The following is a 49,599-nucleotide window of genomic DNA, read 5'->3' on the forward strand; positions in this document are numbered from 1 at the left end:
CGCCCTCCTCCGCCTTGCAGCTGGACGCACCACACCCCCACTCACCGGCACCGAAACGGCGGCCCGGACCGAAGGCGGCCAGATCCACCGGACAGACCCTAGATCCCGAACGGCGCCGGGTAGCGTACGGTGCCGCGCGGCAGCGGGTGGGTCTCGTCGAGGGTCATGGCCATCATGGCCTCGTCGGGGACGTCGATCGTCAGGCCGATGCCGTGCGCGGAGGCCCGGGTGAAGCCGAAGCGCGGGTAGTACGCCGGGTGCCCGAGTACCACCACGTAGTACTCGCCCAGCTCCGCCGCCGCCCCCAACGCGGCCCGGACCACGGCCGAACCGGCACCGGTCCGCTGGTGCTCGGGTCGTACGGACACGGGCGCGAGGCACAGGGCCGGGGTGTCGTCGATGTGGCAACGGGTCAGCAGCGCGTGGCCGATGACCTGGTCGTCCTCGTCGACGCTGACGACGGACAGCCCGTCGATCCAGGAGGTATCGCCCCGCAGCGCATCGACGAGATCAGCTTCGTCCGGCTTCTCGAACGCGGCGAGGGTGATCTCACGGATGGCAGGGATGTCGGCGCCGGTCTCGGCGCGGGTGATCCAGTTCTTGTGTGTACGCATGACGGGATGAGGATCCGTTTCATGTGAGGTTCGTGTGATGTGCGGGCGGACTGCCTCGCGAGCTCATGCTCCAGCGAGGCGGTACGACAGGGTCAGGCCGTGGCCCGGGACGCGAGGTCGATCCGGGCGCTGCTCGCCGCAGCGGCCTTGAGCACGGTCATCAACCCACCTCCCTCTTCATCCTCATCCGAAACCGTACGAACGCGCCGAACGTAGCACAGCGCCCCGGTGCTCTTCCTTCGAATTTCCCGAGCGGCGGACACCGGTTCACCGAGAGGGGCCTGCGGTGGCTCGATCGGGTTGTCCGTTGTCGAGGCTTCACCTTTCGCCCCGCTGAGCCTCCATGATCTCGGGTGGCGTCCATCACCCGAGCGATAGGGTCCCGTTCATGAGGAACTTCCGTTCCCTCGTCGCCGACAGGCTGGTCCGTATCCATCTCGCGCGACTGCGCCGCAGCCGACGGGGTGACGGTGGTCTCGGTGAGACTCTGCTTCCCGACTCCTTGTCGATGGCCTTACGGCGCGACGGGCTGGAGCCCGTCGCCGACCTGGACCGGAAGCGGGAGGCCGCGCCTGTGATCAGGGCGGCACGGTGGTTCGGGGTGAACGCCTGGCTGGTCACCGGGCATGACGAGGTGAAGGCGGTTCTCGGCAGGGCGGGTGCGTTCAGCAATGACTTCTCGCGGCTGGTGGAGCGGGCCGGGCTCGACGCGGGGGCGCACCCCGGCGGCCTGGGGTTCAGCGACCCGCCCGACCACACGAGGCTTCGGCGGCTGCTGACGCCGGAGTTCACGATGCGCAGGCTCGAACGGCTCGCGCCCCGGATCCAGGAGATCGTCGAGGGCCGACTCGACGCCATGGCGGAGCAGACCGGTCCCGTCGATCTCATGCGGGCCTTCGCCCTGCCCGTGCCCTCCCTGACGATGTGCGAACTGCTCGGCGTCCCGCACGCCAACAACCCCGAGTTCCAGCGGTTGAGCGTGGCGCACTTCGACGTGTCCGGCGAACCGGACGAGGTGTTGCGCGCGGCGTCGACAGCCTTGTCCCATCTGATGCGTCTCGTACGGCAGCAGCGCGAGTCACCCGGTGACGGCCTGCTCGGCATGCTGGTGCGCGAGCACGGCGACGAGATCAGCGACCGGGAACTCGCCGGACTGGCCGACGGCGTGCTGACCGGCGGGCTGGAGACGACGGCGAGCATGCTGGCTCTCGGCACCGTCGCCCTGCTCGCCGACCCCGTACACCTCCGGCTGTTGCGCCACGAGGCGGGCGGAGGCGAAGTCGAGTGGCTGGTGGAGGAGTTGCTTCGCTATCTGTCGGTCGCGCAAGTCGCGTTCCCGCGATTCGTCCGCCACGACATCGACATCTGCGGAGTGACGATGAAGAAGGGGGATCTCGTGGTGTGCTCACTCAGTGGTGCCAACCGCGATCAGTCCCTCGGTCCCGGGGCCGAGCGGTTCGATCCGACGCGGCGCGTCGCCGCCCGCCCTTCCCATCTGGCCTTCGGCCACGGCATCCACCGGTGCATCGGCGCCGAGCTGGCCCGGATGGAACTGCGCATCGCCTATCCCGCACTCGCGCGCCGGTTCCCCGCCATGCGGCTCGCCGTCGAGCCGCACGAGATCCCGTTCCGGAAGCTGTCGATCGTGTACGGGGTCGAGTCCCTGCCCGTACTTCTGCGCTGACGGCTGGAGCGGCAGGTCAGGTGCCGACCCGCTCCCTGCGGCTCTCGCTACGCGTCTGAGCGGGAACCTGGCGAGCCGCCCCGCCCGGCCGCCCCGGGCGCCGTCCCGCCAGGCGGCAGCCCAGGCAGTCGGGGTGGCCGCGCCGTGCGGCGGTGTCGCGGGTGCGCCAGTGGCGGTCGGCCATCGGGCGCGCCCCGGTGGGCTTGCCCCAGCCCGCCAGGTGCAACACCCAGCTGACGAGCGGGCCGAGGGCGACGACGGCCCAGCCCAGCCACAGCCCTGCCGCCGAGTCGCCCGCCAACCCCGCGCCGACGCCGACGGTGCCGATGAGGACCAGGGCGGTGCCGGTCCAGCCCGCCAGCGTATGGCCCATGTCGTGGTCGCCATGTGCACTCATGCCGCTCCTTTGATGTGATGGTTCCTGCCGCCGATGCCGCAGGCAGAGCGGCGGTGCAGCGCTTTATCTCACGATCTAAGTAACTTAGATACTAAGGAGTCAGTCGGTGGACGGCAAGCCGCGCCCGGACGCGACGTACGAGCAGGCGCTCTTCGCGATGGACCGCATGATCGCGCTCGCGCAGTTCGGACAGCAGGACATCGCCGCGCGGCTCGGGCTCAACGTCACCGACCTCACCTGCCTCGGCTTCATCATCGAGGCCGCGATGGCGGGCAAGAACCTCACGGCGGGCGACCTCGCCGAGCAGGGCCGCCTCACCACGGGCGCCGTGACCGGGGTGCTCAACCGGCTCGAAAAGACCGGTTACGCCCGCCGCCAGGCCGATCCGAACGACCGCCGCCGGGTGCATGTGGTGATGGAGGAGACCGCGCAGGCGCGCGTGATGGCGGTCTACGGCCCGTTCTACGAGCGCCTCTGCGCGCTGTTCGAGGACTACACCCCGGACGAGATCGCCGTGGTCGCGGACTGGTTCACCCGGGCGAGGTCGGCGATGCAGCTGTCGCTGGACGAGATCCGCGACGGCGGCGCGGCAGGCTGACGGAACGTCACCTGCCGCGCCGCTTAGGGTCGTTACGGTCCGGTCAGCTGATCGTCCAGTGCTGCAACGCCGCGTTCGTGTCGGCCTGCTGTGTCACCCGGCCCCCGTCGGCGGTCGACGACGTCGTCAGCAGGAGACCGCTGTGCACATTGGCGATCGCGTAGGCGCCGGAGGCGAGTCTCGTCACCCTCCAGTGCTGGTTGTCGGCGCCGGTGCAGGTCCACTGGATCACCGTCGTACCAGGCGCGGTGAAGCCGCCGTTGTCGTCGGCGCACAGGTTCGTGTACGCGTTGACGAGGGTGTACGAGCCGTCGGGCTGCTGGGTGAAGTTCCAGTTCTGGTTCTGCCCGCCGTTCAGCGACCAGGTGTCGAGCTGTACGCCGGTCGCCTTCGACCAGTCGGGGTCGTCAAGTGCCTGGCCGGACACGGAGATCGTGTGCGTGCCGTTGAGGTTGCCGCCGCTCGTCCCGGCCGGGGTGAAGGTCATCGTCTGCTCGGCGGCGGTCCGTGATCCGCCGACGGTGTTGCCGGTCGTGTCGGTCCAGCTGCGGTTGGGGGTGGTCTCGGCGAGCCGGCCGGTGTCCGAGGACATACCGAGGACCAGTCCGCTGTACCGGTTGACGAGCCGGTAGGCGCCGCTGCGCACACCGGTGGAGGACACGTTCGGGACGATGAACCACTGCTGCCCGACCGCGGCACCGCCGGATCCGGGCGCGGTGACGGACGGTTTCGTCGCCCAGGCGCGGGTGGCCGTCGAGCCGGAGTCGACGCCGAGCAGCTGCCCGGTGGCGGCGTTGGCGATCCGGTACGAACCGTCGCCGTTGCCCGTGAAACTCCAGGTCTGCAGGGTCGATCCGGTCGCACTCGGCACGGATGTGGTCGCCGTACCGCCCAAGGCCTGGGCGAGGACTCGGCCCGATCCGCTGCCGATGAGATAGGTCCGGTTCGGGTCGACGGGCGGGGCGGCAGGGGCGGACGAACCCACGGTGATGTCGGCGTACTCGCCGTCGGAGTGGGCGCACGCGATGGAGCAGTACGAGCGGAACGTCTTGCCGATGATCGTCGAGTTGGTCCTGTTCGCGCCGTCGACCAGCCAGCGGTACCAGGAGCCGGAGGTGTAACTGCCCGAGTCGCCGATCAGCGACCACTTCTGTGTGGACAGGTCGTCGGTGACGTAGAAGCGCTGCGGCGCCGTGCCGGAGACGACCTCGGGCTCGCCGATGTACAGGCCGAGATAGGCGTCGTAGGCGATGTTCATGATGAACAGGTCGGATTTGGCGGGGAGTCGGCCCGCCGCGACCTGCTGGTCGACGGTTCCGGTGTTCGCCGGGTTGTAGTCGTGGGAGACCGGCGTGTAGCCCGTCGGGGTGGCCGGGGTCGCCGGCACCATGTTGCTCTCCAGGCCGCCGACACCGGGCTGCGACCACGCGCCGTCGTACCACTTCGACCAGGATCCGGTCGCCATCTTCGACGAGATCGGCGCACGGGCGACGTGCGCCAGACCGCCGGTGCTGCCGCCGACCCCGCCCTTGGGGACGATCCGCGAGCCGTAGTAGACGTAGAAGTAGCCCGAGGCCGGGTCGACGAACAGCCGCTGGTCGCCGTCGCCGTAGTCGTACGTCTGGTTCGGGAAGGCCGCCGAGTCGTCGCGGGACGTGCTGTACGGGGACGTGATGGCGTGGCCCAGGATGGTCCACACCTTGCCCTGGTTCTTCGACACCGCGTAGTCGATCGCGTCGTAGTGCAGCCCGTCGCCGAACGGCTGGGGGGTGAACTCGTTGTGCACCAGGCCGTACCAGTCCCCCGTGTCCGGGTCGACCCACACCCCGACCAGGTCGCAGAAGTTCTTCTGGGAGTAGCCCGAGCCCGACCCCGCCGACGTCGCCCCGAGGCCGGTCGGGCTGTTGTTGCACCGCCATGTGGTGTCGTTGTTGCGGTCGCTGGAGTTGGCGGGGTTCACCGCGTCGCTGACCGCGCTCGACCGCTTGGCGTCGTCGAAGTCCGTGCCGGTGTAGAAGTCCCAGTACCGGGGCTCCGTGGCGCCGTACAGCGCGGCGGACTGCTGGAAGTAGAAGGTGCCGTCCTTGTCGATGTACGAGGAGGCGGGTGTGTCGGTGGGATACGCGTACGGGCCGACCGAGCCGACCGAGACCGTGTAGGTCGCGGCGGGCACGGTCGCCGACGCCGGGGCCGCGAGGCCCGCGACGATCACCGAGACCGCCGCGGCCGTGGCCGCGAGCGCTCTCTTCGCGCGATGAAGAGCCATGGTTGTCCTCCGAGTTCACCCCGAGCGGTCGTTGCCCGATCCCACCGCCGCACGGGGCCGGAGTACATGTGTTTTCGTCACGGCGTCTTGGCTTTTCCGGTCGGTCACGCACCTCGCTCCCGCCTCGGCTGCGCGTTTGTGCGCGTTCCAGCGGCGTTAACGTCATCTCTTGACATGAACGCGGCACTGCGCTGCACTTGTGCGCCGATCCCCCGCGGCCCTGACCTGGCTGGAGGCACGATGTCGTGTCCACCCTCGCACTCGGCACCACCCAGCGCGAAGCTCCTGTTCAGACTGCTGATCGCGGCCATCTGCACGGTGGCCGCGCTCGCCCTGCCCGCCCTCTCCGCGCCCGCCGTCGCCGCCGGTCCCGCGCACGCGTCCGCCGCGGCGCCACAGACCGTTCCGGCGTTGCGGCAGTGGACGGCCGGATCCGGTGCGTATACCTTCACCGCCACCAGCCGGATCGTCGTCGATCCCGCGTACTCCGCCCAACTGGCCAGTGAGGCGGGCACGTTGGCGGACGATCTGTCGGCGCTGACCGGGCGTACCGTGGCCGTCGCCACGGGGACCGCGAGCACCGGAGACATCGGGCTCACCCTCGGTGGCAGCACTCTGCCGGCCGAGGGCTACCGGATGACGGCCGGTCAGACCCTCGGCATCCAGGGCGCCACCGCCACCGGCGTCTTCTACGGCACCCGTACCGTCCTCCAACTGCTGCACCAGTCGGCCACGGTGGCGGCCGGGACGGCGGTGGACTGGCCGACCAAGCCCGAGCGCGGGCTCATGATCGACCAGGGGCGGAAGTTCTTCACCGTGGCCTGGGTGAAGCAGCACATCAAGGAGCTGGCCTACCTCAAGCTCAACTACTTCCACTTCCATCTGTCGGACACCTACGGCTTCCGGCTCGAAAGCTCCACCCACCCGGAGATCGTCTCCGCCGACCACTACTCCAGGCAGGACATCGCCGACCTCGTCGCGCTCGGGCGGAAATACCACGTCACCCTGGTCCCCGAGATCGACACCCCGGGCCATATGAACGCGATCCTGGCCGCGCACCCCGAGCTCAAGCTCAAGAACAGCTCGGGCAGCGCCAGCGCCGACTTCATCGACCTCTCGCTGCCCGGCTCGTACACCCTGATCAAGGACCTGATCAACGAATACCTGCCGCTGTTCCCCGCCGCGTACTGGCACATCGGCGCGGACGAATACGTCACCGACTACAGCCAGTACCCCCAGCTGCTCAGCTACGCCCGCGCCCACTACGGCGCGAACGCCACCGCCAAGGACACCTACTACGGGTATGTGAACTGGGCCGACGCGCTGGTGCGGGCAGGCGGCAAGACCACCCGGATGTGGAGCGACGGGATCAAGTCCGGGGACGGCACGATCAGCCCGAACGCCGACATCGTGGTCGAGTACTGGTACAACTACGGCCTCACACCGCAGCAGTTGGCGGCCGCCGGGCACACCGTCGCCAACGAGTCCTGGACGCCCACCTACTACGTCCTCGGGGGTGCCAAACCCGACACCAAGTGGATGTACGAGAGCTGGACGCCGGATCTGTTCCAGGGCGGCACCACCGTCAATGACCCCGCCAGGAACCCCGGTTCGCTCATCCACGTCTGGTGCGACAACCCCGGCGCCGAGACCGAGGACCAGATCGCCTCGGGCATCATGTATCCGCTGCGCGCCCTCGCCCAGCAGACCTGGGGGTCGCCGAAGCCGGTGAGCAGCTACGCCGCGTTCACCCCGATCGTGGCCGCCGTCGGCCACAACCCGGCCTGGCCCGGGCTCTCCCAGCCCGGCAACCTCGCCCGCAACCGCCCGACCACCGCCTCCAGCACCGAGACGCCGAACTTCCCGGCCGCCTCGGCCACCGACGGCGATCCGGGTACCCGCTGGTCCAGCGCCTACAGCGACCCGCAGTGGCTCCAGGTCGACCTCGGCAGCACCCAGAGCGTCGGGCGCGTGGTGCTGCGCTGGGAGACGGCGTACGGCAAGTCGTTCCAGATCCAGCTCTCCGACGACGCCACCACCTGGCGCACCGTCTACTCCACCACCAGCGGAACCGGCGGGGTGCAGGACCTCACCGGCCTGTCCGGCGCCGGGCGCTACATCCGCGTGTACGGCACGCAGCGGGGCACGCAGTACGGCTATTCACTGTACGAATTCGAGGTGTACGGAGGCCAGTTGAGCGGGACCAGGACGCTCACGGCGGGCGGAAAGGCGCTCGACGACCCGGCGAGCTCCACCTCGTCCGGCACTCAGCTGATCACCTGGACACCGCACGGCGGCCCCAACCAGCAGTGGCAGCTGACCCTCAACTCCGACGGCAGCTACACCCTGGTCAACGGGGCCTCCAGACTCTGCGCGGATGTCGCGGGCGGCTCCGCCTCGGCCGGTGCGGCCGTCGTCCAGGCCACCTGCACCGGCGGCGACAGCCAGCGCTGGCAGATCACCGCCCTCGGCGCCGGTGGCTACTCGGTGGTCGACAAGGCGAGCTCGCTTGTGCTGACCACCGCCTCCGGCACGGACGGCTCTTTGGTCACCCAGCAGCCGGCCGACGGCTCGGCCTTCCAGCAGTGGCAGATCACCTGACCGGCGCGCGCTCATGACGGCCGGGCCGCCGCCTCCCGGTAGCGGCCCGGTGTGGTGCCGAACTCCCGGTTGAAGGCGTGGGAGAGGGCGAACGGGGTGCCGTAGCCGACGTGGTGGGCGATGGTGGACAGCGGGTCCGGGGTGTCGCGGAGCAGGGTGGCGGCGCGGGTCAGGCGCCACCAGGTGAGGTAAGCCATCGGAGCCCGGCCGACCAGCGTGGTGAACCGGCGGTTCAGGGTGGAGCGGGAGACGCCCACCTCGGCGGCCAGCCGGTCGCCGGTCCACGGCGCGGCCGGGTCCGAGTGCAGCGCCCGCAGCGCGGCCGCCACCACCGGGTCACCGAGGACCCCCGGCCAGGCTCCGGTCGTGCTCTCCTGCATCCAGGCCCGGATCATATAGACGAGCAGCAGGTCGAGCAGGCTGGGGACGGCGATGCACGCGCCGGGCCGCCCCGCGCCCACCTCGCCGCCCAACAGGTCGATGGCGGAGCGGAGTTCGGGGTGGACGCCGACACGGTTGGGCAGATGGACGATCTGGGGCAGCTCCGCCATGAGCGGGTGGACGCGGCTGCGGTCGAGTCGGTAATTGCCGCAGAGCATCTGCACATCGCCGCCGCCCGCTCGCGAGGCGCCCATATGGCGGTGTCCGTCGGCGAACCAGTGCTCGAACGGCGTCGCCCGCTCAACCGCCCCCGCGTCCACGGGGGAATCGGCGATCACATGGCCCGCCCCGTGCGGCAGCAGCACCACGTCACCCGCCCCGAGCGTGACCGCGGGCCCGCCGCTGTCCGGCAGCAGCCAGCAGGCGCCTTCCAGCACGACATGGAAACCGGCACCGTCGTACGACGCGAAGCGGGTGCACCATGTCCCGCTCACCCGCACCTTGTTGGAGGAGGGCTGTCCGATGCGTACAGCCGAGATCGCGTCACTCACCACATCCACTCGGGCAGGGTATCGCCTGCCTCGGTGATGAGCCGAATGCGTATGTGAGCGACCCATATGAGCATTGAGAGGGCCAGCCGGTCGTTTCTAGGATCATTTACATGAACCAAGAGAACGCGCGGAGCGTCATGCTGGGGGATGTCGAGGTCATCCGGGTCGTCGAGTGGCAGGGGGCGTTCGCGCAGGCCCGCGACTTCGTCCCCGGGGTCGACGCCGAGGTGTGGCAGGACAACGAGGGCTGGCTGGCGCCGGATCACTGGGACCCGGAGACCGACCGGGCCACGGTCGCCCTGCAGACCTGGGTGCTGCGCAGTGCCGGACGGACCGTCGTGGTCGACACCGGGGTGGGCAACGGCCGAGAGCGGCCGGGCTCCGCCGCGTTCCACCACTGGCAGGGCGACTTCCTGGGCGGTCTCGCCCGGGCGGGCGTGCGCCCGCAGGACGTCGACGTCGTGGTCAACACCCATGTGCACGCCGACCACATCGGCTGGAACACCCACTGGGCCGGGGACGACTGGGCGCCGACGTTCCCCGACGCCCAGTACCTCGTTCCGGCCGCCGACGACTTCCACTTCGGCCCGGACAACGGCTACGCGGGCGGCCTTCGGGTGGACGACCGGCTGATGTACGAGGACAGCGTCGCGCCCGTCCACCGCGCCGGGCAGGTCGTGCTGTGGGACCGCGAGTACCGCATCGACCAGCACCTCACCCTGGAGTCCGCGCCCGGCCACACGCCCGGCTCGTCGGTGCTGCGCCTCGCGTCCGGGAGCGACCGGGCGGTGTTCGTGGGCGATCTGCTGCACAGCCCGGTGCAGATCCTCGAACCGTCCTGCAACAGCTGCTTCTGCATGGACGCTGACCAGGCGGTGGCCAGCCGCCGCCGGATCCTGGAACGGGCCGCCGATGAGCGGGAGTTGGTGGTTCCCGCGCACTTCGGCGGCGCGGGCGCCGTCGAAGTGCGCCGCGACGGCAGCCGGTTCGCCCTCGGACCGGCGGGGGTCGGCCCGGGACGGTGACCCGCGTGGCGCGGCCGGAGGTGGGGCGGCGGCCGGGATGTCGGCCGCCGCCGGTGTGCGCACGCGCCGGTTCGGGCGCGAAGCGCGGGGATCAGCCCGCCGCCAGCTCCTCGGCGATCGCCGCCGTGAAGGCGTCGACGTCGGCCTCGGTGGTGTCGTACGAGGTCATCCAGCGGACCTCGCCGATCTGCTCGTTCCAGGTGTAGAAGCGGAAGCGCTTCTGCAGGCGCTCGGTGACCGCGGGCGGCAGGATCGCGAAGATCTGGTTGGCCTGCACCGGGCGGGGGATCTCCAGGCCCGGCAGATCGCGGACCGCCTCGTACAGGCGCTGGGTCATCTCATTGGAGCGCGCGGCCGAGCGCAGCCAGAGGTCGCCGCCGAGCAGGGCCTCGAACTGCACGGACAGGAACCGCATCTTCGAGCCGAGCTGCATGCTCGCCTTGCGTATGTGGGCCATGCCGCGCACCGCGTCCTCGTTGAGCACGACGACGGCCTCGCCGAAGAGCAGGCCGTTCTTGGTGCCGCCGTAGGAGAGGACGTCGACGCCGGCGTCGGTGGTCATCTCGCGCAGGGACACGCCGAGGGTGGCGGCGGCGTTGGCGAGGCGGGCGCCGTCCAGGTAGACGAGCATGCCGAGGCTGTGGGCGTGGTCGCAGATCGCCCGGATCTCGTCCGGGGTGTAGCAGGTGCCGACCTCGGTGGACTGGGCGATGGAGACGACCTTGGGCTTGGCCCGGTGCTCGTCGTCGAAGCCCCAGGCCTGACGGTCAATCAGTTCGGGGGTCAGCTTGCCGTCCCAGGCGGGCACGGTCAGGAGCTTGATGCCGGCCATCTTCTCCGGCGCCCCGCACTCGTCGACGTGGATGTGGGCCGTCTCGGCGCACACCACGGCCTCCCAGCGGTCCAGCATGGCCTGGAGGGCGACCACGTTGGCGCCGGTGCCGTTGAAGACCGGGAACGTCTGCGCGGTGGGGCCGAAGTGGCCGCGCATCACCTCCTGGAGGCGCTCGGTGTAGACGTCCCCGCCGTAGCTGACCAGGTGGCCGCCGTTGGCCTGGGCGATCGCCGCCAGCACCTCGGGGTGCACACCCGCGTAGTTGTCACTGGCGAAGCCGCGGGCATCCGGGTCGTGTCGTCGCTCTACGGTCATCGTGCTCACTCGTTTCGGTCGTACGGTGTGTCGATTGCGGTCCACAAGCGGGCCGGGACCCGGTTCACAGCGCCACGGGCTCCGTCCGGGCGCGGGCCTTCTCCAGGCCCCGCACCAGCGGCGGCCCGGCCAGGCCCAGCAGCGCGAACAGCGCCGCGAGGACCACCCACCCGGTCGCCGCGGCGCCGACGATCAGCGAGGTCATCAGCCACGGCCCGGCGAACTGCTGGAGTCCGCGCCCCAGGGAGAACACCGCCTGGTACTCGCCCTGCCGGTCCGCCGGGGCGAGCCCGAAGGCGAGCCCCCAGCCCGCGGACGCCTGACACAGCTCGCCCAGGACCAGGACCAGCGCGCCGCCCAGCAGGGCCGCGCTGTCCAGGAGGGAGCCGTGCCCCGCGCTCAGCGCGAAGACCAGGCAGGACGCCCCCAGCGACCAGCCCGCCCAGCGCAGCATACGTGCTGCTCCGGCGGGGGTCCGAGCGCCCCTGCTGACCATGACCTGGAAGAGCAGCACCAGGACGGTGTCGAGGATCAGCAGGCCCGAGACCATCAGCGCGGGCGCGTCGGTGCGGGTGACGATCCACAGCGGCAGGCCGACGGTGAGCAGCGGCTGATACAGCTCCAGCGCCCCGCACACCAGCGCGATCGCGACATAGCGCACGTCCCGCAGCGCGGAGCTGTGCAGCACACCCGCCGTTTCCTCGCTCGGCGGCGGCTCCTCGGCGGCCTTCACCCCCGTACCGCGCATCGTCAACAGGAGGGCCACGGAGACGAGTTGGAGTGCCGCGTTGGTCAGGACGGTGGCGTACAGGACGGTCGAGGTGTCGGCCGCGATGGCGGCTCCGGCCAGTACGGCGCCGCCCAGGAATCCCAGGTTGAACAGGCTGCGCATCTGCGCGCTGACCCGGACCCGCTCCTCCTCGCCCACCAGCGCGTCGGTGAGCGACGCCTGGAGGGCACCCGCCGAGGTTTCCAGTACGGCGATGCCGCAGGCGACCGCGAGGAAACCGGCGAAATCGTCCACGGCGCAGTACGCGGTGAAGCCGACGGCGGCGAGCAGGAAGTTTGCGGTCAGCACCCGGCCCGCGCCGAGCCGGTCGGCGAGCCGGCCGATCGGCACGGTGCAGAGCAGCCCGCACAGCCCGGCCACCGACAGCGCCAGGCCCACGCGCTGGGCGGAGATGCCGATGGTCTGCGTGAAGAACACCGCGCTTGAGGTGAGGAACACCCCGAGCCCGAGCGACTGGATGAGGGTGAGCACCCCGAGCCTGCGCGCGTTGCCGGCGGACGGAAGGGTCTCCCGGAGCCAGCCGCGCAACACGGTGCCGGGGTCGCGTGCGTCAGCCATGCGACGGCGCCACGGCGTCCTGCGACGGCTCGACCGGCTCGGTCGGCTCGGTGCGCAGCCCGTACCCGTCCATCACCGCGAGCACGGCACGGCGTACGTCGGCGGCGCTGTCGCCCCGCAGGCGGAAGATGCCGCTGCCGTCGTCGTAGCTGCCCGGGCCGGTCATCAGCTGCCCGATCGCGGGCAGCTCCTCGTGGTAGACCTCCGGGACGCTCTCGCGGGGCGAGGTGCGGTGGGTGACCGTGCTGGGCACCTCGCGCGGGGCGGGGTAGATGAGCCACCCTCCCCCGGCGGGCGTCTGAGTGCCGTTCGCCCGCCACAGCGGGGGCAGCCCGATCGCCGCGCGGAACGCCTCGGCGAACAGGTCGATGCCGTAGAGGTCGACGTGCAGGAACGGCACCTGGGCGCCGCCGGGCCGCAGTCCGACCTCCAGGAACACCAGCTCGCCCGCCGAGCGGCGGATCACCTCCAGGTGGAAGGCGCCGTCGCGCAGCCCGAGGGCCCCAAGACAGCCGTCGGCGAAGGCGGTGAGCTCGTCGCGCTCGGGCCCCTCGTCGAGGAGGACCGATCCCAGCGGCAGCCCGCGGGCGTAGTCGAGGCAGGTGTTGACGTACTGGGAGGCGCTGACGAAGTGGAGGGCGCCCGCCCGGTAGACGCCGTCGACGTGGAAGATCTCTCCTTCCACGTACTCCTCGCACTCGTACGCGGTGGGCTCGACGCCGTCCAGTGCCTCGCGCAGGGCTTGCATCGTGCCCACCACGGTGACGCCTTCGGAGCCCGCCGCGGCTCGCGGCTTGAGGACCAGCGGCAGACCGCCCAGCTCCTCGGCCACCGTCTCGGCGCTCGGCGCGTCGTCGAGGTGGCGAAAGCGCGGCACCCGTATCCCGGCCGCGCCGACGACGCTCTTCATGGCGGGCTTGTCCTTGAAGCGGCGTACGAGATCGAGGCCGTAGCCACCCGCGACGCCCAGCTCCGCCGAAAGCCGGGCGGCCGTGAAGATGTCGTACTCGGACTGGCCGAAGACGGCGTCCGGTATGCCGTGCCACACCGCGATCTCGCGCAGCACGGGCAGCACGTCGTCATAGGCGAGGCTGTCGAGCACCCGGATCTCCAGGGCGCTCTCCTTGTCGAGCGCGGGCAGCCCGCCGGGCGTGGTGAGGTACACCATCCGGCAGGGGGTGCCGTCGAGGAAGCGGTGGTACTCGCCGAACTCGTCGCCGGAGCGGTTGAGGACGACGTACAGCGGGAGGGGCTCGTCGCCGTACAGGGGAAGGGTCTCGTCGCTCACGCGTCCGCTCCCGGTCGCAGGGTGTCGGGCAGGCAGGCGTCGAGGTCGGCGGCGCCGACCCGGCTGAAGCCGGGGGCGGGCACGGTCCGGTCGGCCGGGGTCGGGGCGAGGAAGGCGGCCGCGCGCGGCTCGCCGGTGCCGCCGAGCGCCTGCCAGATCCGCTCGGCGAGGTCCGGCATCACCGGGAAGGCGAGCAGGGACAGGCCCTTGAGCCACCAGTAGGCGCCGTCCTCGGCCGCGTGGGCCACCGCGTCGTCGGCGCACCAGCGGTCCAGGGCCGCGACCGCGCGCCGGGTGGAGACGCGAGTGGCGTCCAGGGCCGCGGACTGCTCGGCGAGCAGGGATTCGAGGAGTTCGGCCGAGGCCGTGGCGGGTGCGTGGGGCTCGCCGTCGGGGAGCCTGCCCCAGGCGGCGGCGATCCGCTTGCCGAGGTCGTCGGCGAGCGTGGCGTTGGCCGTGGCGAGGAAGTCCGCCGTCTCGAAGCTCGCGGGCGCGGACTCCAGGTCGGCCCCGGCGAGGAAGTACCGCACGGCGTCCACGGCGATGGCGGGCGAGGCGGCGACGTCGGCGGCCCAGATGGCGTGCCGGGCGCTGGTGGAGAACTTGCGGCCGGCCAGTTGGTAGAAGTGGTTGATCAGACACCGGTCGTACGGCTTCATGTCGCCGTGCAGCAGGCTGGTGCCGACGATGGAGACCAGCGTGGGGATGACGTTGTCGATGCCGAGCGTGGTGATGGTGGTGACACCGGAGCCGGGGTCGAACGCGTTCACCCCGGTGCCGGAGAGCTGTCCGTGGACGGCTCCGGCGAGCCGCGCGAACATGAAGATCCCGGCGTACGGGAAGAGGGCGTGCGGGACGTCCGCCTCGGGGGCGGGCAGCGCCAGGCCCCACGTCTGCGGGGCGCTGAGCCGTACGGTCAGGCCGTCGCGCTCCAGGAACCGCGCCACGGTCTCCCGGTAGCGCTCGGCGATCCCCAGCTCGGCGAGGGTGGCGTCGAGGACGTCGCGCTCGGGCACCCGCAGGAACAGGCTGGAGATCTCCCGCCAGGTCAGCGGGCCCTCCTCAAGGAGCGGACGCGGCTCGACGACCGACTCGGGCAGGAAGTGCGCGCTGCACTCCTCGCAGAAGTAACTGGCCACCCCCGCACCGCACTCGGGGCAGCGGCCCTGGAGCCAGCCGCCCACCACCCAGCGGTCCGACGCCTCGCAGTACGGCACCCGCTCGGTGCGGGTCAGCACCGCGCCCCGGTCCTTCAGGCGCGCGATGGAGGTGGCGACCTCCTGCTCGAACAGATCGCGCCACGGCTCCTGGTCGGGGCTGATGAAGGCGTCGACACCGATGCGCAGCGCGGCCAGGTCGTCCTGGATGCGGCGGCCGTAGCGGGCGGCGACCTCGGTGGGCGTCGACTGCTCGGCGTGCGCCTTGAGCGTCACGTACGACTCGTACACATCGCTGCCGGTGATGACCAGCGGCAGGTCGCCGCGTACGCGCAGATGGCGCGCGATCATGTCGGACCACAGGAAGGGGCCGCCGATGTGACCCAGGTGCAGCGGGCCGTTGGGGGTGGCCTCGGGCGGCACCAGGAGGTAGTGCTGGGGGACGCGTGCGTCCCCCGTCAGCAGCAGGCTCATATCCGCGTTCTCCCGTAGAGCAGGTCCAGTACGTCCTCGGCCATGGCCGGGGCGAGTCGGTAGCCGGAGCCCGAGCCGCCGATCGCCATCACCACGTCGTCGTCGCCGACGGTGTCGACGACGGGAAGGTGGCCGGGGGTGAAGCAGTCGCCCAGGACCCGGCCGCCCAGCAGGTGCGGGACGAATCCCGGTACGTGCCGCTCCAGCAGGGCGAGGGCCACGTCCCGGTCGCGGGCGTCGACGGCCAGCGGCTCGTCGGGGCCCCGGTCCCAGTCGGGCGAGGTGATGCTGAAGATCCAGTGGCCGCCCGGGTGATGGGGCAGCAGGAAGGCGTCGGCGTCCTCGAAGATCAGCGCGGGCGCGCCCGGCGGGGGCGTCGTCATGATGTGGAACGCCACCACCTTCTTGACCCGGGCGCCCCGCTCGCGGGCGGCGTCCGCCACCGGGCCGGACAGGGCCCAGGGGCCGGGTGCGACGACCGCCTTGTCCGCCGTGACCCGGCTGCCGTCGGTGGCGACCAGCTCTACGCGCTCGCCCGCGCGGCGCACGGAGGCGACCCGGAAGCCTTCGAGGAGGGTGTTCGCGGGGCTGCTCAGCACCGCGTCGAGCAGGTGGTCCGCGAGCAGTTGGGGCTGCCCGGCGGTCATGGGGGCGGAGGCGAGCAGCACCTCGCCGTCGCCGTGGGCGAGCCCGGGGAACACCTCGTCCAGCATGCGCCGCTGCCGCGGCTCCACCGGGGAGGTCGTGCCGCCGTCGGCCATCGTCGCGTCGAGCGCCGCCACGTTGTCGCGCCCCAACAGCCAGTAGACGTCGACCGGTTGGCGCCCGGCGCCGGGCAGGTCGGCCAGCTCGGTGGCCAGCTTGTCGAACAGCGCGGTGCTGCGGGCGGCCAGCTCACGTTGGGCGGGGTTGTGTCCGGTGGGCGTGTCGAACCCGGCGGACACCCGGGTCGCGCCCGTCCCGCGCGCCCCGTGAGTGATCACGAGGACGCGGCGGGCGGGATCCTGTCGTACGGCGTAGTACGCGGTGAGCGCGCCCACCACGCCCGCGCCGACAACGGCCAGGTCGTAGTGGGGCACGCCACCGGACTCGCTGGTGGTGTCAGGCATCGGGGGCCGACCACCAGAAGGAGAAGATGACCAGCTCCTCGCCCTGGTCGGCGAAGACCTCGTGGAGCACCTGCGAGGGCCAGCCGACCACCGCACCGGGGCCCACCACCGAACGCTCGCCGTCCACCACCAGCGTGCCGGATCCGGCGTGCAGCACCCAGATCTCCTGCACGTCGTGCTGGTCCGGCGAGCTGGTGCCGCCGGGCGGCACCGTGAAGCGGGCCATCTGGAACGGTACGGACGGGAAGCACGAGCGGGCGAAGTCCGCCTCGGCGACGGTGACCCCGTCCGGCTCGACGTCGGTGGGCAGGAAGGGCACGGCGGCGGTGGACACCCCGGAGGCACTGGCCGCCACCGATTCGGGCGGCGACTGCTGACGGTCCGTCATACCTGGTACCTCGTCTCACCGAGCATGCTGTTGACGATGACCGCGCTGCGCCACGCCAGCAGACTCAGGTTGGGGTCGGCGACGCCCCAGGCGTGCCGGGCGCCGTTCTGGATGTAGATGCGGTTCTCGGCGGGGCCGTCCCAGTCGAGGGAGAAGTCGTCGCGGACGCGGAGCAGCCCGTCGGTGCGCCGCAGCCGGGGTGCGAGCGTGGACATGAAGCCGGGCAGCTCATAGGCGTATCCGGTGCACAGGATGACGATGTCCGCCGCGAGCATGGCGGGAGCGTCGAGGCCGGAGGACTCGGTGTGCAGCTTGAACTCGTCCGGGCCGCCCTCCAGGGCGGTGACCGTGCAGTCCGGCAGGAACCGCAGTCTGCCGGGGTTGTTCTCCAGGTATTCGTCGCGATAGCTCAACCGGTAGATGTCCTGGAGGACTTGGAGGTCGATGCCGTCGCTGGTGTACTTCTGCCGTTCCAGGAGGCGGGCCTTGCGCTCGGCGGGCAGCGCGTGGAAGTGGCGGACGTAGTCCGGGGAGTAGAGGTCGTTGGCGAACGGCGAGTCGTCCATCGGCTGGAACGAGGTGCGCCGGCTGGCCCAGGTGATGCTCTCCGGGGACGCTTCGGTGGCGAGGTGGCGCACGATCTCCGCCCCGCTCTGCCCACCGCCGACCACGACGACCCGTCGCCCGCTGACGTCGGGCGCCCGCAGCAGGAACTCCCCGGAGTGGAACACCGAGGGCCCCAGGAACGGGCGGAACGTCTCGGGGATCGACGGGGTCAGACCCGTGCCGAGGACGAGATGACGAGCCGTCACCTCGCTGTCATTCGTGCGCACCTGGAAGGCACCGTCGTGGAAGTCCACGCTCTGGACGTCCGCGCCGAACGTCAGGCTGGGCAGCCGGTCGGCGACCCACTGGAGGTACTGGTTGAACTCCGCGCGCAGCACGGCCGGGAAGTCAGCCGCGAGGAAGCGGTAGAGGCGTCCCTCGGTGGCCAGGAACGACAGGAACGAGAACGGGCTGGTGGGGTCGACGAGGGTCACCAGGTCCTTGAGCAGCGAGACCTGGAGGGTGGCTTCGGGCAGCAGCAGACCGGGGTGCCAGGAGAAGGTCTCCCGGCGCTCCAGATGGGCGCCCCGCAGGCCGTCGACCGGGTGCGCGAGGGCGGCCAGGCTCATGTTCGCGGGCCCGACGCCGACGGCGGCGTAGTCAAGTATGTGTGCGTTCATGGTCTTGTCCCCGCGGGTCAGTTGGGGACGACGAGGTCGCCCAGGGCCTGCCAGCGGTCGAGCGCGCCCTGCGGCGAGTCCGCCGTGAACAGGGCGTGGCCCAGCCGTGAGCGGCAGTCCTCGACGCCGGGGATGGTCTCGCCGGGCGCGAAGTACACCGAGGTCTCGGTGACTTCGGGCAGCGCCGCCATCTCCTGCCAGCCGGTCAGTTCGCGGTAGGACGAGCGGCCCTCGGCGGCGAAGAAGCGGATGCCGGCGCTCTTGGCCTCGGGCTCGGTGAAGACTCCGGCCTCCTCGAAGCCGATACCGAGGCCGGCGGCGATGGCCACCTTGGGCAGGCTCACGCCGGTGACCAGGCGCAGCAGTTCCACGATCCGGTCGCCGGGCAGCCGGGCGCCGATCTCGATGAGGACCGGCCCGTCGGCGGCGATCCGCAGCTCGCAGTGGAACGGGCCACTGGTGACGCCGACGGCACGCACGACATCGCACACATACGTCTCGACGGCCGCCAGGGTCGCGTCGTCGACCTGGGCCGGGGTGAGGTGGCCCATCTCCATGAAGTCGGGCTCGGGGCCGAGCAGCGTGCGGGTGAGCGCGACGACCTTCACCTCACCGCTGTCCAGGACATAGCCGTCGGCACTGAACTCGGGGCCCTCGACGTACTCCTCGACGAGCACCCGGTGCTCGTGCAACTGGCCCATGTCCGGGACGGGGTCGGTGACCAGGCGCTGGAAGGCGGCGGCGAGCTGCCCCACGTCGTCGGCCCGGCTGACGTGGATGCTGCCGGAGCAGGCCACCGGCTTCATCACACAGGGGAAGCCGACGTGCTCGGCGGCCGTACGGAGCTCGTCCTCGGTGGTCGCCTGGGCGAACCGCGGCGTACGCAGCCCGGCCTCGGCCACGGCGGCCCGCATCACGCTCTTGTCCCGGACGCGGTCCACGCTCTCCACGGGCAGACCCGGCAGGCCGAGCGCCGCGGCGACGCGCGCGGTGGCCGACACATAGATGTCGGAGCCCGGCAGCACCGCCTCGAACGGCTCCTGCCGGTGCAGTTCGAGCACCGCGGCTTCGAGCGCGGACTGGTCGTTGGTCTCCACCGTGAGGACCGACTCCGCCGCGCCACGCACGGCGTCGGAGAGCCGACGGTCACCGGAGTCGGCGGAGGCGACGACGACCCGCAGACCCATCTCGGCGGCGACGCCGATGAGGGTCGCACCTCCGGAGGAAGCGGGTTCGACCACGACGACGCGCGCGGGACGGAGTGAATCTATGCGAGGCAAGGCGAAATCTCTCGGGTCAGAGGTGAGTCGGGCCGGCCTTGTGGGCTGAACAGGCCCGGAGAACCGGTTGTTTCCCCGGCGGGACGGGCATCGGAGCCGCTTGTGTGACTCGCCTTGATCTTTCTATCCGGGAGGCTTGATCTCGGTCAATGGCTGACGGGAAGAATGTGCGCGCCATGCGATGTGAGCCGCACAACTTCCCGCGCGCCGTCTGGTTTTGGGTGATTTCATACGGTGAATGGGGGTGCGGGGCGCGCCCTGCGACATACGCCGACGCCCCTCGCTCCCCCGGCCGACCGGCTTGAACGCGACTGTGCTCCGGCGCCTGTTCTGTCGGCGTCGGAGCACAGTCGGGTGGGGCGAACCGTCCAGGCGGGGCGGTCAGCGCACGGTGACGTTGAAGACGGGCGAGGCCGTGCTGCCGCTGACGATGCGCAGGTCGTTCTTGCCCTTGATGCCGAGCTTGACGCCCAGCGAGTAGGAGCCGCCGCGCGCGACGGGCGCGGAGGCGGGCAGGGTGACCCACTTGGCGCCCTGCTTCTGCTGCAGGGTCACCTTGGCGCCCGCCTTGAGGCCGGTCGTCGTGCCGGTGACCCGGAACAGCTGCCACGCCTTGACCGAGCTCACCGAAGGCTTCGCGCTGATGGTGGCCTTGACGGCGGGGGCCTTCTGCGCGACGGACGTGGTGGGGGCGGCGGCCGGGGTGGCCGCCATCGCGGCGGTGCCCGCCAGGGCGACGGACACGGCGCCGATGACAGCGACGGCGGCGATACGCAGGGAGTGGCGCTTGGTGACGGTCATGGATGTCCCTTTCCAAGGCAGAGTTCTGAATTGGCCGCCATGGCGCGATATTTGCCATTGGCGCCCTTCTCACCTGAAAAGACGATCCATCACACGAATGCGTTGTAGGCGCATTGTCACTGTCTTGCAACAGCCACCTACCCCTCACGCCTCAACCGGCACTGCGCACCGGAGACGGGTTCAGGCGCGCAAAGCCTTCCTGGCGCTCGTACGGGAAGTAGGGGTAGGGCGCGGGCTTGTGGCTCGCGGTGTCGAGGCGGGCGATCTGATCGGCCGTCAGGGACCAGCCGACGGCGCCGAGGTTCTGACGGAGCTGGTCCTCGTTGCGGGCGCCGATGATGACGGAGGAGACGGTGGGGCGGCTCAGCAGCCAGTTCAGGGCGATCTGCGGCACGGTCCTGCCGGTCTCCTCGGCGATCTCGTCGAGCGCGTCGACGACCCGGAAGAGGAGCTCGTCCTCGACCGGCGGGCCGTAGTCGGCCGTACGGTGCAACCGGCTCTGGGCGGGCAGCGGTTGACCCCGGCGGATCCCGCCGGTGAGCCGCCCCCAGCCCAGTGGGCTCCAGACCACGGCGCCCACGCCCTGGTCCCGGGCGAGCGGCATGAGCTCCCACTCGTAGTCGCGGCCCACGAGCGAGTAGTACACCTGATGCGCGGAGTACCGCTGATAGCCGTACCGGTCGGCGACCGCCTGCGACTTCATCAGCTGCCAGCCGGAGAAGTTGGAGACCCCGGTGTAGCGGATCTTCCCCGCTCGTACGAGGTCGTCGAGCGCGGACATCACCTCCTCGACCGGGGTGCCCGCGTCGAACGCGTGGAGCTGGAACAGGTCGAGGTAGTCCGTGCCGAGGCGGCGCAGCGCGTCCTCGACGGCCTTGATCAGGCGCGAGCGGGAGGTCCCCGCGTCCATGGGCCGCTCCCCCATCGGCAGTCCGGCCTTGGTGGAGACGATCACCTGGTCGCGGCGCCCCTTGATCGCGGCGCCGAGCACCTCCTCGGAGGCGCCACCGGAGTAGACGTCGGCGGTGTCGAACATCGTCACCCCGGCGTCCAGGGAGACGTCCACCAGGCGCCGCGCCTCCTGGGCGTCGGTGTCGCCCCAGGCGCCGAAGAGCTCCCCGCGCCCGCCGAACGTACCGGCACCGAAGCTCAGCGCCGGAACCATGAGCCCGGACGTTCCCAGCCTTCTGTATTCCATGGCGAATTCCCCTCCGTAAGCAGTCAGTCGTGAGCAGCCAGCGCGTTAACGGTTTTGCAGTTCCGTTAGGGCGCGGCCTCAACGTAGCAGAGCAGATCGCTTAATGGAATTGCTGTCCCATTACTGGTTCGACGGACGCACCCCGCCGCTCCCGACGTCACCCGGTCACCGCGACGCAGCACTCTGGCCACTCCTGGCGCTGCTTCCCGCCTCGTCGGCGCCCTATGGTGAACCGTCATATGCGTCCGCCCAGAGGGGAACTGATGGTGCGTAGGACCAGATTCATCCGGCATGCCGCCGTGGTCGCGGCGGCCCTCCTGCTCTCCGCCGGGGTCGCCCCGGCGGCCTTTGCCGACGGCGTCACGGCCCGGCCGGACCCGGTCGCGGTGCAGCTCGACGCGTACTGGACCGCGGCCCGCATGGCGGCCGCGCTGCCCGGCGACGCCGGCAAGGGCGCCCCGGCCGGGCCGTCCACCCGGGCCGTCACCCCGACGGTGGACGGACCCCGGCCCGGCGAGTACATCCCGCCCAGCCACAGCTTCGACGGCATCCCGCAGGCCGGGACGTTCTTCTGGACGGACGCCACCAACACCGGGCGCACCTGCAGCGGCTCGGTGGTGCGCAGCCCCGGCCACAACCTCGTGCTCAGTGCCGGACACTGCCTCAACGGCTACTCCGGCACCTCGCCCAAGCGCCATCTCGCCTTCGTGCCGCAGTACCACGACGGGCTCAAGCCGTTCGGCACCTTCCCGATCAGGAGCAACGGCGTCTACGTCTCGCAGGAGTACTACGACCTGGGCGCGCACGCGGGCGCGGAGTACGACTTCGGGTTCGCCGTCACCGAGCCCAACCAGGACGGGACGCGCCTCCAGGACGCGGTCGGCGGGGTCCGGCTGCTGACGGGAACGGGCTACTTCCACGCCCCCGTACGCATGATCGGGTATCCGGGAGGGGCGCAGAAGCCGCTCGAATGCTGGAGCTGGACCACCAAATGGGCCAGTGACGACCCGGCCGACCCGGGCACCTTCCCCCGTATCGCCTGCGACGCGTTCGTGGGCGGGACCAGCGGCGGGCCGATGCTGGTGCCGACCTTCGACGGCTGGGGCGTGATCGGGGTCATCGGCGGCTACCACACCGGCGGCAACACCCCGCAGATCTCCTACAGCGCGTACTTCGGCGACGCCACGCGGGACCTGTACCGCGACGCCGTAACCGACGCGCCACCGGCGGGCCCGGCCGCCTGAGCGGCGGGCCGTCACAGGGAGTGAGGGTTCAAGATGCGGCCGTACTCCCCGGCTGATTCGCTGGCTCTGCCCGCTCTCCCCAGATCCGAGGAGTGATCATGAGCGTTGCAGGAGAATCCCGCGAACGAGCCCAGCAGATGCGCGACAAGGCGCAGCAGCTCAACGACGCGGCGGAACGCGCCACCGACCCGGAGCAGCGCAAGCGCCTCCAGGAGAAGGCGCGCCGCATCGAGCAGCAGAGCGAGAAGGAGAGCGGCAGCATGGGGCGCGAGAACATCGACCCCATGTAACCGGTCGTACGCCACCGAGCCGGGGGTGTCCGGCTGCGGTGGCGAGGCGGCTTGTGCCCTCGCTCGCACCACGCGCGCGAGGGCACCGGCACGCCGGGGGCCATGGCCGTCGACCTGTCCGAGCGCGCCTCACGCGCGCGAGGGCACCGGTCCCCTGGCGATCAACTCCCGCCCACGCGCACACTGGGTCCCGTCCAACACCGTTGAGGGGGAACCGAGATGGGGCACAGGCGGGACGGCAACGGCCAGGTGGGCGGCGACTACTCCAGCCCCGGAGACCCGGGCAACCCCGTCCCCGACGACCACGACGACACCGGCGACGACACGCCCGACGACGAGGACTAGGGCTGTCCGGGGCTGTGATGGACGCGGCCACGCTGCGCGCCCGGTGCGCGGTGAAGATAGCGGCACGGAAGGTCGGTCACTTCCATGACCGCCCTTGGCTGTACGAGGCGTTCGTGACCGTCCCACGGGAGCACTTCGTCCCCGATGTGGTCTGGTGGCCGGTCCAGAACGACGACGGCCTCTTCCCGGTCCTCGACCGCGGCGCCGACCCCGACCCGTGGCTGAAGGCCGTCTACGACCCCCGCACCCCCCTCATCACGCAGATCGCCGACGGTGCCGTGCGCCCCGAGGACGGGCCCACCGACCGCACCGACTTCACCAGCTCCATCTCGTGCGCGGCCGTCGTGGTCGACATGCTCCACCACCTCGACCCGCAGGAACCGGACACGGTCCTGGAGATAGGCAGCGGCACCGGCTACAGCGCGGCGATGCTCGCCCGCCGGGTCCGCGCCGACCGTCTCGTCACGGTGGAGATCAGCCCCGAACTCGCCGACCACGCCGAGCGCAAGCTCCATGAACTGGGCGTGCTGCCGCTGGTCGTCACGGGCGACGGCGAGCAGGGCTGGGCCGCCCGCGCGCCGTACGACCGCGTCCTGTCCACCGTCGCGGTGCGCCGCGTCCCCCAGGCGTGGCTCGACCAGACGAGGGCGGGCGGCGTCATCCTGACACCGCTGGACACCCCGTTCGGCCACGAGGCGCTGTTGCGGCTGGTCGCCGACGGGCACGGCGGCGCCGACGGCCACCTCGTCACGGGCGTCTCCTTCATGAAGACCCGCGCCCAGCGCCCCCGGCGCCCGTACGCCGAACTGGGCTGGCCCACCTGGACCGAGTACCGCGTCACCGTCCGCGACGGCACCCAGCGGATCTGGGCGCCGCGCGAGTGACGGGACCGAGAGCCGGACCGGCTCAACCCGAGACGCTGGCCCGCCCGTTCTCGATGTGGCCCATCAGGCGTCGCCGGAAGCCGCCCGAGCGGTCGGCGGTGATCTCCAGGTCGTACCAGCCATGCGCGTCCGCGGCCGAGTGCGCGATGGTCCGCGTGCGGCCCGGCTTGACGGTGATCGTCCGGGTCCAGTCGCGCAGGTCGGACTCGTCGGCGTAGCCGAGCGGGCGGACCGAGAAGGTCACCGTGGTGGTACCGGTGTTGCGCAGGGTGAGGTGGAGGTCGCGGTGGTCGGAGTCGACCCGCGAGGTCACCTCCGGGCCGGTCGCCGTCGCGGCTCCTTGGAACTCCCGCCGGAAGCCGTTGGGGCCGGTGACGGTGAAGTGGTAGGTGCCATCCACGAGTTGGGCGAGTGGCACACTCCACTCGCCCCGTCCCCTCACGTCCTTGTGCTGGGGCACGGTGAATTCCCTGGCGTACGGGTAGAGCGCGAAGTGGGCGCTCGCGCGGCCGGTGTTGGCCAGCTCCACCTTCAGCGTGCCGTCCGCCACGCGCGCGTACGCGTCCGGCTGGTACGGCAGCGGACGGGCCGGACGCACGCCCTCCTCCTGGACGGGCATGTGCTGCACGGCCGGGGGCAGCGGACGCCAGCGGTCGCCCATCGGCGGGATCGGGCCCGGCCGCGTCACCTCGGGGCGGCGCCGGGTGCGGGAGAAGTCGAACGCCGAGGTCAGGTCGCCGGTGACGGTGCGCCGCCACTGGCTGATGTTGGGCTCGCGCACCCCCGTCCACTTCTCCAGGAAGCGGATCACCGAGGTGTGGTCGAAGACCTCGGAGCAGACGTAGCCGCCGACGCTCCACGGCGAGATCACGAGCATCGGCACGCGCGCGCCCAGGCCCGTCGGCTTGCCGTCCCACTGCTCCTCGGCGACCTCCGGCGGAGCCACCGGCGGCGGGACGTGGTCGAAGAAGCCGTCGTTCTCGTCGTAGTTGAGCAGGACGACCGTGTGCCGCCAGACGTCGGGGTTGCGGCCGAGCGCGTCCAGGACCTTGTAGACGATCGTGGCACTGTGCACCGGTGAGGAGACGCTGGGGTGCTCGGAGTCGAGCGCGGACGGCACCAGGTAGGAGACCTCCGGGAGGGTGCCCGCCGCCACGTCCTGCGCGAAGGACTCGGCGAGCGTGCCGGTCGGCACACGGCGCAGCCCCCGCTCGAACAGGCTGCGTTCGGCCTTGGTCAGGGTGGCGACGCCCTGCTCCAGGAGGCCGAGCAGCCGCGCCCGCTCGGCGTTGTCAGTGGTGTCGCGTACAACGGAGTAGAAGGACTCCATGTACGTGTGTCCGCCGGTCTTGGCGAGGGCCTTGCGGGCGATGGCCTTGAAGGTGGTGAAGAACTCGATCTGGTTGTCGGTGAAGTTCTCCCATTCCGTGTACGTCTTCCAGCTGTGCCCGGCCTTCTCCAGCCGCTCGGCGTACGTGCCCCAGCCGTATCCGGCGTGCTTCCCCTCGTCATAGGCGTCGTTGCCGACGGCCCGCTTCCCGTTGGCCTCGAACCCGGTCTTTCCGCTCCAGAGGTGGTTGCGGTTGGGGCTCGTCGAGGAGTGGATGGACGAGTGGTAGGCGTCGCAGACGGTGAAGGTGTCCGCGAGCTCGTAGTGCAGGGGGATGTCCTGGCGGTCGTAGTACGCCATGGTGGCGGAGGTCTTGGCGGACACCCAGTTGTCCATCCAGCCGCCGTTCCACGCCTTGGCACCGCCGCTCCAGGAGTGGTCCAGGGCACCTATGTACTGCAGGTCCTTCTTCTGCGCGGCGGCGGCGCCGCCTACCGGGAAGGGCAGCACGGTGGTGCCCAGCGGCCCCGGCTGTTCGAACACCGGCCTGCCGCCGGGCAGTCGCAGCGCGTTGCGGTCACCGAAGCCGCGTACGCCGCGCAGGGCGCCGAAGTAGTGGTCGAACGAACGGTTCTCCTGCATCAGGATCACGACGTGCTTGACCGCCCGGAGCCCGCCGGACGCCGGCTCGACGGCCATCGCGGCCTGGAGCGACGGCGGAAGCAGCGAACCCGCCGCGACCGCCCCCATGGCGCCGCCGCCGAGGGCGAACAGGCGTCGCCGCGAAATGCCGGTGCCCGCGCCGTCCGTGCCGTCTGCGATGTCCGTGGTCAAGGGGTCCTCCTGGGCCGTACGTGGTGAGGTGCTACGACCGCGACGCTACTGACGTGCGATGTCCGGGAGAAGACCGGGTGCCGGATTGCCGGTGAACGTCCACAGGTCCGTACCGGAAGTCCAAGGGGTGCCGGGGCCGAGCCCCGAGGATCACGGCTGCCACCGTCCGCCCCCGTCCACCGCCCGCCCGCCGTGCGGCCACGGCCGGTTTCCGGGCCGTTGTCAGACCCCCCGTCTACGCTCCTCACCATGACCGAATTCGTACTTGTGGCAGGCGCTTGGCTCGGGTCCGGCGCATGGGAGGACGTGGCGGCGGGGCTGCGCTCGGCCGGGCACGGCGTGCATCCGCTGACGCTGTCGGGTCTCGCCGAGAAGCGGGGCGTGCCGGCCGGGCAGCAGACGCACGTCCAGGACATCGTCGACGAGATCGAGCGCCTCGATCTGCGCGACGTGGTCCTGGTCGGGCACAGTTACTCGGGCATCCCCGTCGGTCAGGCCGCCGAGCGGATCGGCGACCGGCTTACCCGGGTGGTGTTCGTCGACTCCAACATCCCCACCGACGGCGAGTCGTTCGTCTCCCGCTGGCCCGAGTGGCGCGCGGCCCTTGAGGCCTCGATCGCGGAGAACGGGGGCTTCTGGCCGCCGCTGCCCGCGTCCGAGTTCGAGGGCCACGGCCTCGACGAGAAGCAGATCGCCCGGATCCTGGACGGTGTGACGCCCCATCCGGGCGCCTCGCTGACCGAGCCGGCGGTGCTGACCCGTCCGCTGGGCGAGCTTCCGGCGACGTACGTCAAGTGCCTGCTCGACGGCGCCGAACCGACCGGCGATGTCGCCGAGCTGCTGACCAGCGAGCACTGGCGGCTGGACACCCTGGACACCGGGCACTGGCCGATGTTCTCGCAGCCGCGCGAGCTGACCGCGATCCTGCTTGAGGCGGCCGGTTCGCCCGCGTGAGCCGGAGCTGCGAAGCCCCCGGGAACGAGGAACGGGGTGCGCTCGATGGACTTCTCAAGAGCGCCCCCCACACCCCTCAGACACGGAAGGCGTCGACATAGCGGCGCGGATCGCGCCGCAGGTCCCCGTCCCAGCGTTCGGCGCACTGTTCGGCGAAGGTCTTTCCGGTACGCAGCACCTCGTCCAGCGGGTCGAGGTAGTCCAGCACTTCGGGCGCCTCCAGGCCCGTGTCCACGCGTGCCCGCAGGCCCGCCCGGGCCAACCTGACCAGTTCCAGGGCGAGTTCGTCCATGCGGTCCTTGCCGAGCAGCGTGCGCAGCCCTTCGGCGGGCAGCCTCGCCGTGGCCGCCGCGTGCTCCGCCACGGTGTAGTGCCTCAGGAGCTCCCAGGCCGCCTCCCGTGACGGCGGGTGGTAGCTGAGGCCCACCCACAGCGCGGGCACGGCCGGGATGTGCCGGTACGACGGGCCGTCCGCCGCGCGCAGCTCCAGGGTCCGGCGTGGCCGCACATGCGTCCAGACCTGGGTCAGATGGGAGACCCAGTGGTCGAAGGTCGGCATGAGTCCGTCGTCGAAGCCCTGCTCCACGATGGTGGCGAACGGCCGCTGCGGCGCCGTCCGGTAGCGCCCCTCCGCGTCCACGTAGTAGATCATCGGGATGCCCAGCGCCCAGTCGATGATGTCGTCGACGCTCACATCACCGCCCAGCGCGGGCCGCAGCAGGCCACAGCGCTGCGGGTCCACCCACAGCCAGTCCCGCGAACGCTGCGAGAGGAGCCCGTTCAACTGACCGCCGTGGAAGGGCGAGTTGACCAGCAGGGCCGCGACGACGGGCGACGCGGCCGCCTGCATCCGCAGCTTGCGGGTGAAGTCCTCGTCGGAGAGGTAGTCGAGGTGCACCTGGGTGCTCATCGCCAGGGTCAGGATCTCGGGTGCGTAGCTGCCGACCGAGCCGATGCGGCTGAAGTGCCGACGCATCACCCTCCCCCGGCTCATCGGCACCCAGGAAATGGTGTCGACCCGGTCGAACGGGAAGCGCGAGCCGGGCACCAGCGCCCAGCCGAACCGCCCGGCGAGCTCGCTCAGACGCTCCAAGGACGCCCGCATGTCGGCCACCGCGCCGGTGACGTTGGCGGCCGGGACCGACGAGTACTCGATCTGGCCGCCGTGCTCCAGCGTGATGCGCACGCCGTCCGGCAGTGCCACGCCGGTCAGTTCACCGGCATCGTCCTCGGGTTCGCCGTCCCATTCGTCGAGCATGGCCTCCAGGACGGCCTTGACTCCGTTCTTGCCCGCATACGGGGCGGCTCGCCCGGTATCCGGATCCACGAGCCCGCTCTCCACTTCCAGCCCGACGCTTTCGGAGGTGTCCGTCGGCCGGGCGAACAGTGATCGGAGCTCGTCGCGCTTCAGCTGGTCGGTGCGCACAGCAGCCCTCCCGCTCGTCGTCCGCTCACAGCGTGGATGACCCGGCGTCGGCCAGCAACAGGGCAGTCCCGGACACCGACTCGTCCCACCCCACTGGGTGTTTTCCGTCCCGGTGTTGAGCGTGCCGCTCGGCTTTTGCGTACTGGGGTGAATGAGTCACCTCGATGGAGAACGTGCCTTGCCCGGGCGCCGCCGACTTCGGGTACGCGAGTGGGTGCCCACCCGGACCGCCCTACGGGCCCGCACCCGGCCGGCCGTCGCGATCACGGCGTTCGCGGTCCTCGTGGCGAGCGCTCCCGCGGCACAGGCCGCCGATCCGTCGGCGGGTCGGCAGACGGCTGCGACGGCCACCCTGCGGGGGCTGCGGCGTGGAGCCTTCGACCGGGCCGTCATCCACGGGCGCGACAGGAACGCGGTCGTGCCCGCCGGGCTGCTGCTGATGGACATCGACGGCGGCGGCACCCTGGAGACGTACGGGATCGACCTGCGCGACTCGACCCGGACCGGGGCCAGATACCGGGAGTCCGCCACCGGCGCGACGCCGCTGACCACCAACCCCGACGCCGGCCGGATCCGCTGGCTCGCGCAGAACTCGTTTCCGCAGACCGGCGACCTCACCGAGCTGGCCAGGCGAGCCGGTCTGACGTCCCCGCTGAGCGCTGCCCAAGCGGCCGCCGGAACCCAGGTGGCCATCTGGCGCCTCGCGAACCACGTCGAGGTCGACGCGACCGACCCGCAGGCCGACCGGTTCGCCGACTGGCTGCGCGACCAGGCGCAGAGTGTGGACGAGCCCTCGGATCCGCTCAGCCTCGACAACGCGACGGTGTCCGGCAGGCCGGGAGAACGGCTCGGCCCGGTCGTCGTGCGCACCGCACCGGGCGGCCGGGTGACCGTGACCCCCTCCGGTGAGTTGACCGGCCAGAACGTCACGGTCGTCGACGCGGCGGGTCATCAGGTCAGCGGTGACGTGGGCGACGGCAGCACCCTTTTCTTCGAGGTGCCTTCCGCCGCGTCGGACAGCGGCGGCACGGTGACCTTCCGTACGACGGCACCGGGTCTCGTCGGCCGCGTGTTCACCAGCGAGGGCAGCCAGTCCCAAATCGCCGCCGGGGCGAGTGAGTTCACCACCACCGCACAAGCCACCGTGTCCTGGGCGGCATCCGGCCCGGCCCCGGCCCCGTCGCCGTCTCCGAGCCCGACCGCGTCGGCCGGGGCGGCGAACGGGTGCGCCGGAGCGGGCGCGCCGGGTTGCCCCACGCCCGGCGCCGACAAGGGCTCGGCGGGGCGGGGCCTGGGCTCGGCCGTGACCCGTGACGCCTTCGTGCAGACCGCCCTGTCCAGGACCAACTCGCTCATCGGGGGCGCGGTGTTCGTGCTGATGGGCGCCATGGTCTTCGTGCTGCGCCGACTGCGGCTGCGGTGAGACGGACCGGTGGGCACTGAACATTCCGCGCTCCCGCACCGTATGGCTCCCCGAGTCGAGTCGTCCCCCAGGGCAGGAGGCCACCCGCATGTCACTCACGCGCCGCGCGTCACGCGCCTGGGCCGCGTTCATCGCCGCATTGGTGCTGCTCGGCGCCGGGTATCTCGTGGCCGACCGTTCGTCGGGCGGCCGAGCCCTGGCGGGAGCGGCGTCCCCCGCGGGTCCGCGGGGGAGCGACGGTTCGTCCGGCGACTGGCGGAACTGGGACGCACGCCAATGGCTGCGCCGGGCCGGTGACTTCATCAACCCGGTGATCGACGGCGTATGGGGTGCGGACCGGATGCGCGCGGCGCGGGGGTGGAACAACACGATGGGCGCGGGAGTCGCCGACGCCCAGGGCGTGTCGGACCCGGCGCCCTCGCCCGTACCGGCCCAGCCGGAGAACCATCCCTACCGTGAGCACGCCGCCGCCTCCGGCAAGATCTTCTTCGACACTCCGCAAGGGCCCGCCGTCTGCTCCGGCACCGTGGTGCACGACCCCGCGCATCCGGGGCGGTCGAACCTCGTATGGACGGCCGGTCACTGCGTCCACGCGGGGCGCGCCGGGGGCTGGTACCGCAACGTCGTGTTCGTCCCCGACTTCAACGACAGCGCGGACCCCGGGCGCACCGGCACCCGGGGGTCCCTGGCGGCGCTCGCCCCGCTGGGCACCTGGTGGGCCGACTGGGCCGAGACCTCGCCCGAGTGGATCAGTACGGGCGCCGCGACCGGCGGCGCGGGGGCGCCGTTCGACTTCGCGGTCTTCCATGTACGCCAGGCACGCGGGATCACCGGCTCGCTGGAGGAGACGATCGGCACCGCCGCCCCGCAGGTCGACTTCGACACCTCGCCCACACGCAACACGGTGCCGGTCGGCGTGTGGGGCTATCCGGCCCGCGAACCCTTCGACGGTTTCTCGATGTTCCGCTGCACCGGCCCCGCCGGACGGCTCTCCGTGGCCGACGACCAGCCGTCGTTGTACCGCGTGGGCTGCACGATGAACGGCGGCGCCTCCGGCGGCGGCTGGCTCACCCGCCGCGCGGACGGAAGGCTCGCGCTCATCTCCAACACGTCCATCGGCCCGACTCCGGCCGTCTGGCTGGCCGGACCGCGACTGGGACCGGAGGCCAGAAAGGTCTTCGACACGGTCAGCGCACGGTTCGCCGGCGGCTGAGCCACCCTCGCCCCCCAACACCAGCCACCCCACTTCAGGAGGAACCTTTGCGGCGCATCGTCTTTTCCGGCACCGGCCTCGTCGTGGTCGCACTGATGGCGACCATCGCCGCGCTGGCCTTCCCGATCTGGTCGTACGCCGACCGGTCCGGTACCGGCCTGGCCAACCTCAACGCCAGTACCGTGCCGACCCGTTGGGGACCGCTGTCCGCCGCCGACCGCGACTTCGTCGCCCGGGTGCGCCTCGCCGGGCTCTGGGAGATACCCGCGGGGCAGCAGGCCATCGAGCGCGCCCCCACCGCGGCGGTCAAGACGGCCGGCGAGCATCTGGTCCAGGGGCACACCTTCCTCGACGCGCGCGTACGGGAGGTCGCGGCCCAGCTGAACATGGAACTCCCCAGCCAGCCCAACGCCTTGCAGCAGGGCTGGCTGCGCACCCTGGCGGGCGACAGCGGAACGAAGTACGAGAGCGACTTCGCCAACTTCCTGCGCTCGGCGCACGGTCAGGTCTTCGCCCTGGTCGCCCAGATACGTGCGAACACCCGCAACACCCTGGTGCGGGAGCTGGCCGACGACGCGAACACCACCGTGCTCGACCATATGAAGGTCCTGGAGAGCACGGGATTCGTGGACTTCGACGGAATCGCCCGGGGCGCGGCCACCTCGACGGCCAGCCCCACCGGCCCGCCGCCGCCCGCCCCGGGCTCGACGCCCCCGCCGGCCGCCCCCGCCCAGCCCGGCCCGTCCGCGAGCCCACAGCAGCCGGGGGCCGCTCCTGGCTCCCCCGGCTACTGACCGGGCCGCGCGGTCAGGACGTGTACGTGAAGTCGGCCGACCCGGTCATCGTCCCGTTCACCGCGGTCGCGATCTGCACGGCCGCCGCCGTCGGCCAGGCGGGTGCGGTGAAGGTGAGCGTCGAGTCGTCGACCACCTTCACCCCGCTCGCCGGGCGGCCGCTGAAGCCGTTGGCGGTGCGGGTGCCGATGTATACGTCCGTCGTACCGGACAGCCCGGCGCCGGTGAGGGTGACGGTGTAACCGCCCGCCTTCGGGCCCGTGGCGGGGGACACCTTGGTGATGGTCGCCGGGAGCTGGGTGAGCTTGTCCGTCGTCTCGACGAAGCGCGCGCTCACGTAGTGGTTGCTGTCCATCGTGACCGTGAACTCGGGGGCCCGGCTGGACTGGATCTTGCCGTCGACGGTCCAGTAGTCGAGCTGGTAGCCCTGCTTCGGCGCGGCGGTGACCGTGACCTGGTCGCCCTTGTCGAACAGACCGGTCGCCGCGGGCGTCACCGTACCGCGCTCGGGGTTGTCGGGCGCGGCCGTGAGCGCGTAGCGGGCCGGGGCCGTACCGCCCGACGGCGTACGGTAGTTGGCGAGCACGGGGCCGGTGAGGTTCATGACGCGTACACAGTCGGCCGGTTGCGGCTCGCCGAGCGGCACACCGCGTGGGGCGTTCTCGTAGCTCTGCTTGAGGTTGGAGAACCAGAGCTTGGTCTCGCAGCGGTCCTCGCTGGCGCAGGCCATCGTGTAGCCCATGATGTCGGTCCAGGTGCGGCTCTTGGGCAGGAAACCGTGGTTGTCGGGGTAGTACGGGTTGAGGTTGCCGGGCCGGTATCCCTTGGCGGTGGAGTCGATGGGGTCGGTGAGGTAGTCGTGGTTGAGACCGAAGTTGTGCCCGATCTCATGGGCGAGGTGGTAAGTGCCCAGGGTGTCGGACTGCTGCGCGCCGAAGGCCGCGTGATCCGTGCTGTACGAGGGGTCGGCGCCCGGGATGAGACGGACCGGCGAGGGTGTGTTCGCGGTCCCGGCGGTGTACACGGTGCCGGGAGCGGGAGTGAACTGGGTCAGTACGTGCAGCAGATCCGCGCCCTTGTCGTCGCGCGTCTTGCGGGCGTCGACGGCGAACGCATCGGAGTATCTGCTGTCCTTCGGGTCGGACAGGGCACTGGTGATGCCGCCCGTGTCCCCGGCGGAGCCCGTCCACTCCTTGGTGGTGAAGGTGCCTGCCAGGTTGAGCCGGGCCGTCACCGTACTGGTGGCGTAGGCGGTGTTCGTCCCCTCCACGGCGGCCTTCACCTTCAGGTCGAGCGCCGCCACGCCACCCTTGGTGTTGCGGACCGTCTGCGGTGTGTACCCGATCAGCAGGTCGATGACGGGCGCGCTGATCGCGGCACGCGGTCGCGGCTGCGGCGGGGGGAGCTCCGTGCGGGGACCGGCCGGATCCGCGACGCGTACGACGTCGTCCTGCAGCAGGCTGCGCCGGTTCACCGGGAGCTCGCGGACGGTGGAGGCACCGGCCCGGTCGGCGTCGATGCTGTATTCCGTACGGCCCAGGTGCACCTCGCCGGCCACCCGGGGCACACCGCGCCCGCAGGCGCCGTCCACCGCCAGGGTGACGGGCTGGTCCGGGCGGCCGACGATGTGGCCGGACCACAGGAGGGTGCCCTCCCGGTCCCGCGAGACCCGGTCGGCCACCGCGTCCACCCGGATGTCGTCGAACAACCGCAGGGTCCGGCGGTCGGGCCGCGTTCCCTGCCGGGCGCACACCGCGCCGAAAGCGCCCGCCGCCCAGTCGATACGGCCCGTACGGGACACACCGGGCGTTGCGGCGCCGGTCCGGTGGGCCCCGGTGGCGGCCGCCGCCCCGACAGCCGGGGCGGCGACGACGGGCGGCACGGTGGACATCAATGCGGCGGCTGCCATGAGTGCAGCGCCGGATAACTGCCTGGGACGGGGCACGCTGAGGTCGCCTCGGGACGTCATCGACACGATCACGCCCAGACTCGGCCAGGACCGCCGGCCCGGCGCGGTGGCGGCGACCGGACGAGTGGCGACCGGATGGAGCAGAGCGCGCCGGTCCCGCCCGCCCGGGACCGGCGCGGCCGTCAGACCAGGTCGGCGGCGATGAGCAGATACTGGAAGCTGCCGTCCTTGTAGGCGCTGAGGAAGGCGTCCTCGATGCCGGTGGCCAGCGGGGAGCGGGCGCGCAGCTCCCAGTACGGGATGGTGGCCTGGGTGAGGTCGAGCACGCTCACCGGGACCAGGCGGTTGGCCGCCATCTCCTTGAAGTAGGCGCTGCGCGGGTGGATGTTGCAGATGTAGTGGGCGTTGATCTCGCTCACGGCCCGGGACGGCAGCCCGTAAGCGTCGTTGTAGCAGCCGGTGATGGTCACATAGCGGCCGCCGTGTTCGAGCATGCGCGCGTACTCGGGAAACAGCACCGACAGATCCACATACATGGTGCTCTCGTTGTTCCAGATGGCCCGGAAGCTGTTGGACTCGAAGCCCGTGTCGATCATGTTCTTCAGATGGAAGCGCACCTGGTCGGACACGCCACGGTCCTCGGCCTGGCTGTTGGCGAAGGCGACCTGGGTCTCGGAGATGGAGATGCCGTCGACGCGGCAGCCGAAACGCTGGTTGGCGACGAAGCTGCTGCCGCCGCGCCCCGAACCGGAGTCCAGCAGCCGGTCGTCCGGGGCGATGTCACCGAGGTTGGTCATGAGCACATCCGCCTGTGCGCATTCCAGGCGGTGCAGCTCCTCGGTGATCCGCTTCTCGCGGGTCTCCTCGGGCCCCTCCAGGACGGACCAGTCCACGGAACCGATGCCGTAGTGGTGGTGGTAGATGCCGTCCACCTCGCCGAGGCGCAGGTTGACGGGGTTCTTCTCACGGTTCCAGTACTCGGCCACGGACTTCTGGTAAGCACTGGCGAGGAACGGGGCGGGGGTGTTGGTGTCCTGAATCGTCATAGTGGTTCTCCTGATGTGCGACGCATCTGTGGTGTCATACGTACGTCGTGCCCCGCGCGCCCCGGGTCATACGCCGTGGTAGCGGGGGCTCGTGGCGTGCCACTCCTTGCTGCCGCCCATCCAGGCCCACAACCCGGCCAGATAGCGCCGCAGTTGGGGCGAGCCCGCCGCGCCGAGGAGGGCGCACTCGGCTTCCACCGTGTGCATCAGCTCGTCGTGGAGGGCGGCCGCCTTGTCGACCGCCTCCTGGAGCGAGCACTGGTCCTCGGCGGCGATGAGGTTGGGCAGGTTGGTGTCGGTCGGGTCTTCCTTCGCCATCGAGTACAGATCGTTGAGCAGGACGTTGGCCGTGCCCGCGTACAGATAGGTACGGCGCACCCGTGCGTCGGCGAACTCGTGCGCGGGCAGTTCATAGCCGCCCACGGGGTCGATGAGGACCATGCAGGGGTAGAAGGCGTTCTCGTAGCGGTGCAGCAGGTACTCCCACACCGCGGGCCGGCGGCCCGAGTTGCGCCACTCCCCCTCCTGTCCGTATCCCACGAACATGACGGCGAGTTCGTGCCGCAGTCGGGCCACCTGGGTGGGGCTGGCGATCAGTTCCAGGTGGGCCAGGCAGGAGCGGAACGCCCGCAGTACGGGTTCCTGATCGACGACCGCCTCGAAGTTCGGCAGATACCGGGCCGGGAGGCGGACCGGGTCGACCACCGCGTGGGCCATGGCGAGGCGCGAACCGAGCAACTCCGGTTCGGTGTTGTCCCCTTCGTCCACCCAGTGGTCGTCCACGGCCCATTCGGAAAGACCGCACCGGGCTGCGGTCAGCAGCCGGTCGGGGTCGTCGCAGTCGGGGTGCGCGAGCATGAACAGCCGCCCGAAGTTGTGCGAGCGCAGCCGTTCGAGGCGCCCCTGGAAGATCCCGATCTCCTCGGCCCAGTCGACCAGGCGCTCGTTGACCTCCTGGGCGAGCGCCGGATCGTCGCGGACCGCGTCGGGACAGTAGAGCGGTGGTACGCGGACCGAGGATTCGGTGGAATCCGAGTGCGCGGGGGTGGGAGACGGGTCGGTGGCGCCGGCAGGGATTCGGTCCACGTCGCTCGGCGAGCGCGGGACGAACAGCCGGGCGGCCGAGGTACCCAGCCCCGTGGGACCGGCGAGGAAACCGTGCAGCGCCTCCGTCCCGGCGGCTGCCGCGTCGTGTACGGGGGCAGGTGCGGGCGGGCGGGACAGCGTCGGCGGCCCGTCCCACCCGGGCACGCGGGCACCGCTGAACTGGAACATGGAGCTTCTGCCTTTCCGCAGACGGCCGGCCGAGGAGGAGCGCTTGATCAGCCGCGCCAGCGGCTGACTTCGACGTTCTCCAGCACGCCGAGCGCGTCCGGCACGAGGATCGCGGCCGAGTAGTAGGCGGTGACCAGGTAGGAGATGATGGCCTGCTCGTCGATCCCCATGAAGCGCACCGACAGGCTGGGTTCGATCTCGTCCGGGATCCCGCTCTGGCGCAGTCCGATCACGCCCTGCTCGTCCTCGCCCGTACGCATACAGATGATCGACGTCGTCCGCTCCGGCGTCACCGGGATCTTCCCGCACGGGAAGATCGGCACCCCGCGCCAGGTAGGGATGCGATTCCCGTTCACGTCGATCGACTCCGGCACCAGACCGCGCTTGTTGCACTCCCGGCCGAACGCCGCGATCGCCCGGGGATGCGCCAGGAACATCTTGCTGCCCCGCCGCCGCGACAACAGCTCGTCCATGTCATCCGGAGAAGGCACCCCGTCATGCGGCTGCAGCCGCTGACCGTAGTCACAGTTCGCCAGCAACCCGAACTCCCGGTTGTTGACCAGCTCGTCCTCCTGCCGCTCCCGCAGCGCCTCCACCGTCAGCCGCAACTGCTGCTCCGTCTGGTTCATCGGCTGGTTGTACAGATCCGCCACCCGCGAATGAACCTTCAAAACCGTCTGCGCCACCGACAGCTCGTACTCACGCGGCGCGCCCTCATAATCCACATACGTGTGCGGGATGACCGGCTCGCCCACATGCCCGGACGCCAGATCGATCGCCGCCTCCCCGTACTTGTTCGTGCGCTGCTGCGGCACCAACGCCACCGCCGCCAGATGCTCATGCAGCGACGCCGCCCGCTCCGCCAGGTTCAGCACATCCGCGCGCCTGAGCACCAGCACCGTGCACGCCGTCGCCGCCCGCGCCGTCGCGTCCCACACCGCCTCGCCGGACACGAGTGCCTGCTCACCCAGATACGCCCCGTCCGCCAAAACGCCCAGGACCGCCTCGTCCCCGTACGGGCCGGTCCCGATCCGCTCCACCCGACCGTGCGCCAGCAAAAACACCGCGTCCACCGGGTCACCCGCCGCCGCCAGCACCTGCCCCGCCGCGAACTCCCGCTGCTCACACCGGCTCGCCAACTCCCCCAGCGCCGCCTCGTCCTCGTAATCCCGCAGCGCCGGCAGCTCCCCCAGCTCCGCCGGGATCACACTCACCCGCTCACCCGTCTGCACGAAGGTGACCTTCCCGTCACCCACCGAGTAGCTCAGCCGCCGGTTCACCCGATACGTACCGCCCTGCACCTGCACCCACGGCAGCATCCGCAGCAACCACCGAGAGGTGATCTCCTGCATCTGAGGAACAGACTTCGTGGTGGTCGCCAGATTCCGCGCCGCCGCCGTACCAAGACTCTGCTGCGCACGGTTCTCGGACGCTGCCTCGACCGACATGTGATTCCCTCTCGATCATTCGATCATTCACCGCAGTCTTTCTGCCCGCCCAGCGTGGCAGGAGGTCGGCAGCCCAACCATTACCCGAAGGACTTACCTACGGACAGGCCGTTCGAATGGGGAACAAGGCAGCGGAGACGATTCAAAACAGAACTCCCGGTGAATTGGCGGGATTTCAGCGATCAGCGGGAGGCTCCGGCGCGAATTCATCGAATTCACGCACGCCCCGAGATTTTCGGTCATCGCCGGAGTGCGTATTCTCGCCATACCACGAAACGCCGACGGATACACCTGCCACGGTGACTCGTGTAGGGGATGAACGAGGGCTGGACCCCTGACAGGTGTAGCCTTCCATTTCAGGTCAAAGAGTGACACGAACACGTCAGCTCCCTGCGGAGCACACCCTTCCGCCACAACTGTGGTGCGAGAGTCACGGGCGAGGCACCAACCCGGTGCCGATGGATGAACTACCTGACCCAAGGAGTTGTTCGTGGGGAAGAGAGTCACCACGCTTCTCGCGTCCGCCACCCTCGCCACCATGGCACTGGTCGGCCAGGCGAGCGCGACACCTCTGCACCACAGCCCTTCGGCCACCACCGGTAAGTCGGCGCACGCGCGCGCCGATTCGACCCAGATCCGCTATGCGCCGTTCACGCTCAACCACAACGAGTCGATCAGCTCCGACACGGCCCGACTGGTGATGCAGTCCGACGGCAATCTCGTTGTCTACGACGAGTTCAACCGGGCTCGCTGGGCTTCCAACACGGTCGGCCAGGGCTGGACCGCCAGCTTCCAGACCGACGGCAACTTCGTCGTCTACACCCGTTCCAACCGCCCGGTGTGGGCCTCCAACACCGACGGGCGACCGGGCTCACGCCTGGCCGTCCAGGACGACGGCAACGTGGTCATCTACGACGGCAGCCGCGCGGTCTGGGCCTCGGGCACCAACCACTGAGCGACGTCCCCAGCTCCTGGCAGGCCGGGCCCCGCACGGGCCCGGCCTCGCCGGTACGAGCACCCGCCCGCCTCATACCGTCAGCGTCACCAGAGGGCAGCCCGCGAACGTCTCCCCCCGGTCCACGACCTCGGTGCCCAGACGTGGCCGGGCCATCGACTCCCTGAGGTGTCCGAGGACTTCGGCCCAGCGGGCGTCCGAACGGGCGACGGGCCGCGCGATGCCGTCGAGGTCGATCAGACACGGCACCAGACCGCACCGGCCGATCCCGTCGTCGTCGAGCTCCACGAGGGCGACCGCGGTGATACGGGTGCTCGGGTGGAACGGGAAGGCGGCACTGTCCGGGCGCGGGTAGAAGCCGTACTCGCCGAACGCCTCCACCAGCTCGGCCGGGCTCGCACGGTCGATGTCGAACCCGGCGGCCCGCAGGTCGTCGGGGAACCGGGGCATGTCGAACACGATGTGCCCGAGCCCGTAGAACACCGGTGTCCCGCCGATGAACTCGGCGCCCCGCAGGGCGTGGTGATGGTGGCCGAGTACGAGATCCGCGCCCGCCGCGGCGATCAGCTCCGCGCACAGCCGCTCGTGGTCGGTGATCACCCACGGCCGGGTGTGGTCGCCCCAGTGCACGCTCACCACCACCACGTCCGCCCGCGCACGGGCGTCCGTGATGGCCTTCTCGACCCGCGCCCAGTCCCCGTCGTCGAGGACCGACACCACCTTGGCCGGCACCCCGGGGCACAGACACCCCGGGACGGGCGCGGCGTAGCAGTCCTCGGCGCGCAGCGACGCCACACCCGGTGTCGCCGGTCCCGCCTGGGCGCCGACGGCCAGCACGGAGGTGCAGGCCACCACCGCGACCCGCCGCTCGCCCACCCGTACCGTGACGGGCCGCAGCGCCTCGGCCGACGACATACCGGCGCCGACCGTACGGACACCCCGCGCGGCGAGCGTCGCCGTGGTGTCGGCGAGTCCTCCGTACCCGGCGTCCATGGCGTGGTTGTTGGCCAGGGACATCACGTCGAACACCGACAGGGGCACGGCGTTGGCGGTCGCCACCACGGTCGACGCGGGCGCTCCCGGCGTCGCGCGGAAGGTGTCGGTCAGCACGCCCTCGAAGTTGCCGAAGACCAGGTCGGCGGCCGCGAGGACCGGCTGGACCCCTTCGAGAGCCCGGCCCGGATCCGTACGGTCGACCAGCACATCGCCGACCGCCGCGATGGTTCGCCTCATGTCCGCGCGATCTCCTCGGCCACCGCGTTCCACAGCTCGTGCCGGGCGGCGAGGGCGCGGCGTACGGTCGTCGCGCACTCGGACCACTTGCGCTCGTCGTCCGCGCACAGGTCGATCAGCATCTGCATCGCCATCGGGGTGTGCTGCTCGCCGTCGATGTCGATGTGCCGGACCAAGTAGTCCTTGAACGAGGTGAGTTGGGGCTGTGCGCCCTCGATGCGCAGGACGCGCTCGAACATGTCGGGGATCAGGTCCTCGCGGCCGAAGGCGAAGGCGGCCGCCTGGCAGTGCACCGGGGCGGACTCGATGATGTCCCAGGTGTGCGCGACGAAGTCGGCCGCCGCCGACGGCGCGCCGCAGAGTTTGAGCGCTTCGCCCACCGGGGCGCCGCCGCGCAGCCGCTCGATGAACGTGTCGATCGGGGCGGTGTCCGCGCCGGCCTCGGTCATTGCCGTGAGGTAGAGCTCGAAGTGGCTCAGATGGCCGTCGCCGATCTCGTCGCTCTCCTCCGTCAGGACGATGTCGTTGATCAGCCGCCGACTCGTCGAGGGACCCTGCGGCACCCAGGGCACCGTGACACAGGTGAGCTCCCGCTGGAGGCTCTTGAGCAGGGACATGAAGTCCCAGACGGCGAAGGCGTGGTGCTCCATGAAGACGCGGATGCGGTCAAGCCGGTCGAGGTCGTGGTACATCCGGTGGTTCACGATCGCCTCCCGGTCGGGGGTGATCGCCTGTTGCAGTCCGGTGAGTCCCGGGTGGGTGCGGTTCCAGTGGTAACGGTCGGACATCATGTTCGGCTCCGATACGGAAGACGGGTGGTGGTGAGGGTGTTCAGCCGCGTACGGATCTCGCCGAGCGCCGAGCGCCAGGTCTCGGCGTCGTCGATCGGCAGTCCGAGCCGGGCCAGTTGTGCGTCGGGCGAGGCCGTCGCGCCGGACCGCAGGAACGCGGTGAAGGCGGCGCCGAAGGCGAGCGGGTCGCGCCGGCGCAGCCGGTGCAGCCCGAGGGCGGTCAGTCCCGCGAAGGGGTAGGCGTAGTTGTAGAAGCGGCCCTGGAAGAAGTGCGGGATACGCATCCACTCCAGCCGTTGCAGCGCGCCGGGGGCCAGGGCGGTGCCGTAGCAGTCGCGGTGGACCTGCTGCCACAGATCGCCCAGCGTCTCGGCGTCGAGCACCCGCTCCGCACCGCGCAGGTCGTACGTGGCCTGCTCGAACGAGGTGATCATGGTCTGCCGGAACACGGTCCGCATACAGCGCTCGATCCACTGCGCCTCGGCGTCGGCCGCCTGCGCGGGGTCGCCGTCGACAGCGAGCCAGTCGAGCACGGCCAGTTCGGCGAAGCACGCGGGCACTTCGCCCAGCGCGGTCGGGGCGTCGAAGACGAGGGTAGGCTGGGCCTCGGCGGCCAGGACGAAGGCGACCGCGTGGCCGAGTTCATGCGCCAGGTCGAGCAGATCGGCGGGCCTTCCGCCGAAGCTGACGAGGACGAAGCAGGTCCGCTCGGAGGGGACGGGCAGGGAGAAGGCGCGGGAGACCCGTCCGGGGCGGGGCACGGTGTCGATACGGCCTTCCTCGACGACGCGCCGGGCGACGCGGGCGATCTCCGGCGAGATCCGCGCGAAGGCCGCGAGCACCGTCTCGATCGCCGCCGCCAGCGTCATACGCCCGGCTCCCGGCAGCGGAGCCCGTTCGTCCCAGGCGGCCAGTGAATCCACCCCGAGGAGACGGGCCTTGTGCGTGAACCAGCGCTCCGCGAGGCCGTGTTGGAGCGTGATCTCGGTCAGCATGCGGTCGACCGTCGTCGAGTCGAGCCGGTTGTCGAAGTCGCTCATCGCGCGCGGCCGCGCGAGCCCCCGGAGCCGGTCCACCGCCAGCCGGTCCGCGACCAGGGTGTCGTAGGCGAGCGCCAGCGTACGGGCGTGCGGTGCGAGGCCGCGTACCAGCGCGTCGTAGGCGGACCGGCGGACGGCGGGATCGGTGTGGGTGAGGTCGGCCCAGGCCTGGTCCAGGGGCGAGAGCAGCCGGTCGTGCAGCAGCCCCCAGGCCTGCGCCAGCGGCTCGCGCGCGGCCAGCGCCCGCTCCTGGGCCTCGGGCAGTGGGCGCGCCCTGGACTCGCGTGCGCTGAGCAGCAGATGGCGGTAGGGCGCCAGAGCGGGCGCCGCGAGCAGCGCCGCCACCCGTTCGTCGGACAGCGCCTGCCATTCCGTGTCGAAGAAGCGCAGGGCGTCCTCGACGGATTCGGCGACCGCGTCCGCTCCGGCGGCGAGTTCCGCGCCCTTCTGGCCGAAGACGTCGAGGCTCTGGTGCAGTGCCGCGTAGGCGACGAGATGCGTCAATCCGGCCCGGGCCTGGCCGAGTTCGGCCAGGAGGCGGGACAGGTCGTGCGCCCCGAGGCCGCCGACCCGGCCGCGCCAGCGCTCGGCGCACCCCCTGGCCCGGGCGGCGACGGCGGGGCCCGTGGGCGGCGGCGCCAGTGTGGACAGATCCCACTGCATGGCCCGCTCAGCCCTTCGGCCGTATCGCGCGCATCGAGAAGAGCAGCGGCAGCTCGCCCTCGATGTGCGCCGGCAGCCAGTACCCGCCATCCTCGCGCTGCTCCAGATAGGGCAGCACCGGGAACCAGGCGGACGGGAACTCATGGACGAACTCCAGCCGCAGCCCCGCGTCGATGACGCTCGTCACGATCGCGCCGAGCGAGTGCGCCCAGGTGAACCCGGACTCGACGACGTCGTCATCGGCGTTGGTGTACGTGCCGTGGAGCTCATGGGCGATCGGCTGCACACGGTCGAAGTACGGGTAGCGGACGACGGGTTCGCGCACATCGTCGTCGAAGTCGAGGACGTGCAGGACCGGGTGGTACTCGGCCACGTAGAGCACTCCGCCCGGGGCGAGGAGGCGGGCCGCCGCCTGGGCCCACCGGCGGATGTCCGGCAGCCACACGACCGAGCCGAACGAGACGTAGACGATGTCGAACCGGCCGTCGAGGTCGTCGGGCAGCTGGTAGATCTCCGCGCACCGGAAGTCGGCGTCCAGACCTGCCGCGTCCGCGATGCCGGTCGCCTGTGCGACGGCGGCGGGCGAGAAGTCGACGCCGGTGACGTGTGCGCCGCGCCGGGCCCAGCTGAGGGTGTCGAGGCCGAAGTGGCACTGGAGGTGGATCAGGGAGCGCCCGGAGACCTCGCCGAGTTCATCGAGCTCGAACGGCCGCAGGGTGCTGCCGCCCTCCAGGAATCCCTTGACGTGGTAGTGGTCGCTGCCCACGTGGAACCCGGTCCAGTTGTCCCACAGACCGCGGTTGCGCTCGATGCAGCGGTCGGCGTCGGCGGGCGCCAGGGTGGTGACGCGCGGTGTACGCATCGGATCGACCTCCTGTCCGGCTCAGGTCGTCGCGCGCACGGCGGGAGCGGGTGCGGCCGGGACGTGCGAGCACACGGGGCAGTCGGGCCGACGGCTCCACCGCTCGGACTCGCGCGGTACGGCGTCGTCGAAGTACGCCTCCATCAGCCGCCCCTGCGACAGCGGCGGGGCGATGCCGGTGGCCAGCCGCACGACCTCGCCGAGCACGTGCGCGGTGTACAGCGTGACCAGCGCGCCGAACGCCGACATGTCCTCGGGGAAGCGCGGCTCATGGGCCGACTCCGCCCATTCGGCCTTCTTGACGCTGAGGTCGGCCGAGAGCCGGTCGTGCTCGGCCACGTCCGCCTTCCAGCACTCCACGCACCCGGTCACCCCGGGGATCATCGTGTAGTAGGCGATACGGCGGCTGTCCACACCACCCGTGATCAGCGTCGCGCCCGCGGTGACACAGGCCTGGTTGATCCAGTTGACGACCTGCATCTTCGGCATGTCCACCGCCGAAAGGACGAGGTCCCGCCCCTCGACCACGGCGAGCGCCTCGTCGGCGCAGCCGATGTAGGTCGACCGGGCGTCCAGCTTGACCAGCGGGTCGTAGGCGAGGATCCGTTCGGTGGCGACCTCGATCTTCGGGCGGCCGATGTCGCTCTCGCGGTAGAGGATCTGCCGGTTGAGGTTGGACAGTTCGACGGTGTCGAAGTCCACCACCCGGATGTCGCGCACCCCGAGCCCGACCAGGTCGTAAAGCATATGGCTGCCCACGCCGCCGAGGCCGAGCAGGACGACCCGGTAGTCGCGCAGCTTGCGCTGGAGGGTGTACTTGCTGGTCGCCAGCGAGCTGTAGTTCTCCAGGAAACCGAGGTTGCGCTTCCAGCGCTCCAGGCTGTGGCCGTCGAGACCGGGGGCGGCGGCTCCGTCCTCGATGAGCCCGGCGCGGTCGAACTCCTCGATCGCGGCGTCGACGTCCTCACGGGTGAGGTCGCGCCCGGCCGCCCGCAGCTCGCGCTGCACCTCGGGCACGGTTCGGGTGCCGTCGAGCAGACCGACGAACAGCGAGATGCCGCCGTCGGCGTCGGACAACTCGACGCACTTGCCCGGTAGTTGGATGTAGACGTGGTCGGATACCCGGTAGACCGGGAGGGTCGGCTTGATGCGTGGCTTGGCCTGATGGTGCGTCATGACTGGTTCCCCCGTGATCGGTTGGATGACGTGCGTGGTGGGTGCGGGCCAGGGCGGGCGCACGGCCGAAGCCGCACGCCCGCGTCGGTCGATCAGGTGGCGACGGCGCGGCCGGCGATGCTGGTCTTGCGGGTCTTGAGGACGATCGACATGGTCTTTCACCTCCCCGTTTCATGGTGCGAAGGTGGTGCAACGGGTTCCAGAGTGCGGGGCGGGGACCGGTCGGGGGTATTGGCACATACCCCAGGTCGTGGCGCGTCAGGTCGTGGGCACGTCAGGAGTACGCCGCCCGGACGACCGCGCTGGCCAGTGCGGCCCGCGAGGTGACGCCGAGCTTTCCGAAGGCGTTCGAGAGGTGCATCTGGACGGTCTTCTCGGTGACTTGCAGCCGATGCGCGATCTGACGGTTGGTCAATCCCTCGCTGACCAGCGCCGCGACCTCCCCCTCGCGCCGGGTCAGAAGCGCGAGATCGCCGGGCCTGGGGGCGTCGGACCGGGGCGGCCGGGCCGCGATCCGGCGCCGCTCGGCGGAGGCCCGGCGAGCGAGTGTCCGTGCTCCGCAGGCGGTGAACGTACGGTGCGCCGTGGCCAGTTCGGCCGCCGCCCGCCGTGTCTCGCCGCGAGCCGTCAACGCCGCGGCGGCCGTCAGCCGGGCCCGGTTGGCGTCGATCACCAGGCCCGCCTCGGTGAGCGCGTCGTACGCCGCGACCGAGGCCCCGAAGGCGGACTCGGAGTGCCGGCAGGCGAGCACCTGGGCGCGGGCGAGCAGCGCAAGGCCGAGGCGTCCCGGCAGCGCCAGCGGGCGGGCGGCCGCCATGGCCCGGTCGGCCCACCGCGCGGCCACGTCGACGCGCCCGGCGGCCAGCGAGGCGCGGGTGAACAGCTCGCACCAGTCGACCCTCGACCACACGTCCGCCCCGGTCAGCTCGACGCCGCCCACCGCCCGTACGGCCGCGAGGCACGCGGTGGCGTCGCCCGCGTCGAGCCTGGCCTCGGCGAGCGAGCGGGCGACGGACGTACCGGACCAGCCGCCCACCCCTGACGCGACTCCGGCTCCGCTTCCCGCGACGGGCAGGTGTTCCATCGCGGCCGTCCCCGTCCGCAGCGCGGCGTCCAGATCGCCCGTGACGACCGCGATACGGCAGCTCACGGCAAGCGCGCCGGTACGGGCCTCCTCCGCACCGGAACGGACCGCAAGTTCCAGCGCTTCCGCCGCGGCCGTCTCGGCCTCGTGGAGGCGCCCCGACAGGTGTACGGCGAAGGCGCGCGCCGTCAGCAGATGGGTGAGGGCGAACTCCCGTCCCGACCGGCGCGCGACCGCGATCCCGCGATCCAGATGGCCGAGCGCGACCGGCGGCCGCCCGAGCATCGCCTCGCTCCACCCGAGCCACAGCACGGAGTCGAGGTCACCGGCCAGCTGCCCGTCGAGCAGACCGTCCACCAGGCGGGCGGCGGACACGCTGTGCGCCTGCGCCGAGCCGATGGCTCCGGTCAGTACGCCGGTCAGTGACAGGAGCCCGTGGGCGGTCGCCGCCGGTCCCCGACTGCCACGGCGCTCGGCAGCGGCCAGCGCGCGCTCGGCCCGCGCGGCGCAGTCGGCGGGACGGCCCTCGCCGAGATCGTCGCGGGCGAGCGCGAACTCCAGGACCCCGGCCGCGTCGGCGTCCCGCGCCGTAGCCTCGTCGAGCGCGTCGACCAGCAGCGAACGGGGCTCGGCGCGCCGGCCCAGCGCCCGCTCGACCAGCGCACACGCGGCCACCGCCGCCGCGTACCGCGCGGCGGGTTCACGCGGCAGCACTTCCAGTACGGTGTGCAGCAGTTCGCGGCTCTCGCGCAGCCGCCCGAGCGCGCACAGCAGCCGCGCCAGACGGAACTGCAGCCGGGCCCGCTGGACCACGGCGTCCGTCGGCAGCAGCCGCAGCGCGGCGTTCAGCCAGCGCACCGCGCTGTCGGGCTGGCGAAAGCGCACCAGGTGAGCGGCCTCCGCCAGAATGCGCACCGCGTCGTGGTCGCCGGGCCGCGCGGTGCGCTCCACATGGAACGCGCAGGCCGCCGCATCGGCCTGACGGCTCGTCAGGGCTGCGGCGACAGCGGTGTGCGCGGCGAGTCGCCAGCCGGGCAGGGCGCTCTCGTAGACGGCATCGCGCAGCAGGGGGTGCCGGAAGGTGAAGCTTCGGGGTGCCTCGGCCGGACGTACGAGATCCTCGCCCGCCAGCTCGTCGATGGCGGAGAGGGTGGCGATCTCCGGGAGACCGGCGGTCGCGGCGACCAGTTCGGAGGTGAAGTGCTCCCCCACCACGGCTGCGGCGCGCGCCACCTGGCGCGCGGTCGCCGAAACCCTGCCGAGCTCGGCGGCTACCTCGACTTCGAAGGCGGCGGCAGGGCCGTTGGCGGCGTGGGGGTGGGTGCGGGAGTCGACATCGGCGTCGCCGTCGGTGTGCGCGTCGTCGTGCGTGTAGGCGTGTTCGTCGGCATGCGCCAGGATCTTCAGGTAGAGCGGATTGCCGCCGCCCGCCCGTAAGAGCGCGGGTAACCGCCGCCCCATACCCGCCGCCCGGTCCGCCCCCACCAAGCCCGTCGCCTCCCCCGGACCCAGCGGACCGGGACAGACCCGTTCCACCTCCAGCCCCCCGGCCACCGCGCTCCTCAACAGTCCGCGCAGACGCGGCGGCGCCTGCCGGGGCCGATGGGCGAGGGCGAACAGTACGGGCGGCTTCGGCGGCCGTCGCAGCAGATCGTCGAGCGCCGCCAGAAAAACGTCGTCCGCCCACTGGAGACCGTCCAGCAGGAAGACGAGTCCCCCGGGCGGCGCCGCCGCCTCCAGCCGCTTGCGCAGGTCACCCGGGGAACCGTCGCCCCACACGTCCCCGAACAGCTCCCACGGCCTGCCGCCACCGGCGGCGGTCGCCTGGCCCGTGCGCACCACGTGCCCCCGGGCGGAGGCCAGCCGTCCCAGTTCGGCGAGCAGACGTGTCTTCCCGATCCCCGGCTCGCCGGTGATCTCCACGACCTGTGTGGTGCCGGCGGCGAACCGCCTCACCACTCGGCCCAGTTGACGGCATTCCGGTTCACGGCCGATCAGCGGCTCCGACGTCGATGTCACTTCCGTCCTCCCCGTATGGACGTGTCGCAGGTACATCGCCACGTCCACCAGGCGATGTCCGCTCCAACACCATGAATACGGCTGCCGGGCCTCCTGTGTTCATCCCGTTCGTCCCGGGGCTGTCCGCAACAACGCCACGGCCCCCGCCGCGCACGGAGCGTGCGGGGCGGGGGCCGTGTGGTGCTCCTGTCGGGGCCGACGGCCGGGTCCGGCGACCGACCGGAGTCAGTTGAGCGTCGGCACCGCCGCCCAGCAGCCGTTGCCGCGCCACACGTCCTTGCCACCGTTGTTCTGCGCCACCATGAACTCGATGGTGCCGCCGGTCCGGGGTCCGACGACCCCGTCGACCGGGAGCCGCCAGAACCGCTGGAAGTTCTGCACGGCCGTCTTCGTATTCGTGCCGTAGACGCCGTCGACGGCGAGCTTGGTCCCCGCGTAGGCGTTGAAGGCCCGCTGGACGCACTTGATGCCGGTCTTGTTGTGCGATCCGGTGCCGATGGTGGCGACTCCGGGTTTGGCCTGCGCGGCGGTGGCACCGAACAGACCGGCGACCACCAGGGCCGCCGCGCCGACCGTCACCGATGCCCGTCGGGTGGTGTTGCTGCTCATGTCGTCTCCCGTTGTCGTCACGTCCTGTGAGGCCCAAAGTGCGTCGTGCGTACGCTAGTTCATGGCCTCTGACGGGTCATCGGACGCGGGGATGAAGCCGCGGGTGAACCAGCACGGTAGCCGGCGGTGCGCTACCGCGCTGGTTGCACGGCGGTGCGCACGGCGGTCTGAAACCGCAGGTCGGACCGGGCCTCAAACCCCCTTGCCGCGATCGCCGCCCGGCCACGAGGATGGCGGCCATGCCTACGTTCACCGCCGTCGACGGCACCGCACTCGCCTATCACCTCGTGGGAGAGGGCGAGCCCCTGCTCTGTCTGCCCGGTGGCGCCATGCGCGCCTCCGCCTATCTCGGGGATCTCGGCGGACTGTCGAAGCGGCGCACCCTGGTGCTGCTCGATCTGCGCGGTACCGGCGACTCCGGTGTGCCCGACGACCCCGCCACCTACCGTGTCGATCGGCAGGTCGCCGATGTCGAGGCCCTGCGCGCACACCTCGGCCTCGACCGGGTCGACGTCCTCACGCACTCGGCGGGCGGCGATCTCGCCCTGCTCTACGCCGCCGCGCACCCGGAGCGCGTACGCACCCTGACCCTCGTCACCCCGCGCGCCCGGGCCATAGGCGTCGACTTCACCCAGGAGCACCGCCGGGAGGCGGCCGCGCTGCGGGCGGCCGAGTCGTGGTTCACGGACGCGCACGAGGCGTACGAGCGCATCTGGGGCGGCTCCGAAGCCGATGCCGACTGGGACGCCGTCATGCCGTTCTTCTACGGGCGTTGGGACGCGGCCGCCCGGGCGCATGCCGCGCTCGACGTCTCCCAGACCAATATGGCGGCCGCCGACCTGTACGCGTCCCCCGACGCGTACTCGCCTGACGCGGCCCTGGCGGCCGTCCGCGAGTCAGGCGCGCGGGTGCTCATCCTGGCGGGCGAGCTGGACGGCAGCCCGCTTCCCCGCGTCGCGGCGGCCATGGCGGAGCTGCTGCCCGGGGCCGAACTGGCCGTCCAGCCCGGCGCCGGCCACTTCCCGTGGCTCGACGACCCCGCGTACTTCACCAGGACCGTGGAGACGTTCCTGCACTCCTGAGAGGGCGCCCGGCGGGGGGGGGGGGGGGGGGGGGGGCCCCCCCCCCCCCCCCCCCCCCCCCCGGCCCCCCCCCCCCCCCCCCCCCCGGGGGGGCCCCCCCCCCCCCCCCCCCCCCCCGCCCCCCCCCCCCCCCC

At 71.2% G+C, this 49,599-nt stretch carries 41 protein-coding genes; 14 read left to right on the forward strand and 27 right to left on the reverse strand.

The features are described from left to right. Positions 1-98 precede the first annotated feature (98 nt). Positions 99-614: an N-acetyltransferase gene (locus ACGFRG_RS35595; protein WP_361417659.1), complete on the reverse strand. Its 516-nt coding sequence runs from the start codon at positions 612-614 to the stop codon at positions 99-101. Between the two features lie 388 nt (positions 615-1,002). Here ACGFRG_RS35595 and ACGFRG_RS35600 point away from each other — a divergent pair, with 388 nt between their 5' ends. After that, positions 1,003-2,298: a cytochrome P450 gene (locus ACGFRG_RS35600; protein ID WP_393270762.1), complete on the forward strand. Its 1,296-nt coding sequence runs from the start codon at positions 1,003-1,005 to the stop codon at positions 2,296-2,298. 16 nt (positions 2,299-2,314) lie between these two features. Here ACGFRG_RS35600 and ACGFRG_RS35605 read toward each other — a convergent pair whose 3' ends face one another. Further along, positions 2,315-2,695: an HGxxPAAW family protein gene (locus tag ACGFRG_RS35605; RefSeq protein ID WP_361417666.1), complete on the reverse strand. Its 381-nt coding sequence runs from the start codon at positions 2,693-2,695 to the stop codon at positions 2,315-2,317. A gap of 106 nt (positions 2,696-2,801) precedes the next feature. Between ACGFRG_RS35605 and ACGFRG_RS35610 the strand changes: the two genes are divergently transcribed. Further along, positions 2,802-3,293: a MarR family winged helix-turn-helix transcriptional regulator gene (locus ACGFRG_RS35610; RefSeq protein WP_393270764.1), complete on the forward strand. Its 492-nt coding sequence runs from the start codon at positions 2,802-2,804 to the stop codon at positions 3,291-3,293. Positions 3,294-3,336: 43 nt separating this feature from the next. Here ACGFRG_RS35610 and ACGFRG_RS35615 read toward each other — a convergent pair whose 3' ends face one another. Next, entirely contained in the window at positions 3,337-5,559 is a 2,223-nt protein-coding gene (locus ACGFRG_RS35615) for an RICIN domain-containing protein (RefSeq protein ID WP_393270767.1), read from the reverse strand. Between the two features lie 240 nt (positions 5,560-5,799). Between ACGFRG_RS35615 and ACGFRG_RS35620 the strand changes: the two genes are divergently transcribed. After that, positions 5,800-8,160: a family 20 glycosylhydrolase gene (locus tag ACGFRG_RS35620; protein ID WP_393270770.1), complete on the forward strand. Its 2,361-nt coding sequence runs from the start codon at positions 5,800-5,802 to the stop codon at positions 8,158-8,160. 11 nt (positions 8,161-8,171) lie between these two features. On the opposite strand, the gene ACGFRG_RS35625 is transcribed toward ACGFRG_RS35620, so the two are convergent. Continuing rightward, positions 8,172-9,101, reverse strand: a complete 930-nt coding sequence (locus tag ACGFRG_RS35625) for an AraC family transcriptional regulator (RefSeq protein WP_361417677.1) — start codon at positions 9,099-9,101, stop codon at positions 8,172-8,174. Between the two features lie 101 nt (positions 9,102-9,202). On the opposite strand from ACGFRG_RS35625, the gene ACGFRG_RS35630 reads away from it, so the two are divergent. Beyond that, on the forward strand, positions 9,203-10,117 hold the full coding sequence (locus ACGFRG_RS35630) for an MBL fold metallo-hydrolase (protein ID WP_393270773.1): 915 nt from the start codon (positions 9,203-9,205) through the stop codon (positions 10,115-10,117). Between the two features lie 91 nt (positions 10,118-10,208). On the opposite strand, the gene ACGFRG_RS35635 is transcribed toward ACGFRG_RS35630, so the two are convergent. From ACGFRG_RS35635 to ACGFRG_RS35680, 10 genes are all read right to left on the reverse strand, one after another. After that, complete coding sequence (locus tag ACGFRG_RS35635) at positions 10,209-11,267, reverse strand: threonine aldolase family protein (protein WP_393270776.1); 1,059 nt, start codon at positions 11,265-11,267, stop codon at positions 10,209-10,211. A 64-nt stretch (positions 11,268-11,331) separates the two neighbouring features. Further along, on the reverse strand, positions 11,332-12,615 hold the full coding sequence (locus tag ACGFRG_RS35640; RefSeq protein ID WP_361417686.1) for an MFS transporter: 1,284 nt from the start codon (positions 12,613-12,615) through the stop codon (positions 11,332-11,334). Further along, positions 12,608-13,903, reverse strand: a complete 1,296-nt coding sequence (locus tag ACGFRG_RS35645) for an acetyl-CoA carboxylase biotin carboxylase subunit family protein (protein ID WP_393270779.1) — start codon at positions 13,901-13,903, stop codon at positions 12,608-12,610. Before ACGFRG_RS35645 ends, ACGFRG_RS35640 begins: the two co-directional genes overlap by 8 nt. Further along, positions 13,900-15,534, reverse strand: coding sequence for a class I tRNA ligase family protein (locus ACGFRG_RS35650; RefSeq protein WP_393270782.1), 1,635 nt, complete (start codon positions 15,532-15,534; stop codon positions 13,900-13,902). The genes ACGFRG_RS35645 and ACGFRG_RS35650 overlap by 4 nt, the downstream gene beginning before the upstream one ends. Further along, a complete protein-coding gene (locus tag ACGFRG_RS35655; RefSeq protein WP_393270785.1) occupies positions 15,531-16,643 on the reverse strand; it encodes an NAD(P)/FAD-dependent oxidoreductase in 1,113 nt (370 codons plus the stop codon). Before ACGFRG_RS35655 ends, ACGFRG_RS35650 begins: the two co-directional genes overlap by 4 nt. Continuing rightward, the gene (locus ACGFRG_RS35660) at positions 16,636-17,031 is read right to left on the reverse strand and encodes a cupin domain-containing protein (RefSeq protein WP_361417698.1); all 396 of its coding nucleotides are present in this window, start codon (positions 17,029-17,031) and stop codon (positions 16,636-16,638) included. The genes ACGFRG_RS35655 and ACGFRG_RS35660 overlap by 8 nt, the downstream gene beginning before the upstream one ends. Further along, positions 17,028-18,257, reverse strand: a complete 1,230-nt coding sequence (locus ACGFRG_RS35665) for a lysine N(6)-hydroxylase/L-ornithine N(5)-oxygenase family protein (RefSeq protein ID WP_393270788.1) — start codon at positions 18,255-18,257, stop codon at positions 17,028-17,030. The genes ACGFRG_RS35660 and ACGFRG_RS35665 overlap by 4 nt, the downstream gene beginning before the upstream one ends. Positions 18,258-18,274: 17 nt before the next feature. Continuing rightward, on the reverse strand, positions 18,275-19,498 hold the full coding sequence (locus ACGFRG_RS35670) for an ATP-grasp domain-containing protein (protein ID WP_393270791.1): 1,224 nt from the start codon (positions 19,496-19,498) through the stop codon (positions 18,275-18,277). A gap of 420 nt (positions 19,499-19,918) precedes the next feature. Beyond that, on the reverse strand, positions 19,919-20,338 hold the full coding sequence (locus ACGFRG_RS35675) for a hypothetical protein (RefSeq protein WP_393270793.1): 420 nt from the start codon (positions 20,336-20,338) through the stop codon (positions 19,919-19,921). A 151-nt stretch (positions 20,339-20,489) separates the two neighbouring features. Then, positions 20,490-21,536 (reverse strand): aldo/keto reductase, encoded by a 1,047-nt coding sequence (locus ACGFRG_RS35680; RefSeq protein ID WP_393270796.1) that lies wholly within the window; start codon positions 21,534-21,536, stop codon positions 20,490-20,492. Positions 21,537-21,802: 266 nt separating this feature from the next. Here ACGFRG_RS35680 and ACGFRG_RS35685 point away from each other — a divergent pair, with 266 nt between their 5' ends. The 4 genes from ACGFRG_RS35685 (at position 21,803) to ACGFRG_RS35700 (ending at position 24,299) form a co-directional block, all read left to right on the forward strand. Continuing rightward, positions 21,803-22,780, forward strand: coding sequence for a trypsin-like serine peptidase (locus tag ACGFRG_RS35685; protein WP_393270799.1), 978 nt, complete (start codon positions 21,803-21,805; stop codon positions 22,778-22,780). 98 nt (positions 22,781-22,878) lie between these two features. Then, complete coding sequence (locus tag ACGFRG_RS35690) at positions 22,879-23,070, forward strand: DUF6381 family protein (RefSeq protein ID WP_361417716.1); 192 nt, start codon at positions 22,879-22,881, stop codon at positions 23,068-23,070. 219 nt (positions 23,071-23,289) lie between these two features. Continuing rightward, positions 23,290-23,415, forward strand: coding sequence for a hypothetical protein (locus ACGFRG_RS35695; protein ID WP_361417719.1), 126 nt, complete (start codon positions 23,290-23,292; stop codon positions 23,413-23,415). 17 nt (positions 23,416-23,432) lie between these two features. After that, the gene (locus ACGFRG_RS35700; RefSeq protein ID WP_393270802.1) at positions 23,433-24,299 is read left to right on the forward strand and encodes a methyltransferase domain-containing protein; all 867 of its coding nucleotides are present in this window, start codon (positions 23,433-23,435) and stop codon (positions 24,297-24,299) included. Between the two features lie 22 nt (positions 24,300-24,321). On the opposite strand, the gene ACGFRG_RS35705 is transcribed toward ACGFRG_RS35700, so the two are convergent. Then, a complete protein-coding gene (locus ACGFRG_RS35705) occupies positions 24,322-26,418 on the reverse strand; it encodes a phosphocholine-specific phospholipase C (RefSeq protein ID WP_393270850.1) in 2,097 nt (698 codons plus the stop codon). 294 nt (positions 26,419-26,712) lie between these two features. Between ACGFRG_RS35705 and ACGFRG_RS35710 the strand changes: the two genes are divergently transcribed. Beyond that, a complete protein-coding gene (locus tag ACGFRG_RS35710; protein ID WP_393270805.1) occupies positions 26,713-27,417 on the forward strand; it encodes an alpha/beta fold hydrolase in 705 nt (234 codons plus the stop codon). Between the two features lie 76 nt (positions 27,418-27,493). On the opposite strand, the gene ACGFRG_RS35715 is transcribed toward ACGFRG_RS35710, so the two are convergent. Then, positions 27,494-28,843, reverse strand: a complete 1,350-nt coding sequence (locus ACGFRG_RS35715; RefSeq protein ID WP_393270808.1) for a glutamate-cysteine ligase family protein — start codon at positions 28,841-28,843, stop codon at positions 27,494-27,496. A 214-nt stretch (positions 28,844-29,057) separates the two neighbouring features. Between ACGFRG_RS35715 and ACGFRG_RS35720 the strand changes: the two genes are divergently transcribed. From ACGFRG_RS35720 to ACGFRG_RS35730, 3 genes are all read left to right on the forward strand, one after another. Beyond that, positions 29,058-30,266 carry a thioester domain-containing protein gene (locus ACGFRG_RS35720; RefSeq protein ID WP_393270811.1) on the forward strand — a complete coding sequence of 403 codons (1,209 nt, stop codon included), beginning with the start codon at positions 29,058-29,060 and terminating at the stop codon, positions 30,264-30,266. A gap of 88 nt (positions 30,267-30,354) precedes the next feature. Beyond that, complete coding sequence (locus ACGFRG_RS35725; RefSeq protein WP_393270814.1) at positions 30,355-31,479, forward strand: trypsin-like serine peptidase; 1,125 nt, start codon at positions 30,355-30,357, stop codon at positions 31,477-31,479. A gap of 47 nt (positions 31,480-31,526) precedes the next feature. Beyond that, positions 31,527-32,273 (forward strand): DUF4142 domain-containing protein, encoded by a 747-nt coding sequence (locus ACGFRG_RS35730; protein ID WP_361417737.1) that lies wholly within the window; start codon positions 31,527-31,529, stop codon positions 32,271-32,273. Positions 32,274-32,286: 13 nt separating this feature from the next. Here ACGFRG_RS35730 and ACGFRG_RS35735 read toward each other — a convergent pair whose 3' ends face one another. The 4 genes from ACGFRG_RS35735 to ACGFRG_RS35750 form a co-directional block, all read right to left on the reverse strand. Then, positions 32,287-34,182, reverse strand: coding sequence for a reprolysin-like metallopeptidase (locus ACGFRG_RS35735; protein ID WP_393270817.1), 1,896 nt, complete (start codon positions 34,180-34,182; stop codon positions 32,287-32,289). A 182-nt stretch (positions 34,183-34,364) separates the two neighbouring features. Further along, a complete protein-coding gene (locus ACGFRG_RS35740) occupies positions 34,365-35,228 on the reverse strand; it encodes a geranyl diphosphate 2-C-methyltransferase (RefSeq protein ID WP_361417743.1) in 864 nt (287 codons plus the stop codon). A gap of 66 nt (positions 35,229-35,294) precedes the next feature. After that, positions 35,295-36,503, reverse strand: a complete 1,209-nt coding sequence (locus tag ACGFRG_RS35745) for a family 2 encapsulin nanocompartment cargo protein terpene cyclase (RefSeq protein WP_393270822.1) — start codon at positions 36,501-36,503, stop codon at positions 35,295-35,297. A gap of 47 nt (positions 36,504-36,550) precedes the next feature. After that, complete coding sequence (locus ACGFRG_RS35750) at positions 36,551-37,951, reverse strand: family 2B encapsulin nanocompartment shell protein (RefSeq protein WP_393270825.1); 1,401 nt, start codon at positions 37,949-37,951, stop codon at positions 36,551-36,553. 490 nt (positions 37,952-38,441) lie between these two features. On the opposite strand from ACGFRG_RS35750, the gene ACGFRG_RS35755 reads away from it, so the two are divergent. After that, positions 38,442-38,906, forward strand: a complete 465-nt coding sequence (locus tag ACGFRG_RS35755; protein WP_393270828.1) for a hypothetical protein — start codon at positions 38,442-38,444, stop codon at positions 38,904-38,906. A gap of 72 nt (positions 38,907-38,978) precedes the next feature. Here the strand turns inward: ACGFRG_RS35755 and ACGFRG_RS35760 are convergent, their stop codons facing one another. The 7 genes from ACGFRG_RS35760 to ACGFRG_RS35790 all read right to left on the reverse strand — a co-directional run bounded on the left by ACGFRG_RS35760 (position 38,979) and on the right by ACGFRG_RS35790 (position 48,383). Next, the gene (locus tag ACGFRG_RS35760; RefSeq protein ID WP_393270831.1) at positions 38,979-40,139 is read right to left on the reverse strand and encodes a CapA family protein; all 1,161 of its coding nucleotides are present in this window, start codon (positions 40,137-40,139) and stop codon (positions 38,979-38,981) included. Next, positions 40,136-40,930, reverse strand: coding sequence for a DUF3050 domain-containing protein (locus ACGFRG_RS35765; protein WP_361417758.1), 795 nt, complete (start codon positions 40,928-40,930; stop codon positions 40,136-40,138). The genes ACGFRG_RS35760 and ACGFRG_RS35765 overlap by 4 nt, the downstream gene beginning before the upstream one ends. Beyond that, positions 40,927-42,633, reverse strand: coding sequence for a M3 family metallopeptidase (locus ACGFRG_RS35770; RefSeq protein ID WP_393270834.1), 1,707 nt, complete (start codon positions 42,631-42,633; stop codon positions 40,927-40,929). The genes ACGFRG_RS35765 and ACGFRG_RS35770 overlap by 4 nt, the downstream gene beginning before the upstream one ends. A gap of 7 nt (positions 42,634-42,640) precedes the next feature. Continuing rightward, the gene (locus tag ACGFRG_RS35775) at positions 42,641-43,495 is read right to left on the reverse strand and encodes a methyltransferase domain-containing protein (protein ID WP_393270837.1); all 855 of its coding nucleotides are present in this window, start codon (positions 43,493-43,495) and stop codon (positions 42,641-42,643) included. Between the two features lie 21 nt (positions 43,496-43,516). Beyond that, positions 43,517-44,671, reverse strand: a complete 1,155-nt coding sequence (locus ACGFRG_RS35780; RefSeq protein WP_393270839.1) for a HesA/MoeB/ThiF family protein — start codon at positions 44,669-44,671, stop codon at positions 43,517-43,519. 274 nt (positions 44,672-44,945) lie between these two features. Next, positions 44,946-47,774: a LuxR C-terminal-related transcriptional regulator gene (locus tag ACGFRG_RS35785; RefSeq protein ID WP_393270842.1), complete on the reverse strand. Its 2,829-nt coding sequence runs from the start codon at positions 47,772-47,774 to the stop codon at positions 44,946-44,948. Positions 47,775-47,999: 225 nt separating this feature from the next. Next, positions 48,000-48,383, reverse strand: a complete 384-nt coding sequence (locus tag ACGFRG_RS35790; RefSeq protein ID WP_393270844.1) for a peptidoglycan-binding protein — start codon at positions 48,381-48,383, stop codon at positions 48,000-48,002. A 239-nt stretch (positions 48,384-48,622) separates the two neighbouring features. Here ACGFRG_RS35790 and ACGFRG_RS35795 point away from each other — a divergent pair, with 239 nt between their 5' ends. Beyond that, on the forward strand, positions 48,623-49,465 hold the full coding sequence (locus tag ACGFRG_RS35795; RefSeq protein WP_393270847.1) for an alpha/beta fold hydrolase: 843 nt from the start codon (positions 48,623-48,625) through the stop codon (positions 49,463-49,465). The last annotated feature ends 134 nt before the right edge of the window (positions 49,466-49,599 follow it).

The sequence above is a fragment of the Streptomyces sp. NPDC048696 genome (assembly GCF_043198895.1).
In the GTDB taxonomy this organism is placed as follows: Bacteria; Actinomycetota; Actinomycetes; order Streptomycetales; family Streptomycetaceae; genus Streptomyces.

Excerpts from the sequence above, each read along its gene's own strand:
- ACGFRG_RS35595 (WP_361417659.1), bottom strand. The coding sequence starts at position 614 with ATGCGTACACACAAGAACTGGATCACCCGCGCCGAGACCGGCGCCGAC.
- ACGFRG_RS35600 (WP_393270762.1), top strand. The coding sequence starts at position 1,003 with ATGAGGAACTTCCGTTCCCTCGTCGCCGACAGGCTGGTCCGTATCCAT.
- ACGFRG_RS35605 (WP_361417666.1), bottom strand. The coding sequence starts at position 2,695 with ATGAGTGCACATGGCGACCACGACATGGGCCATACGCTGGCGGGCTGG.
- ACGFRG_RS35615 (WP_393270767.1), bottom strand. The coding sequence starts at position 5,559 with ATGGCTCTTCATCGCGCGAAGAGAGCGCTCGCGGCCACGGCCGCGGCG.
- ACGFRG_RS35620 (WP_393270770.1), top strand. The coding sequence starts at position 5,800 with ATGTCGTGTCCACCCTCGCACTCGGCACCACCCAGCGCGAAGCTCCTG.
- ACGFRG_RS35630 (WP_393270773.1), top strand. The coding sequence starts at position 9,203 with ATGAACCAAGAGAACGCGCGGAGCGTCATGCTGGGGGATGTCGAGGTC.
- ACGFRG_RS35635 (WP_393270776.1), bottom strand. The coding sequence starts at position 11,267 with ATGACCGTAGAGCGACGACACGACCCGGATGCCCGCGGCTTCGCCAGT.
- ACGFRG_RS35640 (WP_361417686.1), bottom strand. The coding sequence starts at position 12,615 with ATGGCTGACGCACGCGACCCCGGCACCGTGTTGCGCGGCTGGCTCCGG.
- ACGFRG_RS35650 (WP_393270782.1), bottom strand. The coding sequence starts at position 15,534 with ATGAGCCTGCTGCTGACGGGGGACGCACGCGTCCCCCAGCACTACCTC.
- ACGFRG_RS35655 (WP_393270785.1), bottom strand. The coding sequence starts at position 16,643 with ATGCCTGACACCACCAGCGAGTCCGGTGGCGTGCCCCACTACGACCTG.
- ACGFRG_RS35660 (WP_361417698.1), bottom strand. The coding sequence starts at position 17,031 with ATGACGGACCGTCAGCAGTCGCCGCCCGAATCGGTGGCGGCCAGTGCC.
- ACGFRG_RS35665 (WP_393270788.1), bottom strand. The coding sequence starts at position 18,257 with ATGAACGCACACATACTTGACTACGCCGCCGTCGGCGTCGGGCCCGCG.
- ACGFRG_RS35675 (WP_393270793.1), bottom strand. The coding sequence starts at position 20,338 with ATGACCGTCACCAAGCGCCACTCCCTGCGTATCGCCGCCGTCGCTGTC.
- ACGFRG_RS35680 (WP_393270796.1), bottom strand. The coding sequence starts at position 21,536 with ATGGAATACAGAAGGCTGGGAACGTCCGGGCTCATGGTTCCGGCGCTG.
- ACGFRG_RS35690 (WP_361417716.1), top strand. The coding sequence starts at position 22,879 with ATGAGCGTTGCAGGAGAATCCCGCGAACGAGCCCAGCAGATGCGCGAC.
- ACGFRG_RS35695 (WP_361417719.1), top strand. The coding sequence starts at position 23,290 with ATGGGGCACAGGCGGGACGGCAACGGCCAGGTGGGCGGCGACTACTCC.
- ACGFRG_RS35700 (WP_393270802.1), top strand. The coding sequence starts at position 23,433 with ATGGACGCGGCCACGCTGCGCGCCCGGTGCGCGGTGAAGATAGCGGCA.
- ACGFRG_RS35710 (WP_393270805.1), top strand. The coding sequence starts at position 26,713 with ATGACCGAATTCGTACTTGTGGCAGGCGCTTGGCTCGGGTCCGGCGCA.
- ACGFRG_RS35725 (WP_393270814.1), top strand. The coding sequence starts at position 30,355 with ATGTCACTCACGCGCCGCGCGTCACGCGCCTGGGCCGCGTTCATCGCC.
- ACGFRG_RS35735 (WP_393270817.1), bottom strand. The coding sequence starts at position 34,182 with ATGGCAGCCGCCGCATTGATGTCCACCGTGCCGCCCGTCGTCGCCGCC.
- ACGFRG_RS35740 (WP_361417743.1), bottom strand. The coding sequence starts at position 35,228 with ATGACGATTCAGGACACCAACACCCCCGCCCCGTTCCTCGCCAGTGCT.
- ACGFRG_RS35745 (WP_393270822.1), bottom strand. The coding sequence starts at position 36,503 with ATGTTCCAGTTCAGCGGTGCCCGCGTGCCCGGGTGGGACGGGCCGCCG.
- ACGFRG_RS35750 (WP_393270825.1), bottom strand. The coding sequence starts at position 37,951 with ATGTCGGTCGAGGCAGCGTCCGAGAACCGTGCGCAGCAGAGTCTTGGT.
- ACGFRG_RS35760 (WP_393270831.1), bottom strand. The coding sequence starts at position 40,139 with ATGAGGCGAACCATCGCGGCGGTCGGCGATGTGCTGGTCGACCGTACG.
- ACGFRG_RS35765 (WP_361417758.1), bottom strand. The coding sequence starts at position 40,930 with ATGATGTCCGACCGTTACCACTGGAACCGCACCCACCCGGGACTCACC.
- ACGFRG_RS35770 (WP_393270834.1), bottom strand. The coding sequence starts at position 42,633 with ATGCAGTGGGATCTGTCCACACTGGCGCCGCCGCCCACGGGCCCCGCC.
- ACGFRG_RS35775 (WP_393270837.1), bottom strand. The coding sequence starts at position 43,495 with ATGCGTACACCGCGCGTCACCACCCTGGCGCCCGCCGACGCCGACCGC.
- ACGFRG_RS35780 (WP_393270839.1), bottom strand. The coding sequence starts at position 44,671 with ATGACGCACCATCAGGCCAAGCCACGCATCAAGCCGACCCTCCCGGTC.
- ACGFRG_RS35790 (WP_393270844.1), bottom strand. The coding sequence starts at position 48,383 with ATGAGCAGCAACACCACCCGACGGGCATCGGTGACGGTCGGCGCGGCG.
- ACGFRG_RS35795 (WP_393270847.1), top strand. The coding sequence starts at position 48,623 with ATGCCTACGTTCACCGCCGTCGACGGCACCGCACTCGCCTATCACCTC.